The following is a 56065-nucleotide window of genomic DNA, read 5'->3' on the forward strand; positions in this document are numbered from 1 at the left end:
GAGCTGGGCCGCACGATGGTCCTCACCTTTGACGACGGGCCCCACCCGGACTACACCCCCGGCATCCTGCGCACACTGCGGGAATACGACGTTCGCGCGATGTTCTTCGTCTGCGGCGAGATGGCCGACGCCCATCGTGACCTGCTGCGGGAGGCCGACGACGACGGCCACATCATCTGCAACCACACCTGGTCCCATCCGCTGATGACCTCGCTCAGGCCGTCGCAGATCCGCGGCGAGATGGGACGCACGAGCGCGGTGGTGGAGGACATCCTCGGCGCCCCGCCCCTCTGGTACCGCGCGCCCTACGGCGCCTGGAACCGGTACGCCTTCGAGATCGGGTCCGAGATGGGCATGGAGCCGCTCGCCTGGACCGTCGACTCCCTCGACTGGGAGACCCCCGGCACCGACAGCATCGTCCGCAGAGTGCTGGGCGGAGCCGGGCCGGGGGCCATCGTCCTCAGCCATGACGCGGGCGGCGACCGCTCACAGAGCGTAGCGGCGCTGCGCCGCTATCTGCCCCGGCTGCTGGACGACGGGTACCGCATCGCCGTGCCCCACCGATGAGACCGGCCCCCGGCCGCCCCCGGCTGGTCAGTAAGTCCTGACCAGCCGGGCGAAGACGACGACATTGCCGTCGTATCCCCTCCTCTTCGAGTAACCGCCACCGCAGGTGATCACCCGCAGCTCGGCATGGCCGGAGTCGCCGTAGACCCGGGCCGCCGGGAACTCGTTCTTGGAGTAGACCTCCACCCCGTAGATCTCGAACACCGCCGTCCTGCCGTCGAAGCGCTCCACCTCGACATGCGCGCCCTTCTCCAGCGAGCCGAGACCGTAGAAGACGGCCGGTCCCGACCTGTTGTCGACATGGCCGACGACCACCGCGGTGCCCTGCTGGCCGGGCGCGACACCGTTCTGGTACCAGCCCGCCAGATTCGGGTCCCGGGGCGGCGGCGCGGCGATCCAGCCGTCCGGGTCGAGGCCCACATCCACGACCGGCGCGTCGACCCTGAGCGACGGGATCCGTACCCGCGACATCGGCGCGAACGGCAGCGGCTTCACGACCGGGGTGGAGGCGCTGATGGCGGCGGCAGACGCCGGATCCGCTACGCCGGCCGGCGCGGCGGCCGCCGCGGGCTGCGGCGGTCCCAGCGGTACGTCCACCCCGTTGCGCATCATCGCGATGCCGGTGAGCATGACGAGAGCCAGAACGCCCCAGGGCGAGCGCTTCCTCGACTCCGGGGCGTTGTGGTGCATGCCCATAGTTCTCCCTTCGTGGACGTCTGCAGGCACGGTAAGTGCGTCGCAACCCGGCGGCGATCACTGGAAGGCGAATGGGTGGCGGGCCCGGCGGGGCTGACCCATCTGAGTAACCGGCACATAAAAATCTCTGACGGTCTGTGACCTGCGGATCCGTCGGGCGGGCGTTCCCCTGACGGCGTGTCGGCTCACCGGGGTGGACCAGCGCCGAAATGCGGGCCTCGCGAAGCCCGGTGAGGGTTCGTCATGGAGGGCGTACTCGTCGAATTCTCCCGGAGCACCGCTTTGGGGCGCCTTCCGCTGGAGGTTCAACGATGCGTGCTTCACGCGCTCTGGCGGTGACCGCCACCGCCTGCGCGGCCGTGGCGCTCTCCGCCCCGCTGGCCGTCGCGACCAACGGTCCGACCAATGTCACCATCAATCCGTTCGAGGTCCACCAGGGCAGCACGATCGAGATCAGCGCCCGGGGCTGCGGCCACGGAGGCACCGTCACGTCGAACGCCTTCCGGCGGGTCGAGCTGTCCGTGAACGCTTCCGGGCACTCCACGGCCAGGGCCCGGATCCATGACGACGCCACGCCGGGCAACTACAACCTTGCCGTCAGGTGCAGTGACAACGACAGGGTCGCGACCCATCAGTTCCGGGTGCTGGAGGGGCGGGGCGCGCTGGGCGGGCTCGGCGGTTCCATCGGTCCCAGTTCCACGGAGATGGCGGTCGGCGGCGGGCTCGTCGCGACGGCGGCCGTCGGTGGTTCGCTGTTCCTCGCCCGCCGTCGCCGGCCGGCCGGTGTGGGGATCTGACCGGGTGCCCTTCTCCCGGCAGCCTCCACCGGGGGTCCACAGGGCCCCGAACGCCCGTCGCCCCGAGTCCGGACCGAGGACTCGGGGCGGGGGCCTTTTCGTGTGACTTTTTTTGGACGACCGGCCGTCGGTGATCAGTGCTGACGGTCCTCCGCGCGCCGGCGTACGACATAGATCGTGCCGGTGGCCGCGGCGACCACCAGCGCGGTACCGCCGACGAGTTCGGCGGTGCTCACCCCGTCCATGCTGCCGCCGAGACCTCCGCGCACCCCGCCCGGCACGACCGTCGCCGTCGTGCGGGTGACCGTGGCGGCCGGTGTCGGGTTCCGTGTGGCGCCCGCGATCCGGAGACTGGTCGTCCCCGACTGGCCGTTACAGGTGAAGGTCACCTGATACGTGGCGCCGGCCTTGGCGTCCCAGTCGACCGTGGCGGTGGCCGACCGGCCCGAGGGGATGTTGACCGTGTCGAAGACCCCGGAGGAGGCGGTGGCGGTCGTACCGCAGTTGGTGACGGAGAGGGTCACCCTGCCTCCCGCCGCGACCGTGGAGGGCGTGACCGTGAATCCGAACGGCGCGTTTCCGCCGCTGGGCGCGGCCGTCGCGGTGGGCGCGGTCAGTACGAGTGCGGACACTGCCATCAGAGCGGCGGACGCGGCATGTATCGCGCGCATGATGAATCCTCCGGGTCCCCGAGGAGCAGCTGCGGAACCGTTTTCCACATAAGGCAGGGAATGCACCTCGATGCCGGAAACGCTAGGAGCCCGTTATCACAGCCGCGATCGCTGACGGGCGAATGGGGCACGGGTGTCCCCCGGGCGGCGGACAGCCGTACCCCACTCGGTTCCGGTCGCTCAGGACCCGATCTGCGGAAACAGGTCGAGGAAGGGTGCCGCGGTCGCGCTGATCCCGCGGCCGTAGGGCGCGTCGAAGTCCCAGATGAGGAAGAGCAGGAACGAGATCAGCACACTGAACAGCCCCGCGAGCAGCAACTCCCGGAAGGTACGGCGGATCTGCAGGACGAAGATCAGCCCGACCGTGACCACGGCGCCGGTGATGAGGCCGAACCAGACGACCCCCGGCATGGTGGCGCCCGCGCTCTGCCCCCGTGCGCCCCGGGCGTCATCGGCGGCGGCCACCTCGTCGACCAGCGGCTGATAGGCCTGTCCCTCCAGATCGGTCCTGGGCGCGTACTGGCTGACATCCGTGCGGATCCGGTCGAAGAGCTCGGTGCCCTTCGCGCTCAGAGCCTCGTGCTCGGACATGTGCGGCCATTCGCTGCGGACGACATAGGTGACATAGGCGTCGACATCGGCGCGGATCCGGTGCCGTACCTCGGCGGGATAGACCTGGACCCGCTGCCGGATTTCGTGCAGGGCCTGGGCCTCCTGGCGTACGGTCTCCTGCGCCGCGCTGCGGCCCTCCCAGACGCCGGCGATCGCGAGACCCAGCACGATCGCGTAGATCACGCCGATCATCATCGTCATGTAGTCCATGACATCGGGGGTCTCGGAGGGGTCGTCGTCCTCGCGGACGCGGCGGTTGTTGATGACGACGATGGTCAGGACGACCGCGCAGGCGGCGGCCATCGCGATGCTCAGAACGAGCCATTCCGACATGAGATCTCCGTGGATCAGCGGTGGCGGGGACGCAGGACGGCTACGGCGAGGACGGCCGGGGCCGTGATGAGGAGCATCAGCAGAACGGGGGAGGGGCCGCTCCCGGGCTGATCACGGGTCGCCTTGCGATAGGCGGGCAGCGCCACCGAGGACGGCGTGGGAGCCGCCGACGGGGTGGGCGACGGCGAAGGGGCCGGCGGCTTCGGCGGCGGCTTCGGCACCGGCGCGGGGGGCGGCGGTGCGGGCCGGGGCTGCCGGAGGGGCGCTCGGGCGACCGGCGAGGGCGCCGGCGGTACGACGCTGGGGACCGGCGGAGGCGCGGGCGGCGACGGCCGCGGCGACGGCGAAGGAGGCGGCGGCGGTGCCGGGGGTGTGGGTTTCGGCGGCTTGGGCGGTTTCGATGGCCTGGGCGGCTTCGGCGGCTTCGGTGGCGGCTCGGACGGCGGGGGAGGCGTCGGAGTGGGAGTCGGCCGGCAGTCGCCGCTCCCGGCCACGGCGACCACCCCTCCCGGGCCGCCGGGACCACCCGGCCCGAGGGACGCGTAGGCACAGCTGCCGGCCACAGCGGGCAGCGGGACTGCCGACAGGGATATGAGTGCGGCGGCCGCGAGCAGCCGTCCGACGAGCGATCCATACACGGGCAGGAGTTTGTTCCCCATCCGGCCACGGCACGCGTGAAGTCGCTGGGATTCCCCCGAATTGGGGGATGTGACGGCCATGGACTTGCGCCGCGGAAGTTTTTTCCGCCCGCGTTGAACGCGAGGCCGTCACCGGTGCGTACTTAGGACCATGAGCGGCGCAACCAGGCGCCTCAACTGGCCTACAAATAGCGGGAGTTGACATGAAAACCTGGCGGAACGCCTCGCTCGCGGTGACCGCGGCGGCCGTACTGGCCCTGACGACGGCGTGCGGTCAGGACCAAGGGACGGACACCAACGGCCAGTCCGTCGGCGCCGCCAAGCCGGCCGACGCCGGATACGGCGCGGACAGCGGCTACGGATCCGATACGGGCGCGGCGGACGCGGCGGCGGCCAAGCCGGCCGGTCAACTCGCCGTGTGGGACAGCAAGAAGCTCGGCAAGGTACTCACCGACAGCGAGGGGTTCACGCTCTACCGCTTCGACAAGGACACGGCGAGCCCGCCCCGGTCGAACTGCGAGGGCGACTGCGTGAAGGCCTGGCCGGTGGTGGCCGCGGGTGACGCCAAGGCCGCGGCGGGCACCGACGCCACGCTGCTCGGCGAGATCACCCGCGCCGACGGCACCAGGCAGCTCACCGTCGACGGCTGGCCGATGTACCGGTACGCCAAGGACACCAGCCCCGGCGACGCGAACGGCCAGGGAGTGGGCGGTACCTGGTTCGCCTCGGCCCCCGACGGCAAGAAGGCGGCAGTGGCCGGCTCGGGCACCGGCGCGGAGGCCACCCCCGCTGATCTTCCCGGGCTTTCGGTCCGCAAGGACCCCAAACTCGGTGACATTGTGGTGGATTCGAAGGGAATGACGGTCTATCGGTTCACGAAGGACTCCGCCTGGCCGATGAAGTCGGCCTGCACCGGGGCCTGTCTGGAGAAGTGGCCGGTTGTCGCTCCCGTCGAGAAGAATGACACCGAGGGGATCATCAAGAAGGGCTTCGTGACCTTCGACCGGCCCGACGGAATCAAGCAGCAGAGCATCGACTGCTGGCCGATCTACACCTTCGCCGGCGACACAAAGCCGGGAGATACCAATGGTCAGGGCGTTGGCGGCACATGGTTCGCGGTTTCCCCGGATTCCAAGCTGGTCGGAGCGCCCAAGTAGTCCCCACGCCGCGTGTCTCCGGCCCATCGGTCCGCCGCCGCACCGCTCGGTGCGGCGGCGGACCGGTCGCACGTGCCAGCGGCGTGTGACCAAGAACGGATCGCTAATTTCCGTTTGGGCTCGCTCTCTTGGCGGGCGATCAGTAGCCTCGGCTCGAACAACCGGCCGTGTACCTTGGCCGCATCCCGTGGCGACTTGTTGGAGACATCGATGGAGCGTCCCGCCTGGGCCCCGCAGGGCATCGACATATCGATGCCTAGCGTTTCCCGCATTTACGACTACTATCTGGGCGGTTCGCACAATTTCGAGGTGGACAGGGAAGCGGCCCGCAAGGCAATGGGGTTCATGCCGGGGCTTCCCACGATCATGAAGACGAACCGCGCGTTCATGCGCCGCGCGGTGAAATTCGCGCTCGATGAGGGCATCACTCAGTTCCTCGACATCGGATCAGGCATTCCGACCTACGGAAATGTCCATGAGGTCGCCCAGGCCGGCGACCCCGAAGCCCGGGTGCTCTACGTCGATCACGACCCGGTCGCCGTCGCCCACAGCCAGGCGGTTCTCGACGGCAACGACAACGCTGCCATCGTGAGCGCCGATCTCCGCAAGCCCGGACAGATCCTCAGCAGCCCCGAGGCCCGGCAACTGCTCGACCTGGAGCGGCCCGTGGCGCTGCTGCTCGTCTTCGTCCTGCACTTTCTGGAGGACGAGGACGACCCGTACGGCGCGGTGGCCGAGCTGCGCGACGCGCTCGCGCCCGGCAGCCTGCTCGTCCTCACACACGCCTCGTACGACGGCGTGCCGCTCCCGCAGGAGCAGACCGGGGCCGCGGTCGCCGTCTACAAGGACATCCGCAACCCGCTGGTCATGCGTACCCGCGAGCAGACCGCCCGGTTCTTCGACGGCTTCGAGATGGTCGCGCCCGGTCTGGTCTCCATGCCGCACTGGCGGCCCGACAGCCCCGCCGACCAGGAGGACCCGTACGCCTTCTCCGGCTTCGGCGGAGTGGGACGCAAGGCGTGAAGGTGCCCTCGCAGCCGACAGCCGCCGAGAGCGAACCGGACGGGCTGGAAGACAGACTCAGGCGCTTCGCGACGATCTGGAGCCGGGCGATCTTCCCGGCGACGGCCACGTCTCTGACGCGCCCCGAATTCGAAACGCATCTGCTGCCGCTGGCCCGCGAGTTGCAGGAGGCGCTGCACGCGCACCCCTTCGACACCGCGCCCGCCACGCGCGTCGGCGCCGCCCTCGTGGCGGCGCACTGCACCGACCCCGAGGCACTCGGCCGTACGCTCGGTGTCGTCGACTCCTATCTGGTGCTGTACTGCGGTACGGAGGAGCTGGCCGCGGAGGACAACCGCGCCCGCTGCGCCCGTCTCCAGCACTCCCTCGCCGCCGGCTTCGCCCACGCGCTGCGCGAGCGCACGCTGAGCGAGCAGGAGGCCATCGCGCGCTCGGCGCTCGCCGCGCGCAATGACGCCGAGGACGCGCTGCACGCCACACAGGCCCGCTTCCACGCGGTGTTCGAGGGCGCGGCCATCGGCATCGGCATCGCCGATCTCGAAGGCAATGTGCTGGAGGTCAATGACACCCTGACTCAGATGTTCGGCGGACTCGAACACCATGTCCGCAGCCGCAATGTGAGCGAGTGGGTCCACCCCGAGGACGCGGCCCATGTCTGGCGCCTCTACGACGAGTTGGTGCGCGGCGAGCGCGAGCATTTCCGGGTCGAGAAGCCGTTCTACCGCAACGACGGCACGGTGCTCTGGACCAATCTGACCCTCTCGCTGCTGCGGGACGCCGAGGGCGCTCCCCAGTACCAGCTGGCGCTGATGGAGGACACCACCGAGCGGCGGCTGCTCAATCTGCGGCTGCGGTACGAGGCCACGCACGACGCGCTGACCGGACTGCCCAACCGGACGCTGTTCTTCGAGCGTCTGGAGAAGACGCTCTCCGCGGACGACGGCGCGCGCTTCGGCCTCTGCTATCTCGACCTCGACGGCTTCAAGGCGATCAATGACAGCCTCGGCCACTCGTCGGGCGACCGGCTGCTGGTCGAGGTCGCGGACCGGCTCCAGAGCTGCGCCACCGCGCCCGGCGAGATGGTGGCCAGACTGGGCGGCGACGAGTTCGTGGCGCTGACCACCGGGCCCGGCACCCAGCAGGGCGTGGCCGATCTCGCCTCCCGGATCCTCCACGTACTGGCCACCCCGATCCGGCTCGACGGACGGGAGTTCACGGTCCGGGGCAGCATCGGCATCGTGGAGGGGCCCTCGGCCGGCCGGAGCCCCGCGGAGGTGCTGCGCAGCGCGGACATCACCATGTACCGGGCCAAGGCCGCCGGCGGCAATCGCTACGAGGTGGCCGACCCGGAGGCGGACGCCCGCGCCATCACCCGGCACGGACTGACGACGGCGCTGCCCGCGGCCCTGGAGCGCGGTGAGTTCTTCATCGAGTACCAGCCGCTGGTGCACCTGGACGACGGCACGGTGCACGGCGCGGAGGCGCTGGTGCGCTGGTCCCATCCGCAGCACGGCGTACTGGGACCCGACCGGTTCATCCCGCTCGCCGAGCACACCGGACTGATCGTGCCGCTCGGCCGCTGGGTGCTGGAACAGTCCGTACGTCAGGCCATGTTCTGGCAGCGCCAGCTGCCCGAGGGCGCGCTCGGCGGACCGCTGCGGATCAATGTGAATCTCTCGCCGACGCAGCTGCACCACCCCGGACTCGTCGCCGACACCGTGGAGGTGCTTGAGCGGGTCGGTCTCCCGCCGGGCGCGCTGTGCCTGGAGGTCACCGAGTCCGCGCTGATCGGCGCGGACGACGATCTGCTCAAGCCGCTGCGCCAGCTCGCCGAGATGGGCGTGGACATCGCGCTCGACGACTTCGGCACCGGCTACTCGAACCTGGCGAATCTGCGCAGGCTGCCGGTGAGCGTCCTCAAACTGGACCGTTCCTTCACCCAGGGCATGCAGCAGCACCCCGCGGACCCGGTCGATCTGAAGATCGTCGAGGGGATCGTGGCGCTCGCGCACAGTCTGGAGCTGGCCGTGACGGTGGAGGGCGTGGAGACCGGAGCGCAGGCGGAGCACTTGCGGCGCCTGGGCTGCGACACCGCCCAGGGCTGGTACTACGCGAGACCGGGCCCGCCCGAGCAGCTGCACATGCTGTCGCTCGCGGACGCGGTCTAGTGCCCCTCCCGGCGATGTTCGCCCCGCCGGACAAGCCCTAGATTCCCGGTCCGGTCGCTCCGCCCGCGGCCCCGGCGGAGAACAGCACCCTCTGGAGTTCGCGGGCGGCGCGCGGCGGGGCGACATCGCTGCGGTGGGCGAGCGCGATCGTACGGCGCAGCCCCGGCCTGGCCAGGGCCGTGACCCTCAGATCGCGCGCCCTCGCCGCCACCATGCTCGGTACGACCGCCACGCCCAGACCGGCCCGTACGAAACCGAGGACGGCGTCCATCTCGCCGCCCTCCACGGTGAACGACGGCTCGAAACCCTCGGCCCGGCAGGCGGCAACCGTCAGCTCGCGCAGATCGTAGCCGTGCCGGAACATCACCAGCGGCTCGCCCTCCAGATCGGCGATCCTGACCGGCCGCCGCGGGGCAGGGGCGGCGGCCGATGAGACCACGACCAGATCCTCGTGCAGCAGCTCGACGGTGGTCAGCGCGGGCGACGCGGCCGGCAGGGGCATCACCACCAGGGCGAGGTCCAGCGCCCCGCGCGCCAGCTCCCGTACGAGATCGTGCGAGCCGCTCTCCTCGATCAGCAGCTCGATGCCGGGGTGCAGATCATGGAAGGCCCGCAGGACATCGGGGAGCAGTCCGGTGCACAGGCTCGGCGGCGCCCCCAGCCTGACCCGGCCGCGCCGTAGCTGGACCAGCTCCTGCACCTCGACGCGCGCGGTCTCGGTGTCGGCGAGGATGCGCCGGGCGAGCGGCAGGAGCGCCTCGCCCGCGTCGGTGAGGGCGACATTGCCGCGGGCGCGGCTGAAGAGCTCGGCCCCCAGCTCCCTCTCCAGCGCCCTGATCTGCTGGGAGAGGGACGGCTGCGAGACATGGACGCGTTCGGCGGCGCGGGTGAAGTGCCGGGTCTCGGCGACCGCCACGAAGTAGAGAAGCTGCTGGAACTGCACAAGAGCCAGGGTAGATCGCGCGATAGGCACAGGCTATGGAGATCAGCCGGACCATGTCTTGGACCTCTCGGCATCGCGCGGCCTAGCGTGCTGTCCATGGCGCTGGCAACGCGGGGGACGGACCAACGGCCGTCCATGACCCGCACCCTCTGGGGTTCGACGATCGGAAAAAAGACGGTCATGGCCGTGAGCGGCCTGATCATGCTCGGCTATCTGGTCGCGCACATGCTCGGCAATCTCAAGATCTTCTTCGGACCGCCGGAGTTCAACGGCTACGCGCACTGGCTGCGGACCATGGGCGAACCGATCCTGCACTACGAGTGGGCGCTCTGGATCGTCCGGGTGGTCCTCGTCGTGGCCGTCGTCCTGCACGCGGTCTGCGCCTACCAGCTCAGCCGTCGCGATCTCGCCGCCCGCCCGAGCAAGTACGTACACAAGCGGGCCCGCGCGAGCTACGCCACCCGCACCATGCGCTGGGGCGGGATCATCCTCGCGCTGTTCATCGTCTGGCACATCCTCGATCTGACGACCGGCACCGTGAACCCCGGCTTCCAGTCCGGCCGGCCGTACCAGAACGTCGTGGAGACCTTCTCGACCTGGTACGGGAACACCATCTACATCGTCGCGATGCTCGCCCTCGGACTCCATGTCCGGCACGGCTTCTGGAGCGCCGCGCAGACCCTCGGCGTGGGCAGCGCCACCCGCGAACGCGTCCTCAGGACCGCCGGCGACCTGCTGGCGCTGGTGCTCACCGCGGGCTTCATCGCCGTACCCGTTGCCGTCATGACCGGAGTGGTGAGCTGACATGAACGAACCCACCAACTACGCCGAATACACCGTCGGTGCGCCGATCGCCGACACCAAGGCGCCGGACGGGCCCGTCGCCGAGCGCTGGAACCGGCGCCGCTTCGAGGCCAAGCTGGTCAACCCCGCCAACCGCCGCAAGCACACCGTGATCGTCGTCGGTACGGGCCTCGCGGGCGGCGCGGCCGGTGCCACGCTCGCCGAACAGGGCTACCACGTCGTGCAGTTCTGCTACCAGGACTCGCCGCGCCGCGCCCACTCCATCGCCGCGCAGGGCGGCATCAACGCCGCCAAGAACTACCGCAACGACGGCGACTCCATCCAGCGGCTCTTCTACGACACCGTCAAGGGCGGCGACTTCCGGGCCCGCGAGTCCAATGTCCACCGGCTCGCCGAGGTCTCGGTCGAGATCATCGACCAGTGCGTCGCACAGGGCGTGCCCTTCGCCCGGGAGTACGGCGGGCTCCTCGACACCCGCTCCTTCGGCGGCGTCCAGGTCTCCCGTACGTTCTACGCCCGCGGCCAGACGGGCCAGCAACTGCTGCTCGGCGCCTACCAGGCGCTGTCCCGGCAGATCGCGGCGGGCGCCGTCGAGATGCACCCGCGCACCGAGATGCTCGATCTGCTCGTCGTCGACGGACGGGCCCGGGGCATCGTCGCCCGCGATCTGATCACCGGAGCCGTCAACACCTACTTCGCGGACGCGGTCGTCCTCGCCTCCGGTGGCTACGGCAATGTCTTCTATCTCTCCACCAACGCCAAGAACAGCAACGCCACCGCCATCTGGCGGGCGCACCGGCGCGGCGCCCACTTCGCCAACCCGTGCTTCACCCAGATCCACCCCACCTGCATCCCGCGCTCCGGCGACCACCAGTCCAAGCTGACACTGATGAGTGAGTCGCTGCGCAACGACGGCCGTATCTGGGTGCCGAAGGCGCGTGGCGACCAGCGTCCGGCGGCCGAGATCCCCGAGGACGAGCGCGACTACTACCTGGAGCGGATCTACCCGTCCTTCGGCAACCTCGTCCCGCGCGACATCGCCTCGCGGGCCGCGAAGAACGTCTGCGACCAGGGCCGCGGGGTCGGACCCGGCGGGCAGGGCGTCTATCTCGACTTCGCCGACGCCATCGCGCGGCTCGGCCGCAAGGCGGTCGAGGAGAAGTACGGCAACCTCTTCGAGATGTACGAGCGGATCACCGCCGAGAACCCGTACGAGGTGCCGATGCGGATCTATCCGGCGATCCACTACACGATGGGCGGGCTCTGGGTCGACTACGACCTCCAGACCACCGTGCCGGGGCTGTTCGCGATCGGCGAGGCCAACTTCTCCGACCACGGCGCCAACCGGCTCGGCGCGTCCGCGCTCATGCAGGGCCTGGCCGACGGCTACTTCGTCCTGCCGTCCACCATCAACGACTATCTCGCCCGCAATCCGCACCACGACGAGATCGACGGCTCCCACCCCGAGGTGGCCGAGGCGGTCGCCGACACCGAGGACCGGCTGCGGCTGCTGCTCGCCGTCGACGGCGACCGTACGCCCGACTCGTTCCACAAGGAGATCGGCGAACTCCTCTGGGAACACTGCGGTATGGCCCGCACCGACGAGGGACTGCGCAAGGTGCTCGACCGGATCCCGCAGATCCGTGAGGAGTTCTGGCGCCGGATCAAGGTGCCGGGCACCGGCGAGCAGCTCAACCAGTCGCTGGAGAAGGCCAATCGCATCGTCGACTATCTGGAACTGGCCGAGCTGATGTGCCTCGACGCCCTGCACCGCGCCGAGTCCTGCGGCGGCCACTTCCGGGAGGAGTCGCAGACCGAGGGCGGTGAGGCCGCCCGCCGCGACGAGGAGTTCTCGTACGTGGCGGCCTGGGAGTTCACCGGCACCGGCACCGCGCCCGTCCTGCACAAGGAAGACCTCGTCTTCGAGTACGTCCACCCCACCCAGCGGAGCTACGCATGAGGCTCACCCTGCGCGTCTGGCGACAGCCGGACGCCGACGCCCCCGGCGCCATGGTCACCTATGACATCGACGGCATCTCCGAGGACATGTCGTTCCTGGAGATGCTCGACACCCTCAACGAGGAGCTGATCCTCAAGGGCGACGAGCCGGTCGCCTTCGACCACGACTGCCGCGAGGGCATCTGCGGCGCGTGCGGGGTGGTCATCAACGGCGATGCCCACGGCCCCGAGCGCACCACCACCTGCCAGCTCCATATGCGGCACTTCGACGACGGCGACACCATCGATGTCGAGCCCTGGCGGGCCGGGGCCTTCCCCGTGGTCAAGGACCTGGTGGTGGACCGGTCCGCCTTCGACCGGATCATCGGGGCGGGCGGCTACATCACCGCCCCCACCGGCGCCGCGCCCGAGGCACACGCCACCCCGGTGCCCAAGCCCGACGCCGACTTCGCCTTCGAACACGCCGAGTGCATCGGCTGCGGCGCCTGTGTCGCGGCCTGCCCCAACGGCTCGGCGATGCTCTTCACCTCGGCCAAGATCAACCATCTCAATGTGCTGCCGCAGGGCGCCCCGGAGCGTGAGACCAGGGTCCTCGACATGGTCGCGACCATGGACGAGGAGGGCTTCGGCGGCTGCACCCTCGCCGGTGAGTGCGCCACCGCCTGCCCGAAGGGGATCCCGCTGCCGTCCATCGCGGCGATGAACAAGGAGTGGCTGCGGGCGACCCGCAAGGTCGCACGCTCCTGAGGTTCCGTTGTCCAGTGCCGCGACGGGACTTCGGACGTACTCGTCTAGGCTGACGGCCGTGACACGGACGACGGGGAACAGCAGGCCGCTGGCCATATTCGACCTGGACGGCACACTGGCCGAGACCGGCCACCGTCAGCATTTCCTGGAGCGGCGGCCCCGCGACTGGACCGGATTCTTCGGCGCGGCCGGGCAGGACACACCACTGGCCGACGGCCTGCGGCTGGTGGCGGAGTCCGCCGAGGAGTGCGAGGTCATGTACCTCACCGGCCGTCCGGAGCGCTGCCGCGCGGACACTCTGGCCTGGCTGCGCGAACACGGCCTGCCCGAGGGGCGGATCTGGATGCGCCGGAACGACGACCGGCGGCCCGCGCGTACGACCAAGCTGGAGATGCTGCGCAGGCTGGCCGGCGGCCGGGAGGTGCGGATGCTGGTCGACGATGACGAGCTGGTCTGCGACGCGGCCGAGCGAGCGGGCTTCAGGGTCGTACGGGCCCGCTGGGCGAGCACCTCACAGGCGCTGAAGGACGCGCAGGAGCGCGAGGGCCGCACCTGACGGCGGCGCGGCGCGAGGGCCGTACCTGACGGCGGCGCGCGGCGGTGTCAGGGACCTGCCGCGCGTGTGGCCGCTCAGCCGGCGTCGTCGAGGCGGAAGCCGACCTTCAGGCCGACCTGGTAGTGCTCGATGTCGCCGTCGACGATATGGCCCCGTACCTCCGTCATCTCGAACCAGTCCAGACCCCGCAGCGTCTGCGCGGCACGGGCGATGCCATTGCGGATGGCGTCGTCGATGCCCTCGTGCGAGCTGCCGACGATCTCGGTGACCCGGTAGGTGTGGTGGGACATGGCGTCGTCTCCTCTTCACGCGTCACGGGTGTCGCGGTGTCATTCCACCGTGCCCCACCCCACGGCGGTCCGCGAGACATCCGGCGCCGGATGGCCCTCCGCCGCACCTTCCGTCTGCTTTCCGTTCGCTTCCGGGACTTGACCGGCCGTTTGGTCCATACCAAAATCCCACACACCCGTGCGAACCCGGTTTCGCTCCCCCCACGTCGGGCCCTCTTCCTGCACCGTGCCCTCACGCCAGAAGGTTGACCTACGTGAAGAACCGCCCTCTCGTCTGTTCCGTGGCTCTCGTGTCCTCCGTCGCCCTCGGCGGCTGCGGAGTGCTGCCCGGTGGGGACGACTCCGTGACGGTCACCGTCTGGCTGATGAAGGACAGCGTCTCGGACGACTTCCTCAAGCGGTTCGTGAGCGACTACGAGAAGGAGCATCCCTCCGTCCGGCTCGACATCAAGATCCAGGAGTGGACCGGGATCGGCGAGAAGGTGCTCACCGCGCTGGACGGCGAGGACGCCCCGGATGTGATCGAGGTCGGCAACACCCAGGTCGCCCAGTACGCGGAGAGCGGCAATCTGCGCGATCTCACCCTGGAGTCGGTACGGGATCTGGGCAGCGAGGACTGGCTGCCCGGTCTCGCCCAGCCGGGCAGCATCAACGGCGCGCAGTACGGCATCCCCTGGTACGCGGCCAACCGCGTCGTGATCTACAACAAGGACCTCTTCGCGCTCGCCGGGATAGCGGAGCCGCCCAAGACCAGGGAGCAGTGGCTGGACGACACCGCCGAGCTGAACCGCGGCGGGAACCAGGGCATCTATCTCGCCGGACAGGACTGGTACACCCTGGCCGGGTTTATCTGGGACGAGGGCGGCGAACTGGCCGTCGAGTCCGGCGGCGAGTGGCAGGGGACGATCCATACGCCCGCCGCGCTCAGGGGCATGGACTTCTACAAGGAGCTCCAGTCGCTGGGCGACGGACCGAAGAACTCCGACGAGGCCAAGCCCCCGCAGGCGGAGGTCTTCGCCCGGGGCGATGTCGCACAGATCATCTCCACCCCCAGCTCGGCGCGGATCATCGAGGAGAAGAACCCCGAACTGAAGGGCAGGCTCGGCTTCTTCCCCATTCCGGGCAAGACCGCGACCAAGCCGGGCGCCGTCTTCACCGGCGGCTCCGATCTGATCGTGCCGAAGAACTCCAGTCATCACTCGGCCGCCGTCGAGGTGGTCAAGGCGCTGGCGGGCGAGACCTGGCAGACGGATCTCGCCCGGACGATGAGCTACGTACCGAACAAGACGACCCTCGCCGACGTCATCCGCGGCGACGCGAGCACGGCCGCGATGGCCGAGGGCGCCGCGCGCGGACGGGCCACCCCGAACTCTCCGCAGTGGGCGAGCGTCGAGGCCGACAACCCGATCAAGCCGTATATGACGGCAGTCCTGGAGGGCGAGGACCCGGAGGAGTCGGCGAAGTCGGCCTCCGAGCTGATCAGCGCGGCGCTGCTCGGCTGAGGTGGCGGGGTGAGGTGCCGGGGTGAGGTGGCGGCGTGAGCGGGGTGAGGTCTCGGGCCCGCAGGCGCCATGTGCGCCCTCCGCACTCCCGGCCATTCAACCGTCTCACATCCACTCTCCGCCGTGTGGTCATGTCAAATCCAGTCGGCCACGGAAGAAACAAGGTGCCGGGCCCGTCGCGCGAGCGGCGGCCCCGGCGGCCTGCCTTCCCTACCGGCACAGGAGTCCGCATGTCCGCCATCGCCCCCGCCCCCCTCGTTCCGGCCGGCCCCGCCGTCCCCGTTCCCGCCCCGGGGACCGGGACCGGCCCCGCCGAGCCGCGCTATGTCGTCTCGCTCGCCCGCGACCAGGACGACGTCCGGGCCGCACAGCGGCTGCGGCACCTGGTCTTCGCCGGCGAGATGGGTGCCCGGCTCGACGGCCCGGAACCGGGACTGGACATCGACGCCTTCGACGCCTACTGCGACCACCTGCTGGTACGCGAGGAGAGCACCGGCGAGGTCGTCGGTACGTACCGGCTGCTGCCGCCCGACCGGGCCAGGGCCGCCGGACGGATCTACTCCGAGAGCGAATTCGACCTCACCCGGCTCGCCCCGATCCGGCACGATCTGGTCGAGGTCGGCCGTTCGTGCGTCCACCCCCTGCACCGCACCGGCGGTGTCATCGCCCTGATCTGGGCCGGACTCGCCCGCTATATGAGCGACACCGGCTACAACTGGCTGGCGGGCTGCTGCTCGGTCCCGCTCGCGGACGGCGGCGCGCTCGCCGCCTCGACCTGGAACACCGTGAAGGAGAAGCACATGGCGCCGGAGGACTACTGGGTCACCCCGCACCGCCTCTGGACCCCGGACGCGTCCGCCGCCGCTGCCAAGCCCTCCGAACTGCCGCCGCTGCTCCGCGGCTATCTGCGGCTCGGGGCCTGGGTGTGCGGCGCGCCCGCGCACGACCCCGAGTTCGGCGTCGCCGACCTGTACGTACTGCTGTCGATGCGCCGCACCAACCCGCGCTATCTGCGGCACTTCCTCTCGCTCGCCCCCGCCGCATGAGCGCCTGGCTGCCCACCGCGCCCTGCACCCCGCGCGACTGCGCCACCCACCAGGGACCCTCGGCCGGGGCGCTGACCGGGGCCGTACGGCTGCTCGCGGGGGTCTCTCTCGTGCTGGCCGGTGCGCTGACAGCTCCCTTCCTCGCGTTTCTGGGAGGGGCGGTACGGGACCGGCTGACCCGGCGCTGGGCGCGTACCGTGCTGCGGCTCTTCGGCCTGCGGGTCCGCGTCGTGGGGGAGCCCGCGCCCCGGCGCGGCCCCGGGGTGCTGGTCGTCGCCAACCATGTCTCCTGGCTGGACATACCGCTCCTCGCCGCGGTCTTCCCGGGCCGGATGCTCGCCAAGAGCGAGATACGGCGCTGGCCGCTGCTGGGCGCGCTCGCCGCGCTGGGCGGCACCCTGTTCGTGGAGCGGGAGCGGCTGCGGGCGCTGCCCGGGACCGTACGGACCCTCTCCACCGCGCTCACCGCCGGCTCGCGAGTGATCGTCTTCCCCGAGGCCTGTACCTGGTGCGGGCGCGAGCTGGGCCGGTTCACCACCGCCGTCTTCCAGGCGGCGCTGGACGCGGACGCCGCTGTCCGTCCGGTACGCATCACCTACCGCGCGCCGGACGGAGCGCCGTCCGGCGCCCCGGCGTACGTCGGGGACGACACCATCACCGCCTCGCTGTGGCGTGTGGTGAAGGCCGGCGGGCTCACGGCGGAGATCACGGTCCTGCCGCTGATCCCCGCCGGGCGCCACACCGACCGCCGCGCACTGGCCCGGGACGCCCGGTCGGGCATCGCCCGCACGGACACCGACGGCGCCGCCCGGACCGGTGCCACGGACGGTGTTCCTCACACGGCGGTCGCCAGCGACAGCGCGAACCGGCCCTCCTCATCCGTCCACCAGTGCGTCAACTCCATTCCCGCCTCGGTCAGTTCGCCGCGTACCCGGTCCTGACGGAACTTCGCAGACACCTCCGTACGCACCTCCTCGCCGGCCGCGAAGTGCACCACCAGATCCAGCTCCGGGATCTTCGCCGTGAGGGCCCGGCGCGCTCGCAGCCGCATCTCGATCCACTCGTGCTCGGCGTCCCAGAGCGCCACATGATCGAAGTCACCCGGATCGAAGTCCGCGCCCAGCTCCCGGTCGATGACCAGGAGGACGTTCTTGTTGAAGGCGGCCGTCACCCCGGCCGCGTCGTCGTACGCCCTCACCAGTACGGACTCGTCCTTGACCAGGTCCGTACCGAGCAGCAGCGCGTCACCGGGCGCGAGCAGCGCCCGGACCGACGCCAGGAACGACGCGCGCTCCGCGGGCAGCAGATTGCCGATCGTGCCGCCGAGGAACGCGACCAGCCGGGGGCCCGGGGTGCCGGGCAGCGCCAGCCCCTGCGTGAAGTCGGCGATGAGCGCGTGCACATGGAGTCCGGGGTGCTCGGCGAGCAGGGACTCGGCTGCCCCGGTCAGCGCGCTCTCGCTGACATCCACCGGCACATAGCTGTGCAGACCGGTGAGCGCGTCCAGCAGATGACGGGTCTTCTCGGAGGACCCGGACCCCAGCTCGACGAGGGTCCGCGCGCCGGTCGCCGCCGCGATCTCCGGCGCCCGCGCGAGCAGGATCTCCCGCTCGGCGCGGGTCGGATAGTACTCGGGCAGTCTGGTGATCTCCTCGAACAGTGCGCTTCCCCGGGAGTCGTAGAACCATTTGGGAGGCAGCACTTTGGGCGTACGGGTCAGCCCCTGGAGCACATCGGCGCGCAGGGCGGCGTCCGTGGCGTCCTCGGGCAGGGTGCGGGTCAGCAGGAACGGGCTCACTCGGGTGGCTCCTTGAGAGGGGACAACACCACGTCGTCACGGGTCGCCACGACCAGGGTGCGGTCGGGGACCTCGCGCCAGCGCGCGTCGTCGTCGTACGGCTCGGAGGCCACCACGGTCCGGTGGCCCCCGGGATCGGTGAGATACCAGAGGGTGTCCCCCCACGCGGTCGCGGCGATCCGCTCGCCGTCGGTGAGCAGCAGATTGAGCCGGGAGGCCGGCGCGGCGGCGGCGATGTCGAGGACGGTGTCGCCCAGCGCCTGGCCCATCTCGTCCCCGGCCCGCAGCCGGTGCAGCAGCAGCGCCCACACCAGCGCGGAATCGTTGCGGGCCACCAGGGTGAGCAGCTCCTCGGCGGGGAGGGACGCGGCCAGGGCCGCGAGGCTGCCGGGCCAGCCGCCGACCGAGCCGTTGTGGCTGAACAGCCACGGCCCGTCGGCGAACGGCGCGGCGGCGGCCTCCCCGTCGGCGCCCGGCTCGGTCGCGTCACGCACCGCGGCGAGCAGGGCGCCGGTACGGACCACCCGCGCCAGATCGGTGAATCCGAGGTCCCCCCAGATGGGCCGCGCGCGGCGGTAGCGGGCGGGCAGCGGATCGCCGTCCGCGTACCAGCCCACCCCGAAACCATCGGCGTTGACCGTGCCGTTGCGCTGCCGGCGCGGCGCCCAGGACTGCCGGAACAGCGCGTGCGGCGGCGCGACCAGCACCTCACCGAGCGCCACCGGCAGCCCCAGCCGGGCGAGATGGCGGCACATCAGGCATCCCTGGCGGTACGGAAACCGGCGAAGATCTGGCGGCGGACCGGCAGATCCCAGTTGCGGAACGTGCCGCGGCAGGCCACCGCGTCCACCGCGAACGACCCGCCCCGCAGCACCTTGTGGGCACTGCCGAAGAACACCTCCGAATACTCGCGGTACGGGAACGCGGCGAACCCCGGATACGGCAGGAAGTCGCTCGACGTCCACTCCCAGACGTCCCCGATCAACTGCCGTACGCCGAGCGGGGAAGCGCCCCGCGGATAGCTGCCCGCCGGGGCCGGCCGCAGATGGCGCTGGCCGAGATTGGCCCGCTCCGGGGTGGCCTCCTCGTCACCCCAGGGATACCGCAGCGACCGGCCGGAGACGGGGTCGTGGCGGGCGGCCTTCTCCCACTCCTCCTCGCTCGGCAGCCGCCGCCCCGCCCAGCGGGCGTACGCGTCGGCCTCGTACCAGCTGACATGGAGCACCGGCTCGTCCGCCGGGACCGGCTCCACCACACCGAACGCGCGACGCAGCCACTGCCCGCCCTCGCGCCGCCAGAACAGCGGGGCCCCGATGCCGTGCGTACGGATCTGCTCCCAGCCGGCCGGCGCCCACCAGCGCTCCTCCGTATAGCCGCCGTCGTCGATGAAGTGCTGGTAGTCACCGTTGGTCACCGGCACCGTGTCGATGAGGAACGCCGGGACGAGCCGCTGATGGGCCGGGCGCTCATTGTCCAGCGCCCAGGGCTCGGTGGAGGTGCCCATCGTGAAGTGTCCTGCGGGAACGAGGACTTCGGCGGGCAGCCCGGTGGTGTCCCCGGCCGGCGGCGGGGGCGCGGTCAGCGCGGCGGGACCCCGTCGCAGCTGGTGGGTGATGAGCATCGTCTCGTCGTGCTGCTGCTCGTGCTGGGCGATCATCCCGAAGGCGAAACCCGCGTCCAGCAGCGGACCGCCGTGCAGCGGGGTGCGCTCGATGATGTCCAGCACCCTGCCGCGTACGTCGGAGGCGTAGGCACGCGCCTCGGCGGGCGGCAGCAGCGGCAGTGACGGCCGCGCGGACCGGGGATGCTCGAAGGCGTCATAGACGGAGTCGATCTCCGGGCGGATGGCGTCGCGTCCGGCGACCGTCCGCAGCAGCCACTGCTCCTCCTGATTGCCGATGTGCGCCAGGTCCCAGACCAGCGGGGACATCAGCGGCGAGTGCTGCGCCGTCAGCTCGTGGTCGTCGACGCAGGAGGTCAGCAGAGCGGTACGGTCCCTGGCGGCCGTCAGGGCCTCGACGGCGCGCAGCCGCAGCCGTTCGGCCGGTATCCCGGCGGCTTCCACGCCTGCCACGCCTGCCGCTCTTTCCCCGCCTTTCACGGTTTCCGCGGAGTCGGTCATGTCCTGGGGTCCTTCCCGTTCACAGAGGCGCGCAGATCATCGGCGGGACATCGGCCGGGCACGACATAGCGGTCGTTGAAGGCCGCGACCGCGTCCTGTACGGCCCGCGTGGCGCCGATGCGCGGGAGTGCTTCCTGGGCGACGGCGAAGCAGGCGATCGCCGCGGCGTGCAGCTCGGGGTCGGTCAGCGCGTGCCGCGCCGCGTTGGCCCAGAGGAGATTGCGGGGCGCGGGCAGCGAACCCGCCGTCTCCGCCAGCGGTTTGACGGTGCGGTAGACGGTCTCAGACGCCTCGGGATCGTCGAACAGCGCGGTGGTGACGGCGAGCGGCACCATCCAGCCGTCCTCGCCCGGCTGGGCGTCGATCATCCGCAACTCCAGATGACCGCGCGGCCGGACGGGCGGAAACAGCGTGGTGAGGTGGTAGTCGAGATCCGCGCGGACCGGCGGACGCGGCAGTCCGGACCGTATCCACTCCCGGAAGGTCAGCCCGTCGGGCACCGGCCAGGGCCCCTTCTCCGCCCGGATGCACATCACCGGCGTGTCCAGGGCGTGCGCGGCCCAGGCGGCTCGGGGCTCGTACCGCGCCGAGGGCGCGGCGGTACGGGCCGGGTCCAGCTGCGCCCACATCGCCTGCCGGGTGGAGCGCCAGCCGGTCGGTCTGCGTTCGCTCATGGGTGAGTTGGCGAAGGCGGCGACCAGCACCGCGCCCAGCAGATGGGCGAGTTGCCAGCGCCGGCCGTAACCGAGCGGCCCCGGTTCGTCGTGGCCCGCGTCCAGACACACCTGGATGGAGGCCGTGGTCCGCATCATGGCGCGCCCGGCCGGACCGATCCGGTCGAGGTAGGTCTCCATCGCGTCATAGCGCGGCTCCCGCAGCATGCGGTGCGGGGAGTGCCAGGGGTCCTGTCCGAGACCCGCGAGCGCGAGTCCCGCCGTACGCAGCGCCGGGCGTACGGTGTCCAGATCCGCGGTGGTGGTGGTGATGCACTCCATCAGCGACGCGGCGGGCGGGGAGCTGAGCTCCAGCTGGCCGCCGGGTTCGAAGGTGAGTGCCGAGGCGAGGCGCAGGGTCCTCAGCCCCTCGTACGCCTCTCTGAGGCGGCGGGCCGGGACCGCTCTTTCCGGGGAGTGCAGGTCGTGCACGAGCCATTCCAGTTCCACACCCACGGTGCGGGGCGGGCCCGTCTTGAAACAGATACCGCGTAGTAGATCCTCGGCGTCGTCCTCGCCGAGGGGTGTTCCCTCATCGGTGAAACCGTCGGATGGCATGGCCGGATCCTCCTGTCGAAGACCGTGACCGGACTCCGCTCCCGGGGTGGAGGCGGAGCGCTTCGTCCAACCTAAAGCCACTCTCGCCGCTTCGCACAAGAGTGCCCCTACGGTCATCTTTTCGTCAGAAATCCGAATGCCCCGAACGTGGTCGTCCACGCACGAATTCCGCATGAACGCACGGCCGCGGGGGGTCGCGAAAGAAACAGAGGGGATCGTCCGAACGGGGGCCGGGACCCGGATCGCGTGCCGGTGCGCCTCACCGCCAGCCGTACAGCTCCCTGAGCCGGTTGACGACCAGGTTGAACCGCCCGCGGTCCAGCGCGCAGGCCTCGCGCCGCATGCCCTTCTCGTGGACGCGCAGCACCCGGTCCACATTCACCCAGGACTCACGGCCCGCGCGGTCCCACGGCCCCGTTCCGATCGGCACCCACTCGCGGTCCCGGTTGTGCCGCTTGCTGGAGAGCTGTACGGCGAGCAGCGTGCCGGCCGCCTCACGGGCGACCACCAGCACCGGGCGGTCCTTGCCGCGCCCGTCGTTCTCCTCGAAGGGCACCCAGGTCCAGACGATCTCGCCGGGGTCGGGATCACCGTCGTGCTCCGGGGCGTACGAGGTACGCACCCGCCCCACGTCCCGGGGCTCGGCCTCGACCGTGGCGTCCGGGCCGCCACGGCCGGGGGTGTCGAAGCCGTCGCTGTCACTGGTGCGGTCGCCGCTGCCGGCGCCGGAGAAGGGCGTCATCCGGATGACGTTAGATCGTCCGTGGATCACTCCGCCGGGCGGGTCCCTTCCCCGGCCATGACGGGTCGCTGCCCGGGTCCCTGCCCAGGGTCCTTCCGGGGCCTCTTCCCGGGCCGGCAGGTCCGGGTCATATCCAGCCGTCCAGGGACGCCATGAACCCGTCGAAGTCATCACGGTGGATGGTGTGCCCGGCGCCCGCCACCGTACGGACCCGGAAGCCGCGCCGCTCCAACTCCGCCGCGTTCGCGGGCGAGATCATGGTGCTCGTCCCGGCGAGCTGCACGAGCGAGGGGACGACGGGCGCGGCCGGCAGCAGATCGGCGCCGAACGCCGGGGCGAGCCCGAACGCGGTGTTCTCGTCCCAGACCGCGAGGGTCTCCAGCTCCACGTCGATGTCCTCGCTCTCCCACCGGGGATTGAGCGCCGCGATGTCCTCACGTGACAGCTTCTTGGCGCGGGCGAGCGCCCGCGGACCGTCCAACTCCCCTTCGGTGCGCGGCAGACACCAGGCCGGGTCGGAGTAGACGGCGCGTCCCGGCGCCAGCCGCTCCACGGCGAGGGAGAGCGCGAGCCCGCCGAGGGAGTGGCCGATCGCCACCTCGGCGCCGGCCGGCAGCGTCTCCACGAGGTCGTCGGCGAAGAACTCCATGCTGTAGTCGCCCCGGGCGGTGGCGCCGTGGCCGCGCAGATCGACGGCGATCACACGCAGGCCGCGGGCCGCGAGGGCGGGACCGACGCGGCGCCAGGTGCGGTGGTCGGCCATGATGCCGTGGATGAGGAGCGCGACGCGGTCGCCCTCGCCCCAGGTACGGGTGTGGAGTCGCACAGTGCATGCCTTCCGGGATCTCGGTCGTGCTGTTCCGCTCTCGGGTGTATCGGTGTATCGGCGTACTCGCGTACCGGCGGGGCTGGTTCGGCCGTCCGCGGGACCTCGGCGGACCGCTCTGGAAAGATACCGGCCGCCATGCCCTGGTCAACCGGGCGGCCCGGCGGCCGATTCCCCCGCGACATGCGTCGCCGGGACGTCGTGGCTAGCGTCGGAGGTATGACTACGGTTCCGCCACGCTTCGAGATCCTGCTGGTCGCCGAGTTCACCGAGGGCGACGAGGGGCCGCCCACCGCGGCGAACGCCCTGCGCTCGGCGGTCGTCGAGGCGACGGGCGAAACGGGGGCCTCCGGTTATCCGCGCTACGCGGGCAGCGGCATGGAGGCCGATATCGACCCCGAGACCCGCACGGTGGAGGCCCTGCTGATCGACGGCTTCGAAGTGGACTACGGCCTGTCGGTCCGGGTGGTCGACGCTCCGGCCGTCTGAGTTCCCCGAGACCCACTGGACCGGACAGGACCTGGCGGTTGCCTGTCGGCGGAGACTCCGGCGGGGCTAAGGTGAACCACTGTTCACCAGGAACCGCACCCGCGCCGTCCCCCTGGCCCGCCGCGGGAGTGAAGTCGTGGGAGAGAAGCCGGAGATCCGATGACCATTCGCGACGTCTATGTCGTCGACGCCGTCCGCACCCCGATCGGCAGGTTCGGGGGTGCCCTCTCCTCCGTACGCCCCGACGATCTCGCCGCGCATGTGCTGAAAGCCCTGGTGGACCGCTCGCCGGAACTCGACCCGGCCCGGATCGACGACGTCGTGTTCGGGGACGCCAACGGCGCGGGCGAGGACAACCGCGATGTGGCGCGCATGGCCGTGCTGCTCGCCGGACTGCCGGTGTCCGTCCCGGGGGTGACCGTCAACCGGCTCTGCGGCTCCGGCCTCGAAGCGGTCATCCAGGCCGCCCGCGCGGTCGCGCTCGGTGACGCGTCCGTCGCCGTGGCGGGCGGGGTCGAGTCGATGTCCCGCGCCCCCTGGGTCCTCCAGAAGCCGGAGCGGGCTTTCCCCGCCGGCCATCAGCAGCTGTACTCGACCACCCTGGGCTGGCGCATGACCAACCCGGCGATGCCCACGGAGTGGACGGTTCCGCTGGGCGAGGGCGCCGAACTGATCGCGGACAAGCACACGATCACCCGGGAACAGCAGGACGCGTTCGCCCTCGCCAGCCACCGCAAGGCCGCCGGCGCCTGGGCCGCGGGCCTGTACGACGGCGAGGTCGTGCCGTACGACGGGGTGGACCTGGTCCGCGACGAATGCATCCGCGACAGCACCTCCATGGAGGCGCTCGCCAAGCTCAAGCCGTCCTTCCGTACGGACGGGACCGGGACCGTGACGGCCGGCAACGCCTCGCCCCTCAACGACGGCGCCGCCGCGCTGCTCCTCGTCGACGAGAGCGGGCTGCGCGAGACGGGCCGCGAACCGCTCGCCCGTATCCGGGCCTCCGCGGTCACCGGCGTCGAGCCGCAGCTGTTCGGCCTGGGCCCGGTCGAGGCGGTCCAGCGGGCCCTGGCCAAGGCCGGCCGTACGTTCGGCGATCTCACCACGTTCGAACTCAACGAGGCCTTCGCAGCCCAGTCGCTGGGCTGCCTCGCCGAATGGCCCGGACTCGATCCGGCCGTCGTCAACCCGCGCGGCGGCGCCATCGCGATCGGCCATCCGCTCGGCGCCTCCGGCGCCCGGCTGGCCGGATCCGTCGCCCACCAACTCGCCGCGGCGGGTTCGGGCACGGGCCTCGCCGCGCTCTGTATCGGTGTGGGCCAGGGCCTCGCGCTCGTGCTGGAACGCTGACAGGAGGCGGGGCCGCGTGCGTTGCGCCCCGCGTCCCGGCCCCGAGGGGGAAGCGTTCGACCGGCGCGTGCAGACCGTACGACTGTCCGTCCGTCCGACCAACCCACCGAGTGGAGCGCCTTCATGTCCTTACTCGACCCCAAGACATGGCAGCCCGTCGGGCTCTCGGGAGGTGACTCGGCCGTCGTCGAGCCCGCGACCGGCGACACCCTGGCCACGGTCGCACTCGCCTCGCCGGAGGATGTCACGGCCGCCTCGGAAGCGGCCGAGGCCGCGTGGAAGGCATGGTCGGACACGCCGTATCACGTCCGGGCCGGTGTGCTGCGCAGGGCCGGTGATCTGTTCACCGCGCACGCGGGCGAGCTGCGCGACTGGCTGATACGGGAGTCGGGATCCATCCCGGGCAAGGCGGACTTCGAACTGCATGTCGCCGCCCAGGAGTGCTACGAGGCGGCGGCCCTCGCCTCCCGGCCCACCGGGCAGGTGCTGCCCAGCGAGGAGCCGCGGCTCTCCTACACCCGGCGGGTCCCCGCGGGGGTGGTCGGGGTCATCGCACCGTTCAACGCCCCGGTGATCCTCTCCGTACGGTCCGTCGCACCGGCCCTGGCGCTCGGCAACGCGGTGCTGCTCAAGCCCGATCCGCGCACCGCGGTCTGCGGTGGTCTCGCGCTCGCCGCGGTCTTCGCCGAGGCGGGTCTGCCGGAGCGGCTGCTGCACATCCTGCCCGGAGGCGCGGAGACCGGACGGGCGCTGGTCACCGACGACCGGGTGCGGGTGATCTCCTTCACCGGTTCCACGGCCGCCGGGCGCGCGGTCGGGGAGGCCGCGGGCCGTCATCTCAAGCGAGCCCATCTGGAACTGGGCGGCAACTCCGCGCTCGTCGTGCTGGCCGACGCGGATGTCGGGGCCGCGGTGGAACAGGCCGTATGGGGATCGTTCTTCCACCAGGGCCAGATCTGTATGACCACCGGGCGGCATCTCGTCCATGCCTCGCTGTACGAGGAGTATGTCGAACGGCTCGCCGCCAAGGCCCAGTCGCTGACCGTCGGTGATCCGTACCGCGAGCGGGTCCAGCTCGGTCCGGTCATCGACGCGGGCCAACTGGCCAAGATCGACGCGCTGGTGGAGGCGAGCGCGGCGGCCGGCGCCAGGGTCGCCGCGGGCGGCACCCACCAGGGTCTCTTCTACCGTCCGACCGTGCTCGCGGGGGCCGGCGACCATACGCCCGCCTATACGGAGGAGGTTTTCGGGCCGGTGGCGCCCGTACGGTCCTTCGCGACCCTCGACGAGGCGGCGGCGCTCGCCTCCGCGGGCCCGTACGGACTCTCCCTGGGCATCGTCACCCGCGACACGGCCCTCGCTCTGGAGCTGGCGGACCGTATCCCCACCGGTATCGCCCATATCAACGACCAGACGGTCAATGACGAGGCGGTCGCCCCCTTCGGCGGCGTCGCCGCGTCGGGCACGGGCGCGCGGTTCGGCGGCGAGGCCGATCTGGAGGCCTTCACCGAGCTGCGCTGGACGACCGTACGGCGCGAACCGGCGAGGCACGCGTGGTAGCCGCACCTGTGGTGGCGGCACACGTGGTGGAGCCACGTGTGGTGGAGGCACGTGTGGTGGAGGCACGTGTCGCGAACGGCGGAGCGCCCCGGCGGGATACCGCCCCGGGGGCGCTCCTGGTCACTGTGCGCCGTCGGTCACCGGGCGGCTCCGGTCACTGCGCGGCTCCGCCGTTCTTGGCCTTCGCCTCGGCCTCGGCCACCGACTTGCGTACCTCGTCCATGTCCAGCGCGCGTGCCTGGCCGATCACATCCTCCAGGGCGGTCTCGGGCAGCGCGCCGGGCTGGGCGAACACCGCGACATTGTCCCGGACGATCATCAGCGTCGGAATCGAACGGATCTCGAAAGCGGCGGCCAGCTCCTGCTGAGCCTCCGTGTCGACCTTGGCGAAGACCAGGTCCTCGTGGCGCTCCGAGGCCTTCTCGTAGACCGGGGCGAACTGGCGGCACGGACCGCACCAGGAAGCCCAGAAGTCGATCAGGATGAAGTCGTTCTCCGACACCGTCCGGTCGAAGTTCTCCTTGGTGAGTTCCACAGTGGCCATTGCCTGATACCTCTTCCTGACTCTCCGGGTTGCGGCGCCTGCGACAACGGTGTGGGTCATCGCCGTATTCCTGGCCCCTGCCCGAAGATCGTGTGGCCATGCGACCGGCCGCACACCAGACTGGCCCCTATGACGCATGCCACGGAAACTTTGGAGTACGACGTTGTGGTGCTGGGAGCGGGGCCGGTCGGCGAGAATGTCGCCGACCGGGCCAGGGCGGCCGGGCTGAGCACGGCGGTCGTCGAGAGCGAGCTGGTCGGCGGCGAGTGCTCGTACTGGGCCTGTATGCCCAGCAAGGCCCTGCTCCGCCCGGCGATCACGCGCGCCGACGCCCGGCGCGTGCCGGGGGTGAGCCAGGCCGTGCGGGGACCGCTGGACACCGAGGCCGTGCTCGCCCACCGCGACGAGTTCACCGCGCACTGGAAGGACGACGGCCAGGTCGCGTGGCTCGTCGGGACCGGTGCCGATGTCTACCGTGGTCATGGCCGGCTGGACGGCGAGAAGAGGGTCGCCGTCACGGGCCCCGACGGCGACACCCGGGTACTGATCGCCCGCCACGCCGTGGCCGTGTGCACGGGCAGCCGGGCCGTACTGCCCGATCTCCCGGGCCTCGCCGGTGTCAAGCCCTGGACCAGCCGCGAGGCGACCAGCTCCGCGCGGGTCCCGGGACGGCTCGTGGTCGTCGGCGGGGGAGTGGTGGGCGTGGAGATGGCCACCGCCTGGCGGGCGCTCGGCTCCGACGTCACGCTGCTGGTCCGCGGTGACCGCCTGCTGCCGAGGCTGGAGTCCTTCGCCGGTGAACTGGTCGCCGAGTCACTGACGGAGGCGGGTGCCACGGTCCGTACGGGCGCCTCGGTCAGCGCGGTCGAGCGCGACGGCGCGACGGGACCCGTGACCGTGACGCTGGCGGGCGGCGAGCGCGTCGAGTGCGACGAGGTCCTCTTCGCCACCGGCCGCGCCCCGCGCACGGACGACGTCGGTCTCGCGTCCGTCGGTCTGGAACCGGGCTCCTGGCTGACCGTCGACGACAGCTGCCGGGTCGAGGGCAGCGACTGGCTCTACGGGGTCGGGGACGTCAACCACCGTGCCCTGCTCACTCATCAGGGCAAGTACCAGGCCCGGATCGCGGGAGCCGCCATCGTGGCGAGGGCCCAGGGCGTGCCGGCCCTGGACACCGGACCCTGGGGCATCCACGCCGCCACCGCCGACCATGCCGCCGTCCCCCAGGTCGTCTTCACCGAGCCGGAAGTCGGCGCCGTGGGCCTCACCCTCGCCGAGGCCGAAGGGGCGGGCCACCGCGTCCGCGCGGTCGACTACGACCTGGCCGGCGTCGCGGGCGCGTCCCTCTACGCCGACGGCTACCGCGGCCGGGCGCGCATGATCGTCGACCTGGACCGCGAGATCCTGCGGGGCGTCACCTTCACCGGCCCGGCCGTCGGCGAGCTGCTCCACTCCGCCACGATCGCGGTCGTCGGCGAGGTGCCGATCGACCGTCTGTGGCACGCCGTTCCGTCCTACCCGACGATCAGCGAGGTGTGGCTGCGACTGCTGGAGACGTACCGGGGATGATTCCCGCCCGGCCGGTTCGCCTCATCCGCGCCGCGGGGGCCCCGCCAGGGCCAGGGTGACCGCGAGGGATGCCGTCGCCGTCAGTGCCATCGCCGTCGCGGGCGAGGTGTGCTGGGCGACGGCTCCCGCGAGCGCCGCGCCCACGCCCTGCATGGTGAGCATGCCGGAGGTGTGCAACCCGAGGGCGTGGCCGCTCAGTTCCTCGGGTGTCAGGGCCATCAGCCGCTCCTGGAGCAGGAGATTCGACGCGTAACCGACCGAGGCGAGCACGACGGCGGCCACCGCGAGCGGCGGCGCCGGGTGCAGGGCGAAGAGCAGGTACGGGGCGGCGAGCAGCAGGCACAGGGGTGTGCCGAGCCGTCCGTGCCACCGCCGGGGGACGAACCGGCCGACGGCGATGTCCCCGGCCAGCATCCCGACCGCCGCGACGGCGAAGAGGAATCCCGCGTGGCGGGGCGCGTAGGGGATGAACAGCGATTCGCAGCCGACGATCAGCCCGTTCGGCACCCAGAGGGCGAGATACACCCGGCGCCGGGGCGCGAAGGACAGCAGCCGGACGTTGTTCCGCCAGGTCTCGCCCACCGAAGGACGCCCGGCGGCGCGCGCCGGGCGCCGGACCAGACCGTACCGGGCGACGGCGGCCGACACGAGATACAGGACGGCGCCGGCGAGCAGTGTGCCGCGCGGCGACAGCGCGGTCACCAGCACACCGCCGGCGGCGAACCCGCAGATCTGCGTGGCGCCGGCGGACAGATTGAGCAGGGAGCGGCCGAGCAGATAACCCTCCCTGGTGAGGATCTCGTTGAGCAGCCCGTAGCGCACCCCGCCGACCGGCGAGGCGATCGTCCCGAGCCCCAGAAGGACCGCGAAGGCGGTCCACACGGGCAGGCCAGGGACGGCCTGGAGGGCGGTGCCGAGGGCGAAGAGCAGCCCCGTGCCCGTCAGTGCCGCGCGCGGCGGCAGCCGGTCGGCCGCCGACAGCAGGGTGGTCGCGCCCGCCACGTGGGCAAAGGACGGGCCGAACATGGCGAGCCCCGAGAGCAACGGCGAGCCGGTCTCCGCGTAGATCAGTGTGCCCAGGGCCGGCCCGCTCACCGCCTGGGCCGCCGTCTGTCCGGCGGAGGCCAGAAAGAATGGGGTGAACTCCGGTGTCCGGAACAGATCGTGATAGGTGCGCATGGCCGGAGTCTCAGCGGCCCCCTCGTCGGAGCGTTACTGTTTCGCGGGGAGGCGAAACGATGGGGTGCTGGCTGGTCAGCGCGGATACGCTCGCGGCGAGCCGCTTCGTCGTATCCCCGCTCGCCGAGACCATCGCGAGCCTGAAGACCCTGGAGCGGGCCACCGCCTCGCACCCCGGCGAGCGTGCCTGGCTCGACGCGTATCTGCCCGCCTACCGGGAGCGGTTGGCCGACGACCCGGTCACCGCGCCGCTCGTACGGGCCGGGCTGGGGCGCGGCTGGAACGCGACCTTCCTCACCCCCACGCCGACGGGCGAGGGCGAGCAGACGTTCACCGACGAGCTGGCACGGATCCGGGAGACCCCCGCCGAGACGGCCCGCGCCGATCTGGCCGAAGCCCTGGCAGGACCGCTCCCCGCCCGGCTGCGCCGGTCCGATCTGCCGGCCCGCGCCGCCGATCTGCTGGGGTGGGTGTGGACGGAGACGGTTCTGCCCCACTGGTCCCGGCGCCGGGGCATCATCGAGGCCGATGTCATCGCGCGGACAGGGCAGTTGAGCCGGGGCGGCTGGACCGCCGCCCTGGACGGCCTGCGCCCGGGAATGCGCTGGCTGGGCGAGGGCCGGCTGCGGATCAACGCGTACGACTATCCCCAACTGGAGCTGTCCGGGGCGCGGTTGATGTTCGTCCCGGTCACCCCCGGCCGGGGCTGGGTCTCCTGGGACACGGCGCACCGGTACGCCGTGGTGTACCCGTGCTCGGGCGCGCTGGCCGAGCCGGACCGGGCGCCGGTGCCGGAGACCCTGGGCGCGTTGCTCGGTACGGCGCGGGCGGGCGTCCTCGTCCTCCTGGACACGCCGAAGAGCACCACGCAGCTGGTGGCGCTGACCGGGCAGGGGCTGGGCTCGGTGGGCCGCCATCTCAAGGTCCTGCTCGACGCGGGCCTGGTCAGGCGCCGGCGTACCGGGCGGTCCGTGCTCTATTACCGCACGGACGCCGGGCAGGTCCTGATGGATGCCCAACGGCACGAGTGAGGCCCCGCCCGACAGGGACGCCTTCCGGGGCGTGTCCCTCGCGCCTCCATCATGACCCCTGATTCATCCGATGGATACGGGTGGGACACGAGAATCTGGTCCTGAAAGGAGCATTGACAGGTTCTTGTCATGCTTCAATCATCGGATCTCATGACGGAATTTCCCAGACGCCATGTACTCGGAATGACGGCAGGAGCGGCCATCGGCGCCGCTCTGGTCCACCCGGCCACGGCCGACGCGAGTCCGCGCATCACGCTGCCGGGGACGGAAGCAGGGACGGGAACGGGGACCGAAACGGGGACGGATACGGAAGGGGGCGGCGGCGACTGGGGCACGGTCCCGGCCGCTCTCCCCGTCCCCCTGGAGCGGTGGTTCGACAACGACGGCATCGACACCGCGACCGCCCGCGGCGGGAACTTCGACGGCTCCGGCTACACCTTCCCCGGCGAGGAACTCCCCGCCGGGGAGGTGGAGATCGACGGACTGGCCTATCTCTTCCCGGCCGCCACGGCAGGAGCGAAGAACAACATCGTCGCTCTCGGGCAGCGCCTCGAACTGCCCCCGGGCCGCTACCTGTCGGGCCACCTCCTGGCCGTGAGCAGTTACGGCGAGACGTCCGGAGAGGCCACCGTCCACTACGCGGACGGCACCACCTCGACGGCCGCGCTCGGCGGCCCCGACTGGTACGGGGGCAAGGGCGCCCTCGTCGCCCCGTACCGCTACGGCCCCACCGGCGCCAAGGACCCGCACCAGGTCGTGATCGCCGCCTCCACGGTACCCATCGACCCGGGCAGGGAGGCGGTGGCCCTCACCCTGCCGGTCACCCGCCCCGCCGAGGCGAACTCCTCCTCGCTGCACATCTTCGCGCTCTCCCTCCAACCCGCCGTCGAGGGGCGGGCGGTGGCGCTCCGTGGCGCCCACTCGACGACCTCCTCGCTGGACCACGGCGCACAGAGCGTCGAGGCCACCGTCGTCAACGCGGGGACGGTGGGCATCCTCGCCGCCGACGGGCTCAGCCTCTCCGTGGACGTCCCCGGCGCCCGTACGGTCGCGCCGGCCCGCGTCCCCCGGCTCGCTCCCGGTGACGAGACCCGCGTACGTATCGGTATCCGCCCCGGCCCCGGCACCGCGCCGGGGACCAGCAGGGAGGGCAGGATCGTCGCCCACGGCCGGGGCCAACAGGCCGCCGAGGTACGGCGCCCGCTCACCCTCGGAGTGCCCGACTTCCTGCCCACCGACGACTCCCTGAACACCCATCAGGCGCCGTACTGGTTCCAGGACGCGAAGTTCGGCGTCTTCATCCACTGGGGGGTCTACTCCGTGCCCGCGTGGGCGCCGGTCGGGGTCCAGTACGCCGAGTGGTACTGGTCCCAGATGCAGGACCCCGGGAACCCGACGTACGCGTACCACCGCCGGACCTACGGCGAGTCGTTCGCCTACGACGACTTCATCCCGCTCTTCCGCGCCGAGCGGTTCGATCCGCGCTCCTGGGTCGAGTTGTTCCGCGACGCCGGCGCCCAGTACCACGTCCTGACCTCCAAGCACCATGAGGGATTCGCCCTCTGGGACACCAAGGTCTCCGACCGCAACTCCGTGAAGATGGGCCCGAAGCGCGATCTGATCAGGGAACTCTTCGACGCCTCCCGCCGCTACACACCGGAGCTGCACCGCGGTCTGTACTTCTCGATGCCGGAGTGGTTCAACCCCGACCACCCCTGGCAGGGCCACGCGCCGCGCAATCCGTACACCCTCGAACCCGTCCCGTACACCGGCCATTTCCCGGGACAGGACTACATCAAGGGCCTCCAGGCCCCGCAGATGCTGGAGCTGATCGAGGGGTACGACCCCGAGATCCTCTGGTGCGACATCGGCGGCGACAACGACAGCCATCGCGTCCTGGCGGAGTACTTCAACCACGCCAAGAACCGGGCACGCCCCATCGAGGTGACCGTCAACAACCGCTCGGGCATCGGTCCGCACGACTTCACCACGCCGGAGTACACCACGTACGACTCGGTCGTCACGGCGAAGTGGGAGGCCAGCCGGGGGCTCGACCCGCGCTCGTACGGCTACAACCAGGCCACTCCCGACGACAAGTACATGACCACCGAGGAGGTCATCCACTCCCTCGTCGACATCGTCTCCAAGAACGGGAACTTCCTGCTCGACATCGGCCCCCGGGCCGACGGCACGATCCCGGAGATCATGGAGCGCAGGCTCCGCGAGACCGGGGAGTGGCTGAAGGTCAACGGCGAGGCCATCTACGGCAGTACGTACTGGGCCAGGATGGCGCAGCTCGGCGAGGACCTGCGCTTCACGGTCCGGCCGGAGAAGGCGTTCTACATCCACTCGCTCACCCGGCCGGGCGGCACCCTCACGGTCGAGGCTCCGGTGCCCGTCAGGCCCGGGGACCGGGTGACCCTGCTCGGTCACGACCGGCCGCTGAGCTGGCGTACGACCGGCGGCAAGCTGGTCGTCGACGTACCGTCGGCGGCGCGCGCGTCCGGGCGTCATGTGTGGGTGTTCAAGGTCGACTGGCGGTCCTGAGACCGTGAGGGGGGCGGGAGCCGGCTCCCGCCCCCCTCCACCGGACAGGTGCTCAGCAGATACCGTCCCCCGGCTTGGGATTGCTCAGCGCGAACAGCGGACGCAGCCTCAGGCCTGCCCAGGTGCCGAGGATCGCGACGGCACCCCAGATCCAGCCGTGCAGACTGCCCGACGCGATGCCCGCCAGATAGGCACCGATATTGCAGCCGCCGGCCAGCCGGGCGCCGATACCCATCAGCACACCGCCCAGCACCGCGGCGACGGCGGTGCGCCACGGTACGCCGCGATGGAGCGTCCAGGTGCCGCCGAGCGCCGCCGCCACCGCCGCGCCGATCATGATGCCGAGGTCGGTCAGGCTGTTCTTGTCGGCGAGCACCGGACCCGCCAGCATCTCGGCGTTCCTGGGCTGCTGCCAGAACGTCCAGGTCTCCGGGTGCCCGCCGAGGGCGCGTACCAGCTCGGAACCCCAGAGGCTGAACGCGCTGGTGACGCCCCAGGCGCCGCCGGATACCAGCAGCACCCCGGCGCCCAGCACGGACAGCACCAGGGCGCCGGCGGCCAGCGGCCAGGAGCCGCGCAGCACCCGTGCGGCGGCGCCCCGCGCGGACGGTACGGGGCCGGTCGGCGGCGGGTTGCGGCGGGCCTGGACCCGTCGCGAGACGAGCACGATGAGCGCGAGCGCCAGCATGGTCACGGCCCAGGAGCCGAACCAGCCGATATGGTCGGCCATGACAACGGGCTCGAACGCGGGCAGGTCCTTCCAGAGGCCGAACTGCCAGGCGGCGAGGGTCGAACCGGCGATGAAGCCACCGAGGGTGAGCACGATCGACGACTGCCCGGAACCGACCGCGAACAGGGTGCCGGAGGCGCAGGCGCCGCCGAGCTGCATGCCCACGGCGAACAGGAACGAACCGGCCAGCAGCCCCACGCCCAGGGTCCCCGCCGACGGTGCGGGCACCGAACCGAAGAGACCGGTGCCGGTGCCGATCAGCAGCGCGAACAGGGTCGCCGTGGTCCCGAGCAGCAGGGTGTGGGCGCGCAGTCCGGTGCCGTTGCCGACGGCGACGAGCTGCCGCCAGGCGGAGGTGAAGCCGAAGCGCGAGTGGAAGAGGGCCACGCCGAGACCGAGGCCGAGCAGCAGGAGCACACCGGGCCGGGCCCCGTGGGCGGACCACACATAGCCGGTCAGTGCCACGGCGATCAGCGCGGACACGACGAGCGGCACCCGGCGCACGGGCGGCGCGGGCGGAGCCTCGGGACGGGGTACGGAGGTGGGGGAGGGGGCGAGCAGGGCGGCGGACTTCGTCGCCTCCACGGGCGGTGCGGTCATGACGGGGTCTCCGGGTCCGGGGTACGGGAGGGGCCAAGGTGCCGGGTGGGGCCGCCGACGGCCGGAGCGGCAGACGTCCGACGTCCGACGTCCGACGTGCTGCGAAGACGGGTGCTACGGCTACGGCTTCGGCGGCGACCGGTTCAGCGACGACAGGCTGTGCGGCGACAGAGGCCGTCGTCGACACACCACGCCGAGTTCGCGAAGAGCGCGAGACAGAGGAGGCGAGCGGGTGCGGACATGCGTACGAGCATAAGGGCCGGTTTCCGCCTTGTGGACCGGCGTCTCGCCATACGGTCGGGACGCATCCGGGCGGGACCCGCCGGAGTTGCCTCAGATCTCGGCGGAGGTCCGCGCCGCTGTGGGCCAGCGCGTGTGGAGGGTGTCGATTCGGTAGTCGTGGCCGTGCCACCACCCGGCGTGGGTGGCCACCGCGTCCCGTACATGCGGGTGCCCGGCGGGGAGTGCGCTGTGCACATGGCCGAGACGGTCGAGGTCCACGCGCGGCCAGAGGGCCACCGCGGCGACCGCGGCGGCCAGCGCGATCCCGGCCAGCGCTCCGGCCGCCAGGGGCAGGCCCGCCCACACGGCCAGCGATCCCGCCAGCGGATACGTGACCAGCCAGCAGCCGTGGGACAGCGAGAACCGCGCGGCGAACGCGGCCGGGAGATCGGCGGCCGTGGCGGAGCGCCGCAGCAGGCGTCCGCTCGGGGTGAGCACCACGGACGAGGCGGCGCCCAGCAGGGTCCATGCGGCGAGCAGAGCAGGCCATGCCCACCGGCCGGGCGCGACGGCCGTGCCCAGCGCGAGCGCGGCCAGCACGCCCGGCAGCACGAACGCCGCGGGCAGCATCACCGTACGGTCGCGGGCCCGGTCGAGCAGCCGGGGCAGCAGCAGGGCGGCGGCCATGGACCCGCCGCCGAAGGCGCCCAGCGCCAACGAGACGTCGCTGGCGCTCCGGTGGAGGCTGTCGCGCACCAGTACCACCGTATTGACGGTGACCATGGCGCCACCCGCGGCGACCGCGAGATCGAGGCACAGCAGCGCTCGCAGTCTGGGGGTGGCGAAGAACAGCCGGGCCCCGGAGAACACCTTCGCGCGGCCGCTCGCCGTGCGTTCCACCGGCGCGGGTCCCGGCAGCAGTACGGAGACCACCAGCGCGGCCGAGGCCAGGAAACCCAGCGCGGTGCCCGCGAACAGCCAGTTGTAGGAGATCACGGTCAGCAGCGCGGCGGCCAGCGCCGGACTGAACAGACTCTCCAGGTCGTACGCCAGCCGTGAGAGCGACAGAGCCCGTGTGTAGTCGCGCTCCTCGGGCAGCAGCCGGGGAATCGTCGCCTGGAACGCCGGTGTGAAGGCCGCCGAGGCGCACTGCAGCAGAAAGATCAGGACATAGACCTGCCACACCTGGGTGACGAAGGGCAGCGAGAACGCGACACCGGCGCGGATCAGATCCATCGACACCAGCAGCGCGCGGCGCGGAATCCGGTCGGTGAAGGCACCGATGACCGGCGCGATGCCCACGTACGCGACCATCTTGATGGCCAGGGCCGTCCCGAGGACGACGGACGCGTCCGCGCCCGCCAGATCGTAGGCCAGCAGGCTCAGCGCGACCGTCGCGAGCCCGGTTCCCACGAGCGCGACGACCTGGGCCGTGAACAGATGCCGATAGGTGCGGTCGCGCAGCACAGCGAGCATTCGACTGTCCTTGGCCGGGGTCGGGTGCGTCCTCCCAATCTAATGCACATGTGCGCATCCATGCACGCGTTGGGTTCGGTGAACCACCGGATGAACCACCGGGTGAACCACCGCCGGAGGACGCCGGGACAGCTCAGTCGTGCCAAGGTTCGCCGGTGACCTGGTGGTTGGCGTGGCTGATCGCCTCCACCACCAGCCGGCGCAGATGCCCGTCCGTGAGCGCGTAGACGACATGACGGCCGTCCTTGCGCGACCGCACCAGTTCCGCCAGCCGCAACTTGGCCAGATGCTGGCTCACCGCGGGCCGCGCCGCCCCGCACGAGGCCGCCAGCGCGGTCACATCGGACTCACCGCGGGTCAGCAGCCACACCAGATGCAGTCGGGTGGGGTCGGCGAGCAGTGCGAAGACCGACGCCGCCGCGGCCAGCTCGGAGGCGCCGGGCGTGTGTTGATGCGCATTGTTCGCTGTTGAGGATCCATGGCGTCCGGGCATGCGCTTATCGTAGGCGCGGCTCCCGGAACGCTTCCGGCCGCGGTCGCGGGATCCGCTGCCCACGGCGCCCACGGCGCCCGCCACTCCCTGACTGAGGAGGGCGGGGCCGCGGGCACGGTGTGTTAGGGCTTCGCCGGGACCGGGTCGGCAAGCGTGCCCCGGACCTCCCGGGCCGCCGCGACCAGGTTCTCCAGCGCGGCACCGACCTCCGGCCGGCCACGGGTCTTCAGCCCGCAGTCGGGGTTGACCCAGAGCCGTTCGGCCGGCACCGCCTCAAGCCCCTTGCGCAGCAGGCCCGCCACCTCCCCGGCGGAGGGGACCCGGGGCGAGTGGATGTCGTACACCCCCGGGCCGACCTCGCGCGGATAGCCCGCCGCGGCCAGCTCGTCGGCGACCCGCATATGGGAGCGCGCGGCCTCCAGACTGATCACATCCGCGTCCAGAGCCTCGATCGCCGGAAGGATGTCGCCGAACTCCGCGTAGCACATATGGGTATGGATCTGCGTGTCCGCGCGGACCCCGCTCGTGGTGATACGGAACGCCTCGGTCGCCCAGCCGAGATACGACTCGTGGTCGCGGGCGCGCAGGGGCAGCGTCTCGCGCAGCGCGGGCTCGTCCACCTGGATCACGGAAGTGCCCGCGCTCTCCAGGTCGCCGACCTCGTCGCGCAGCGCGAAAGCGACCTGTCGCGCCGTATCGGCGAGCGGCTGGTCGTCCCGTACGAACGACCACGCCAGCATGGTGACCGGGCCGGTCAGCATGCCCTTGACCGGCCGGCCGGTGAGGGACTGCGCGAATGTCGTCCAGCGCACCGTCATCGGGGCGGGGCGCGAGACGTCCCCGGCGAGGATCGGCGGCCGGACATAGCGGGTGCCGTACGACTGGACCCAGCCGTGCCGGGTGGTGAGATACCCCGTCAGCCGCTCGGCGAAGTACTGCACCATGTCGTTGCGTTCGGGCTCGCCGTGCACCAGGACATCGATGCCGGTCTCCTCCTGGAACGAGACGACCTCACGGATCTCGGCCTCGATGCGCTTGTCGTACTCCGCCACGTCGATACGTCCGGCCCGCAGATCGGCGCGGGCCGTACGCAACTCCGTGGTCTGCGGGAACGAGCCGATCGTCGTCGTCGGCAGCACCGGCAGCCCCAGGTGGGCGCGCTGGGCCACCGCCCGTTCCTCGTACGGCCGGGAACGGCGGGCGTCCGCGTCCGTGACGGCGGAGGCCCGCGCGCGTACGGCCGGATCGTGGGCGAGCGCGGATCCCGCCCTCGACGCCAGGCCGGCGCGATTCGCGGCGAGTTCGGCCCTGATGGCGCCGGTGCCCCGGGCGAGGCCGTGGGCCAGGACGACGATCTCCTCGGTCTTCTGCCGGGCGAAGGCGAGCCAGCGGGCGATCCCCGGATCGATGTCGCGCTCGGCCGTGACATCCAGTGGGACGTGCAGCAGGGAGCAGGAGGACGTCACATCGACCTGCCCGGCGAGGCCGAGGAGCGTACCGAGGACCTTCAGGGACTTCTCGAAGTCGTTGATCCAGACGTTGCGGCCGTTGACCACACCCGCGAGGAGCCGTTTGCCGGGCAGCCCGCCGACCGCCGCCAGCTCATCGAGATTCGCGGCGGCGGAGCCGGTGAAGTCCAGCCCGAGCCCCTCGACGGGGGACTTGGCCAGTACGGACAGAGCCGCGCCGAGCCGGTCGAAGTACGAGGCGACCAGCAGCTTCGGCCGGTCGGTGAGGGCACCCAGATCCCGGTAGGCGCGGCTCGCGGCGTTCAGCTCGGCCAGGGAGCGGTCCGCCACCAGCGCGGGCTCGTCCAGCTGGACCCACTCGGCGCCCGCCGCGCGCAGATCGGCGAGCACCTCCGCGTACACGGGCAGCAGCCGGTCCAGCAGTGTCAGCGGCTCGAAGCCGGGGGCGGCCCCCGGGGCCGGCTTCGCCAGCAGAAGATAGGTGACCGGGCCGACCAGCACCGGACGCGCGGTCAGACCGAGGGCGAGGGCCTCCCGGAACTCGGCGACCTGCTTGCCGGAATCGGCGCTGAAGACGGTGTCGGGCCCCAGCTCCGGCACCAGATAGTGGTAGTTGGTGTCGAACCACTTGGTCATCTCCAGCGGCGTCACCTCCCGCGTACCGCGAGCCATCGCGAAGTACCCGTCCAGGGCATCGGTTTCGACGGCGGCGCGGTGCCTGGCGGGGATCGCCCCGACCATGACGCTGGTGTCCAGGACATGGTCGTAGTACGAGAAGTCACCGGTCGGCACCTCGTGGACGCCGGCGTCGGCGAGCCGGCGCCAGGTGGCGCGGCGCAGATCGGCCGCGGTGTCCCGGAGGGCGTCGGCGCTGATCCGGCCCTTCCAGTAGCCCTCGACGGCCTTCTTCAGTTCCCTGTTCGGGCCCTGACGGGGGTAGCCGTACACGGTGGCCCGTGGTGCCGCGGCTGCGGACTTCGTGGTCAAGGGACTCTCCTTCGCGAGTGTGTCTCCCAAGATCCCGGCGACGGATCACGGGCGCGAAGAGGTGAACAGATCAGGCGGTCCACGGCGCTCCGCCACCGCGGGTGCCCGCCCGATATGTACGCCGACCCGCCCTCGAGGTCACCGAGATCTCCGCGCGCACCGGTGGCGCGCGGGCAGTGGCAGGTCTTCGGACTCGCGGGCGCGTCCCGTACCCGTACGCGCGCAGCACGCGCGTACCGACAGGGACCCCTACTGGCCGTCGCTTCCCGGGTCCGGCTCGGACCCAGTGCTGATGACGGCGGTCGTTCCCACTCACCGCTGCGGGGCAGTCCCGGATTTCCACCGGGTTCCCTCTTACGACGCGCCTGCCCGGCCGGCAGGGCGAACCAACTGCACGAGCCACCTTAGGCGCTGGAGCCGGTCACCGACAGCACGGTCCGCATTCCGGCCGGCCGATGCCCCTGACCCGTGGGCCCGCCATCAGGTCCGGCGGGCGCGCCGGCCCGCGCGGCGACGGCCGCGGTGGCGCTGCGCCCAGGGATGGGTGATCAGCAGGAAGGCCGTCGCGACCACGGCGATCGCCTCGGCGACGACGGTGAGCTTCTTGTCACCGAACCAGATGGGCTCGTACATGTTCGGGATCGGGCCCAGCTGACCGACGTCGACATAGCGGTAGATCAGCAGCAGCGCCAGACCGCCGGCCGCCACGCTCCACGCGAAGAGATCCCCGGGCAGCCGCTGCCAGACCAGCACGAGCAGCGCCGCGAGCGACGCCAGGCCGGCCTCGATACGGAACAGGTCGCCCTGGCTGATGCTCGCGGCGACCACGTCGTACTGGGGGGCCAGATGGGCGTGGAGATAGGCGTCCCAGGCGAGCCCCGCCGCGGCCAGCAGCCGGGCCGCTCCCCGCAGCAGACGGAGAGTCCGGCCGGAACCCGAGCGGACGCCGGAGGGCGCTGAGGACATCACTGCTCCCGGGGTTAGTAACCGCCGCCGGTGTTCTGCTGCGGAGTGGTGTTCTTCTTGCCTGAGGTGCCGAGGACGTACCAGGTGTTGTGGAACGAGACATCGCCCTGGCCGTTGGTGTCACCGGGCTTGTGGTCGCCCGTGAACCGGTACAGGGGGTGGCCGTTGTAGGTGGCCTGCTTCGCCCCGTTGTCGCGGGTGGTGGTGGAGAGCAGGTTCCCCTTCACCCCGCCGGTGCCCGCCTCGGGTTTTCCGGTGACGATCAGGGGCGGCCAGATCTTCACGCAGTCACCCGTACAGGTGGACTTGTTCCGCTTGTCCGCCTCGAAGAGATAGAGGGTCCGCGCTTCCCCGTCGACCAGGATCTTTCCGAGCGACGTGGACCTCGCGGACACCTTGCTGACAGCCGTGGCGGAAGGGGACGGACGCGCCGAGGCGGCGGCGGAGGCCGCCGCGAGATCCTCGGGCGCGCCGGACTTCTTCGCCGGCGCACCGCTCCCGCCCGAACATCCCGCGACCGCCGCCGTACACAGCAGGGCCACGGCCATCGCGGTGGCACGCCTGGTGTTGGTCCGCATCGGGGCTCCTCGGATCCGGCCGCTCCACGGGCGGCGAGCCGCCCGCCCGGTCACGGCGGTACCACCCACTACACGCCACGCCCGGGCACCGGGCCACCGGACAGAGCCGTCCGAAGGTACGCGGCGAGACGCGCGCCGACAGGAAGATGCCCCCGCACGGCCGTGCCCAGCGGGCCGGGTCCGCTGTTCACCACAGGGGAGTCCGACGGCGCACCGCTCCGATCCGGGCTCGGGGGCCGATCCCCATCCTCGTCCGAAAGGGGCCTGACGCCGTGAACGCAGCATCCATGAGCCCGAGGGGCCGTCCCGCGCCCTCACCGCGCGGCCGGCCGAGCCGGCGGGACCAGTACCGCCGGGCCGGCCGCTGGTTCGCGCTGACCACCGCCGCCCTGGTGCTGGGCACGGCCGCGGCGGGCGGCTGGTTCTACTCCGATCTGAGCGGAAACATTCATGGCGCCGGCGTGGACGACGCCCTCGGCGACAACCGGCCCGGAGCCGCCCAGGGCGGTGAGAACGTTCTGATCATCGGCTCCGACAGCCGCGAGGGGACGGACGGAGCCTTCGGCAGGAACCTGACCACCATGCAGTCGGACACTCTGATGCTGCTGCACATCAGCGGCAGCGGCGAGTGGGCCAGCGTGGTGTCGTTCCCCCGTGACTCCTGGGTACGGATCCCCGCGTGCCGCCAGGGCAACGGCGCCGTCTCCGCCCCCCATCATTTCAAGATCAACGAAGCGTTCGCGATCGGCGGTTCCACCGGCGACACCGCCAACGCCGCCGCCTGCGCCATCAAGACCGTCGAACAGAACACCCGTGTCCGGGTGGACCACTTCATGATCGTGGACTTCCGGGGGTTCACCGGCATGGTCAACGCCCTCGGCGGCGTCGAGGTCTGCCCCCCGCTGCCCATCCACGACAGGAAGGCCCACCTCGACCTCCCGGCGGGGTGCCAGACGGTGAAGGACGCCCAGGCCCTCGGTTACGTACGCGCCCGCTACAGCCTCGGCGACGGAACGGACATCGGCCGGATCGGCCGCCAGCAGGAGTTCATGCGCGCCCTCGCCGCCAAGGCCAGGGCGCAGCTGTACCAACCGCGGGCGCTGTACGGATTCCTCGACTCGGCCACCGAGTCACTGACCACCGACCCCGAACTCGCCGGCCTCAAACCCCTCTACGATCTGGCCTCCGGCATCAGACGCATGCCCGCCGAACGGATCACGTTCCTCACCGTCCCCCACTACCCCCGGGCCAGGGACGTCCCCGGCGACACGGCCAATGTCGTCTGGAACCCGCCCGCCGCCCAGCAGTTGTTCAACGCCCTCATCCATGACCGGGAGATGACCAGGGACCGACTGCTGAAGGCGGCGGAGCAGTTGCCTCCGGCGGCCGGCACCGTTCGGGTCACCGTTCTCAACGGCACCGATGTCCCCGGCAAGGCCCGCGAGACCGCCGAACGGCTGCGCGGACTCGGCTTCCGGATCACCGCGACCGGCAACGCCCCCGCCCCGGCCGGGCAGAGCACGCTCACCTACCCCGAGGGCTTCGCGGAACAGGCCCGGTCCCTGGCCGCGAGACTCCCCGGCCTCGACCCCGTGCCCGCCGAGCGGACCACGCCCGGCACGCTGACCCTCACCATCGGCCCCGATCTGCCCGATGTCACGGGGTGACCCGCGACTTCGCCGCCCCGACCCGGTGGAGAGGGAGATGCCGTGCGGCCGTGCGGGCCGGACGGCCCGTCAGACGGGCCGCGCCAGTGACAGCAGCGCGTCGTACGCGCTCTGGATGAATGTCTGGCCGGCCGTCGGGCTCGTATTCGTCAGCGCGACCAGGGCGGTGCGGTGGCGCGGACTGAAACCGGCGAAGGCGCTGAAACCACGGGTGCCGCCGGAGTGGTGGTAGACATCGCCGTCCGGCCGGAGACGGATATTCCAGATCAGCGCCAGCCGCTTGCCGCCGCCGCGCAGGGCGAGCCGGGGCCGGACCACATCCACCAGCGCCGTACGCAACGTGACGGGCAAAGGCACCGTCCCGGACACAGGCACCGGCACCGGCGCCGATGGACCGGACCCGGAGGGGACGTCCGGCGCGGTGTCCAGTACCGCGTCGAGGAGGCCCAGCAGATCGCGCGCGCTGGACCGGACCGCGCCGGCCCCCGCGAGCCCGGGGATCAGCCACGGCGGCCGGGCGCGGCCGTGCCAGTAGCCGGTGGCCTGCGGCAGGTCGGGCCCGCAGCTGGTACGGCTCAGCCCGAGCGGGCCGAGCACCCGGGCCGCGAGGAGGTCCCCGTACCCCAGCCGGCCGCCGGGCGCGGCGCGGGTGAGGAGATGACCGAGCAGCCCCACACCGAAGTTGGAGTACCGCACGCGCTCGCCGGGGCGGGCGTGCGGACGGGTCCCCGCCAGGGCCCGCAGCAGATCGGCGGTGGCGAAATGGGCGTACGGATTGGAGAACCAGTCGGCCGCCGCGTTGCCGAGAAGCCCCGGGGGCAGCCGGGGCAGCCCCGAGGTATGGGTGGCCAGATGGAGCGGGGTGATGGCACCGCCGCGCGGCCGGGGAAGGGCCTCCGGTGGCAGGAACCGGGCCAGGGGATCCCCGTACGCCAGCTCGCCCCGGGCCACCTGCTCGGCGAGCAGCAGCGCCGTGAAGCACTTCGTGAGTGAACCGATCTCGAACCGGGTGTCGGCCGTGACCGGGATCCCGCCGTGGTGCGAGGTGCTGCCGTACGTCACGATGGCCCGCCGGCCGCCCTGGCGGAGCGCGACCGCGACCGCGCCGGTACGTGGCGCCGCCGCCCTGATGGCGTCGGCGGGACGGCGTGCCCAGTCGGGCGGGCGCGGACCGCCGTCGGCGTCCGCCCTGTACAGCGCGGCCCCGCCCGCCCCGGTCGTCCCCGCGCTCGGCGTTCCCACGGCCTCTTCCGGCCGCGCCGTCCCGGTCGTCTCCTCCGCCCCCGCCGCGCCCAGCGTCACGAGCGAACGCCGAGGGCACGGGAGACGGCGAGGGTCCCGGCGACCGCCGCGACCACGGTGGTGTGGTGGTGCGCGGCGAAGCGTTCCGCGGGATCGTCGCCGACGGGGTGGCCGTCACGGGGCATCAGCCCGTCCTCGTGCTGGAGCGCGGCCAGCCGCTCCCACTCCGCCGGATCGCGGCGCGGCTCGGGGAGACAGTTGCTGACGATCAACAGCTCGGCCACCAGATCCCATTCGCCGATCTCGGCCCAGATGTCGATCCAGGCGGGCAGCCAGCGGGCGAGGTACTGGGCGACATCGCCCGGCAGCCCCGAGGGCAGCCGGCCCCAGTCGGTGAGATGGAAGACGGTGTGCGTCATGCAGTAGGCGGTCATCCAGTCGATGAGCCAGGGCTCCGGGCACGCGCCCAGCCAGGTGGCGCGGGAGAGCGCGGCCCAGTCGGTGGCCAGGCCGCCCTGGTCGAATCCGCTGATCCGGGCCGCGTTGGCGACGGCGAGGCGCCGGTTCTGCAGCATCTCCGCCGCCCGCGCCGAACGCAGCGAGGTGGTGTGTGCCAGCAGCCGGTCCAGTGCTTCATGGCGGTAGTCGCAGCGGGCGAAGTGGGCGTACGTCTCCAGAGGGTCGGTCATCATCGGATAGCGCAGCAGCCGCTCGTGGAGCATGGCGCCGCCCCCGAGCTGCTTCCAGCTGAAGTCCAGCAGCTCGCGGGCGAGCCGTAGTTCGGCGGAGCCGGCCACGCCCTCGCGCAGGACGAGCGAGGCGGCGAGCGCGGTCTCGCCCAGCGGTTTGTACACGGTGTCGGGCTCGGCGAGCTCGGCGGTGGTGTCGGGCGGCAGGGCGCCGTGCTCCCGCTGGGTATGGAGCCAGGTCAGCGCCTGGGAGGCGATTCGGTGAGCGGCTTCTGTGACGGGCATGGCCATCGGGTCTCGGTCCGATCGGGGTGCTAGTGCGGGATCCGGGTGGCTGGTACGGGCGATCAGCGGAGGGGCAGGGGAGGATTCGAAGGCCGGGGCCCCGGGTTCAAAGAGCGATCAGACGGCGGGAGATCGCCGTATCCAGCGCGAGCCGGTCCCCGCCGGCCAGCAGGCCGATGTGCTCCACCAGCGGTCCCGCGTCGAGCGGCAGTCTCACCCTCTCCGCACGCAGCCAGGCCAGCCAGCGTGCGATCCGCGCGGCGGTGGGGTAGTCCCGGCGCAGTACGGCACGGGTCGCCCCACGCGCCAGCGCCAGCGGTGATCTGCGGGCGGCGTCATGCACCGGACCGTCCAGACCCGGCAGCGCCAGCGTGGACAGCTGTCCCATCCTGACGGACCATTCGGCCCATCCCGCCGCGTCGTCGGCCGGCGCGGCGTCCGCCGGGAGCGTCGGCCGAGGCGCCGTCAGCCGCGCGCCGTCACGGCCCGTGAGCACGGTGAGCAGAGTGACGGTGCCCCAGTCGCGCCAGGCCATCAGCCATGGGCCCTCGGGTCCGGCGGGCGGCGGGGGCGGCACGTCCCGCGCGGGCGGCAGCGCCGAGAACGCCCGGGCGATGGCCGCCGCGTCCTCGGGGTGGAGCGGGGCACCCGCCAGCACGACGGGGGCGAAGGTATCGGCGCCGAGGATCCGGACGGCGGCCAGCGCGGCCCCGGGGTCCTGAGCGCTCTCGACATGGGCGGCGACCATGGCCGTGCCCTCGGTGCCCCGCAGGGCACCGAGGGCACGTCGTGCCAGGCCGGCCGCTGATTCCTGATAAGCCGTCCGCGACCGGTCCTGGTTCACAGGCCCTTCGGCTCCTTCGGCTCCTTCGGGGAGAGAAGCGCCAGCAGGAGCAGCACGCCGGCCGCTTCCGGCGCATAGACGGGAGCGTCGCTGAAGGGTGCCTCGGGTTCTGCCATCGCCATAGTCAACGTGTGGTGGTCCGGAGTGATTTCTCTCGGCCGGACGGTCTGAGAAAGCATCGATGGGCTCCTCATGTAGATGCCTCATGCCCTGTCTGGGCAATGCACCGCCCACGCTAAGTGACCTGGAACAAACCGGCCAATTGGGATGGTATGGGTCATTCCTGTACCTGGAAATGAGGTCGTCTAGACATGGAACGGAACGGTCGTCACCACGATCTTCGGGAGGGACCGGAGCGCCCGCCGCAGCCGTCCCGCCAGCGGGCTGTGGAGCGGCCGGTGCCACCAGTGCCGTTCGACGATCTCCGGCAGGATCACCGTGATGGTCAGATCGGGGCGCTGACGGTGCAGCGATTCGAGATAGCCGATGAGCGGTGCCACCGTAGCCCGATAGGGGGAGATGACGATCCGCAGCGGAAGATGGTCGCCCCACAGCAGCCAGGCCTCACGGAACCGCTCGGCGTCCTCGTCGCTGGGGCTGACATGCAGCACGAGCAGGGGTTGCTGGAGTGAGGCGGCGTACGCCAGCGTCCGCATGCTCGCCTGATGCAGCGCCTCGACCGGGACGACCGAGAGATGACGGATCTCCTCCGGTGTCTCCTCGGTCTCCTGGTACTCCGTCCCGGCCGACGGGGCCCCGGCGCCGGCCGGGGGCTCCGGGCACGGCAGTGGCGTGATCATACGGCCGGGGACCTCGACCGTCTGGGGGTGCAGCCGCAGCGCCTCCGCGACCTTCTCGTAATGACGCCGGATCCGCGTCGTCACCAGCAGGAACAGGGCGACGGTGAGAATCGCCAGCCATGCTCCCTCGGTGAATTTGGTGATTCCGGCGGTGATGAAGACCACCGCGGAGAGCAGCGCGCCGGTGGCGTTGAAACAGAGGCTCTTGCGCCAGTGCCGGTCGCGCTTGCGCCACCAGTGCATCACCATCCCGCTCTGCGAGAGGGTGAAGGCGAGGAACACCCCGACGGCGTACAGCGGAATCAGCAGGGCCGTCTTCCCGTCGAACGCGACGTAGACGCACACCGCCGCCACGGAGAGCGCGATGATCCCGTTGCTGAAGGCCAGCCGGTCGCCAAGTCGCAGAAAGATCCGTGGCGCGTGGTTGTCGCGGGCCAGCAGGAACAGCACCCGGGGGAAGTCGTTGTAGGCCGTGTTCGCCGCGAGCAGGAGCACCAGCGCGGTCGCCGCCTGCGTGAAGACGTACATGGGGCCCGAACCGAAGCTGCGGTGGGCCAGTTGGGACAGCACCGTCTCCTGCGACTGCGGAATCACACCCTCCAGATAGACCATCGCCATCGTGCCGGCGAACAGCGCGATGAGCAGCCCGATCATCCAGGACAGAGTCGTGCGCGCGTTGCGCCAGGAGACGGGTTTGAAGGCGGGCACCGCGTTCGAGATCGCCTCGATACCGGTCATCGCCGTCGATCCCGAGGCGAAGGAGCGCATCACCAGCAGCAGGCCGACACCCTCGACCGCGTGCAGCGGCGGGTTCGGAACGGGCTCGAAGTTCCGGCCGGCCGCGTCGTACACCCCGACGGCGACCAGCGCGGCGATGGCGATGATGAAGGCGTAGGTGGGCGCGGCGAACAGCGCTCCGGCCTGCCGTACCCCCCGCAGATTCCCCGCCAGCAGTACGGCGATGACCAGCACCCCGATCAGCACGGTGTCACCGGCCAGTTGGGGGATCGCGGAGGTGACCGCCGCGATCCCCGAGGAGACCGAGACGGCGACGGTCAGGACGTAGTCCGTCATCAGACCGGCCGCCGCCACCAGACCGGCCACCCGTCCCAGATTGTCCGTGGCGACGATGTACGAGCCGCCCCCCTGTGGATACGCCCGGATCGTCTGACGGTACGACAGCCCGACCGCCAGCATCAGAAAGACGATCGCGAGGGCCACCGGCACCGAGTACGCGAGCCCCGCCGTACCCGCGAGCACCAGAACCGCCAGCAGCGCCTCGGGGCCGTACGCCACCGACGACAGCGCGTCGGCGGAGAGCACGGGCAGCGCGATCAGTTTGCGCATCCGCTCCCGCGCGATGGCCGTGCTCCTCAGCGGCGCCCCCAGAGTCACACGCCGGACGAAAGCGCCGAATTTCCCGGCGGGCGTGGCGATCTCGCCGTCGACGGACTCGGGCTGCGGCGCGCTGGGCACGGGCACCTGCACGAAACGGCCGAAGCGGGCCGGGACGATCTGCGCCGGCTCCGGATAGCTGCCGGTATCGGGGTTCACGGGCAGCACACGACGCCATACGTCGGGTGTCGCGGACATCCGCCCCCACTCCCGCCCGACCAGTTGCAGCATCGTGGACTGTTGGGCGTCGAGCTTCGGCACGGAGAGAGGCGCGCGGGAGGCGTCGCCCTGGTCCTGGTCCTGACCGCCTCGGCCCTCGTCTCCCTGGGGTCCCTGGGTATCCGTCACATCCGCGAGTCTCTTCGGCGGACCGCGCCACCGGCCCCACCCGCGCCGCACGACACACGGCCGGGGACGGCGACAACCCGTTCGGAGGTACGGCCCGGCGCGGCCACACGGCGCGCACCGGGCCCCGCTCGCGGTGGGGGAGAGCCGGACCGGCCAAGAGCCGATCCGGCTACGGGACGGTCTTCGGCAGCCCCTCGGGGTTGAGTTCGGACGAGGGAACGGCCTCGTTCGCCAGTCCCCACCGCTCCAGGACCTTCCGGTACGTCCCGTTCTCGATGACGGTGTCGATCGCCTGCCGGAACGGCTCGATCAGACCGTTGCCCTTCTTGGTGGTGGCCGCGATCTTGCCCTGGACCTCGTCCCCCGCCCCCGAGAACGTTCCGATGATCTCGGTCTGGCCGGTGGAGGCGGAGTGGTACGCGGCGACCGGGTTCGGGCCGAGATACGCGTCGAGACGGCCGGAACCGAGCGCCAGATAGTAGTCGCTGGAGTTCTGGTAGATCTTGATCTCGGTGGGCTTCAGACCCTTCTTCACGTTCGCCTTGCTCCAGTCGACGAGCAGCTTCTCCTGGTTGGTGCCCGAGCCGACCCCGATCGTCCGGCCCGCCACGTCCGCCGGGCCCTTCACCCGCCAGCCGGTGCCCTTCCTGGCCTCGAACGCGATGTTGTCCAGCCGGTAGGTCGCGAAGTCGTATTTTTCCTTGCGCTCCTCGGTGACCGTGATGTTGCTGAGGCCGAGGTCGTACTTGCCGCTGTCGAGACCGACGAAGATGTTCGCCCAGTCGACGGTGTTGTAGTGCGGCTTCAGCCCGAGCACATCCGCGACCAGCGAGGCGAGATCCGGCTCCACCCCGATCACGGTCTTGTCGTCGGTGGCGTAGAAACCGAGCGGGGGCACGGAACCCGCCGCGTTGACGACCTCAAGGGTGCCCCGCTCACGGATCTCGGCCGGGACGAGCGCCGCGATGGAATCCACCTCGGGCGTGGTGATCCGCTTCTGGTCGGGGCCCAGATTGATCTGGAGCCCCTTCCGGCCGCCGTCCTGGGGCGCCACCTTGTCGGTGCTGCCGTCGGCGGAGTTGCCGCAGGCGGTGAGGGAGAACGCGGTGACGAGGCCGAGCAGGGCGGCGGTGATACGGAGGGGACGGCGACGCGGTGGCACGGAGAGCTCCTCGGCAGGTGTCGGAACACGGAAGGACGGACGGAAGGACAGACGGGAGGGACGGACGACTGAACGGAGAAGGGGCCGAACGTCACAGGACCTTGGACAGGAACGCCTGGGTACGCGCGTGCCGCGGGCGGTCGAGCACCTCCGCCGGAGGACCCTGCTCGACGATCACTCCGTCGTCCATGAAGACGACGGTGTCGGCGACCTCGCGGGCGAAGCCGATCTCATGGGTGACGACGATCATGGTGGTGCCGGTACGGGCCAGATCCTTGATGACATCGAGGACTTCACCCACCAGCTCGGGGTCGAGCGCGGAGGTCGGCTCGTCGAAGAGCAGCACCTTCGGTTCCAGCGCGAGGGCGCGCGCGATGGCCACGCGCTGCTGCTGGCCGCCGGAGAGCTGACGCGGATAGGCGTCGGCCCTGTCCGCGAGGCCCACCCGCTCCAGCAGCCGTCCGGCCTGCTCCACGGCGGCCTTGCGGGACCGGCGCAGCGCCGAGACCGGAGCCTCGATGATGTTCTCCACCACCGTGAGATGCGGGAACAGATTGAAGTTCTGGAAGACGAAACCGATGTGCCGACGCTGTTTCAGCACCTCCCGTTCCTTGAGCTCGTGCAGTGTGGAGCCGACGCGGCGATAGCCGATCAGCTCGCCGTCGATGCTGATATATCCACGGTTCAGCTTTTCGAGATGGTTGATGCCGCGCAGCAGCGTCGACTTCCCGGAGCCCGACGGGCCGAGGACGACGGTGACTTCGCCGGTGCGGACCTGGAGATCGACCCCGCGCAGTACTTCGAGCGCGCCGAAGTTCTTGTGGACACCGCGCACATCGACCATCAGGCCGCTGTCGGTGCTCATTTCTGGATACCTCCGGTGGCGGCAGCGGCCCGCATCCCGCGGGTGAAGGCCCGGACCCGCTGGAGCGGTGTGGGCGGGGGCGTACGATCGGCGCCCCGCGCGAAGTGCCGCTCCACGTAGTACTGGACGATGGTCAGCAGGGTGGTCAGCAGGATGTACCAGGCGGTCGCGACCATCAGCAGCGGTACGACCCGCCCGTTGCGGCCGTAGATCACCTGCACCTGGTAGAACAGCTCACCGATCGCCATCACCGAGACGATCGAGGTGCCCTTGAAGAGGGAGATGACCTCGTTGGCGGCGTTGGGCAGGATGCCGCGCATCGCCTGCGGCAGCAGGATGCGGCGCAGCTGCCGCAGCCGGGGGATGCCCAGGGCGGCCGCGGCCTCCAGCTGCCCGGCGTCGACCGAGATGATCCCGCCGCGCACGATCTCCGCGGCGTACGCGGCCTGATGCAGCGCGAGCCCGATGACAGCGGCCGACAGCGCGCTGACCAGGTTCATCGTGTCGAAGCTCCACAGGACAGGACCGAAGGGGATACCGATCCCCAACTCCTTGTAGAGATAGGCGAGATTGAACCAGAACAGCAGCTGCACGATGAGCGGGATCGAACGGAAGGCCCAGATATAGGTCCATGCCACCGTCTGGAGGATGACGCTCCTGCTCAGCCGCATGAAGGCGAGCACGACGCCGAGCGCGAAGCCGAGCACCGTGCCGTACGCGGTGAGCTGGAGCGTCACCCACACGGCCTTCAGCACGGTGTCGGCGGAGAGATAGCGGAAGAACGTGTCCCAGTCCCAGCCCGGATTGGTGACCAGACCGTGGCCGAACTGGGCGACCACGACGAGCGCGGCCACGCCCGCCACCCAGCGCCAGTAGTGACGCGCGGGGACGACCTTCAGCGTGGCGAGATCCTCCCGGTCCGGGACCGGCCTGTGCGGTGGTACGAGGCGGCCGGGCGGCGGCGTGGCTTTCGCGGCGCCGGTTGCGGTGTCCATAGTGGCTCCTGCCGGCTACTTCTTCTCGGGCGGACTGATCCGGGACTCCTCGGGAGTGCCGGAGAGGTACTTCTCGAAGGGGAGCGGACCGATGGTCTCCGGATCGGCCCCGGTATCGAACAGAGGGGTGTAACCGGCCGTCAGATACAGCCCCCTGGCCTCCGGCTGGCGCGGCCCGGTGGTGAGGTGGACGCGGCGGTAGCCCCGTACGGCGGCGATCCGCTCCAGCTCCGCGACGACCCGTATCGCCAGCCCGCGCCGCCGGTGCGCGGAGTGGGTCCAGATCCGCTTCAGCTCGGCCGTGGTGGCGTCGTACCGGCGGAACGCCCCGCCGGAGACCGGCACTCCGTGCTCCAGCAACAGCAGCAGGACCCCGTGCGGCGGGTCGAACTCCTCGGCGGGGTAGCGGGCCAGCTCGCCGTGCGCGTCCTTGCCGTAGCGGGTGGAGTACTCGTGCCCCAGCTCGCGCAGCATCGGCAGCACGAGTGGATCGGATACGGAGGTCGACAGCCAGGCCAGACCGCCGGGTTCGGCGACGGAGGTCATCGGCCGGCCTCGACCAGGGGCCGCGGAGCACGGGCCGCGCGCTCCGCGTCGCGCTTGGCGACCTCTTCGCGGACCAGCGGGATGACATGGCGGCCGAAGTCGATCGCGTCGCCGAGCAGGTCGTAGCCGCGGGCGGAGATGATGTCGACCCCGAGGTCGTAGTAGTCGAGCAGCGCCCGCGCGACCGTCTCCGGCGTACCCACCAGGGCGTTGGAGTTGCCCGCGCCTCCGGTGGCCGCGGCGGTCGGGGTCCACAGCGCCCGGTCGTAGCGTTCACCCGACCGCGCGATCGAGATCAGCCGCTGCGAGCCGGTGTTCTCCGGCTCGCCCCGCCGGTGCCGGCGCACCACGCCCGGCTCGCCGCTCTCCTTGCGGGCCTTGATCGCGTCGACGGTCCGGTGCGCCTTCTCCCAGGCCAGTTCCTCCGTAGGGGCGATGATCGGCCGGAAGGCCACCTGGATACGGGGCGGGGTCGTACGGCCCGCCGCACGCGCGGCGGCCTTCACCGCCTCGATCTGCTCGGCGGTCTTCTCCAGCGGCTCGCCCCAGAGCGCGTAGATGTCCGCCTCGGCGCCACCGGCCGCGTACGCGGCGGCGGAGGAACCGCCGAACGAGACACCGGGCCTGGGCCGCTGGACGGGGAAGACATCACTGACGAAGTCATGGAACCGGTAGTGCTCGCCCTCGTGGTCGAAGGGCTCGTGCGAGGTCCAGATCCGCTTGACGATCTCGATGTACTCACGGGTGCGCGAGTAGCGCTCGTCCTTGGTGAGTGTGTCGCCCTCGCGCCGCTGTTCGTGGTCGCTGCCGCCGGTGATGAAGTGCACCGTCAGCCGTCCGTCGCTGATCCGGTCGAGCGTGGCGAACGTCTTGGCGGCGAAGGTGGGATACGAGACATTCGGCCGGTGCGCGAGCAGGATCTGGAGCCTGTCCAGCCGGGAGGCGACGTACGCGGCGGCCGGAGCGGGGTCGGGCGAGCCGGAACCGTACGCGAACAGCACCCGGTCCCAGCCGTGGTCCTCATGGGCGCGGGCCAGCTTGAGTGTGTATTCCTTGTCAAACGCCGCGCCGGAGCGGGGACTTGTTTCCGACCCGTTGTGGGTGGCTGCTATGCCGAGGAACTCCACAGGCATGACGGACCTTTCGTACGGGGAGAGGGGTGTGCGTCGGCGTCAGGGCATGCCGAGGAAGACCTCGGGCGGCCCGTGGAACCCGCGGACACGGGGGACCGCCGGCGGTACGGGGCAGCCGGGCGGGAGGGGGTAGGCGTGATGACGAGAGTGGCGCCTCAAGAGTGGCGCCTCAGGGAGAAAGCGGCAGCGAACGCCCGGTGAAACAAAGGAACTCGGCCCGCGACGGGGTCACCGAAAGGACGGGGTCACCGAGGGAGGGACGGGCCGGTCAGGCGGCCCGCTGCCGGGTCAGGCGCGACAAGAGGCGGACCACACCCGACCGAAGTCTATGTGGCCGCGGATGACCAACGGCAGCTGCTTCTGCATGAAGCCAATTGAGCACGGGACGTCGAGTGAAGTCAACAGGCTCTCGCTCTGTGAGCGGCGAGCGCGCTCCGGCGGCCTTGACAGTCCGGCGCCACTGCGCCCGGGGGAGGACGGCGAGTGTGAAGGAGTGCCCGGCCGGATCCGAGTAGACGCTGGGAGCTCTCGGGCCGCGGCCGGCTCGCGGCTGACCGGTTATGTGGGTGCGTCCACCCGCTCTCCCCGGCGGCACGCGGCCCGTCGGCGGCACGCGGCGCGTGCCGGAGGGCGCGTCCTGTTGACCGCTTCCGCTCGCACACTCCGGGTGCCGGGGGGAGTCTGGAGATGGATCGGTTCGGAGCGGCGACGGAGAGAGGAAGGATCCACGTGAAAGGTGCGGACCAGCCCGCGGCGGACGTCGTAGTGGCTCTCACTGGCGACGAGAAGGAAGACGCGCGCGTGGTGTTCGGCGCGCTCCGTACGGCCTTCGCCTGCGACCGCGCGGCGGACGATGTTCCGAAGGTGGTGGTCGAGGGCCGTCCGACCGTGTGGATCGCCACGTTCAACGTGTCCGAGGTACGCGCGGAGCCCCGCCCCGCCCGGCTGCGGGCGCCCGTGGCGGCCACCCTCCAGGGCGGCTACACCGCGGTGGACAGCCTCCGTAAGAGCCTCGCCTCCGCGTTCACCGTCCGTATGGTCGGTACGGCCTCCGGCGACCAGGAGGAGGAAGTCCAGCTGCGCCTGGAGAACCGCGAGAACCGGTAGGTCTCACTCCCACTCGTCCGGCTCGGCGACAAGATGCACCGCGGCCTCCTCCGCCGAAGCCGCCGCGCCGTCGACGCCGACATCGCGGGCGATCATGTCCTTCTCGGCGTCCTCGTGAGCGCCCTCGTCGGGAGCCACCAGCCGGCCCGAGCGGCCGTTGCCGACCTCGTCGTCCAGCCGCTCGCCCTCGCCGTACGGCAGGTCCCCGATGCCGTCGCCGTCGAAGACGCCCTGGTCGGGGATCTCCTCCGCGAGCCGCTGGTCGAGTGTTTCCCCCGCCCGCTGCTCGGCCGCCGTCGTACCGACATGTTCGACACCGAGCGGACGCTCGGGAGGCGACCAGCCCTCGTCGAACGGGTCCGAGCCGCGGTCGATGAGGGTGTCCTCGGGATCGAGGATGCCCTCGTCCTCGCCGATCTCGGAGCCGTCGGGCTGATAGACCTCGTCGCCCATCGACTCACCGTTGTCGCCGCTCACGTCCCTCACCTCGCCTCCGTGCGCCCGGCCGGCGGCCGTCCTCAGGCCGCCGGGTGGAGGAGGACCTTGGTCCAGCCGTCGTCGCGGGCGTCGAAGTGCCGGTACCCGGAAGGGGCCTCGGCAAGCGGGAGTTCATGCGAGACGATCCAGGACGGACGCGCCCTGCCCTGCTCGATGAGCCCGCACAACTGCCGGTTGTACGCCTTGACATTGCACTGCCCCGTGCCCATGGTCTGGCCCTTGAACCAGTGCAGGCCGTAGTCGAACGCGACCTCGCCGTCCTGGTAGAGGCTGTCGGGACTGTTCGGGTCCTGCGGGACGAACACACCGACCACACCGATGCCGCCGGTGAACCTGACGGAGTGCACCAGGTTGTTGAGTGTGGTGTTGGGGTGTTCCACCCCCTCGGTGTCATGGGCCTGATAGCCCACGCACTCACAGCCGCGGTCCGCGCCCGCGCCGTTGGTCAGGTCATTGACCCGGTCGACCGCCGAGCCCCTGGAGTCGTCGATGGGGATGGCGCCGATCTGTTCCGCCAGCGCCAGCCGGTCCGGATGGCGGTCGACGACCATGACCTTCCCCGCGCCCTTCAGATTCGCCGACAGCGCGGCCATCAGACCCACCGGTCCCGCCCCGTAGATCACGATCGATTCGCCCGGCCGCAGACCGGCGAGTTCGGTGGCGTGCCAGCCGGTGGGGAAGACATCGGAGAGCATGACGTAGTCGCTCTGCTTCTCCCGGGCCTCTTCCGGCAGGACCAGACAGTTGTGGTCGCCGTACGGCACCCGCAGCAGTTCGGCCTGGCCGCCGTTGTGCGGACCCATGCCGGCGAAGCCGTAGGCGGCCCCGGCCATCCGCGGGTCCGGGTTGGTGCTCAGACAGTACGCCGTCTTCCCCGCCTCGCAGTTGCGGCAGAATCCGCAGGAGATGTTGAACGGGAGACAGACCAGGTCGCCGACACGCACCCGGTCGATACCCTCCCCGACGGCGATCACCTCACCCATGTTCTCGTGACCCAGGACGCGGCCGGTCTCCATGTCGGTGCGGCCCTCGTACATATGGAGGTCCGAGCCACAGATATTGGCGGTCGTGACCCTTACGAGGACATCGGTGGGACGCTCGATACGGGCGTCCGGCACATTCTTGACCTTGACGTCCCGCGTGCCGTCGTACACGAGAGCTTTCATGGCGCATTCCCTTGCCTTCCGGCGTGCTCTGGCCGCCTTCCGGCACCGGCCCCGGCCTCGGCCGTCACAGCCGGTGAGACCGTCGGGAGCACGCGAGTGGTCGGGGCAGTTCCGTCTCGGCGTCCTGCCCGGGATCGGCTCATCCGCTCCGTCCACCTTCCCACCAATCACCGACGTGTCAAACGGCAGGTGAGCCCCCCTGCGACAGGGTGCGGGGACCGCCTTCGGGCGATCCCCCGTGTTTGTCACCGCTGTCGTCGGGCAC

Annotated in this window: 51 protein-coding genes and 1 riboswitch (1 of these 52 running past the window's edge); of the genes, 21 read left to right on the plus strand and 30 right to left on the minus strand. The window is 71.1% G+C overall.

Annotation, left to right across the window (positions count from 1 at the left end; translation table 11 throughout):
- Positions 1 to 567 carry the 3' portion of a polysaccharide deacetylase family protein gene (locus tag ACFRKB_RS05135; RefSeq protein WP_383103414.1) on the plus strand. 279 nt of this gene lie to the left of the window's left edge, so 567 of the gene's 846 nt are visible here — the last part of the coding sequence; its start codon lies beyond the left edge, outside the window; its stop codon occupies positions 565 to 567.
- Positions 568 to 594: 27 nt separating this feature from the next.
- On the opposite strand, the gene ACFRKB_RS05140 is transcribed toward ACFRKB_RS05135, so the two are convergent.
- Positions 595 to 1263, minus strand: coding sequence for a class F sortase (locus ACFRKB_RS05140; protein WP_383103416.1), 669 nt, complete (start codon positions 1261 to 1263; stop codon positions 595 to 597).
- Between the two features lie 311 nt (positions 1264 to 1574).
- Here ACFRKB_RS05140 and ACFRKB_RS05145 point away from each other — a divergent pair, with 311 nt between their 5' ends.
- A complete protein-coding gene (locus ACFRKB_RS05145) occupies positions 1575 to 2060 on the plus strand; it encodes a hypothetical protein (protein ID WP_383103418.1) in 486 nt (161 codons plus the stop codon).
- A gap of 134 nt (positions 2061 to 2194) precedes the next feature.
- On the opposite strand, the gene ACFRKB_RS05150 is transcribed toward ACFRKB_RS05145, so the two are convergent.
- A complete protein-coding gene (locus ACFRKB_RS05150; protein WP_383103419.1) occupies positions 2195 to 2731 on the minus strand; it encodes a hypothetical protein in 537 nt (178 codons plus the stop codon).
- A gap of 180 nt (positions 2732 to 2911) precedes the next feature.
- A complete protein-coding gene (locus ACFRKB_RS05155) occupies positions 2912 to 3676 on the minus strand; it encodes a bestrophin-like domain (protein ID WP_383103421.1) in 765 nt (254 codons plus the stop codon).
- Positions 3677 to 3832: 156 nt separating this feature from the next.
- Between ACFRKB_RS05155 and ACFRKB_RS05160 the strand changes: the two genes are divergently transcribed.
- The 4 genes from ACFRKB_RS05160 to ACFRKB_RS05175 all read left to right on the plus strand — a co-directional run bounded on the left by ACFRKB_RS05160 (position 3833) and on the right by ACFRKB_RS05175 (position 8662).
- Positions 3833 to 4222, plus strand: a complete 390-nt coding sequence (locus ACFRKB_RS05160) for a hypothetical protein (protein ID WP_383103423.1) — start codon at positions 3833 to 3835, stop codon at positions 4220 to 4222.
- 295 nt (positions 4223 to 4517) lie between these two features.
- Positions 4518 to 5471, plus strand: a complete 954-nt coding sequence (locus ACFRKB_RS05165) for an SCO0930 family lipoprotein (protein ID WP_383103425.1) — start codon at positions 4518 to 4520, stop codon at positions 5469 to 5471.
- Positions 5472 to 5681: 210 nt separating this feature from the next.
- A complete protein-coding gene (locus ACFRKB_RS05170; RefSeq protein WP_365971709.1) occupies positions 5682 to 6494 on the plus strand; it encodes an SAM-dependent methyltransferase in 813 nt (270 codons plus the stop codon).
- Complete coding sequence (locus ACFRKB_RS05175) at positions 6491 to 8662, plus strand: putative bifunctional diguanylate cyclase/phosphodiesterase (protein WP_383103426.1); 2172 nt, start codon at positions 6491 to 6493, stop codon at positions 8660 to 8662. The genes ACFRKB_RS05170 and ACFRKB_RS05175 overlap by 4 nt, the downstream gene beginning before the upstream one ends.
- A gap of 37 nt (positions 8663 to 8699) precedes the next feature.
- Here ACFRKB_RS05175 and ACFRKB_RS05180 read toward each other — a convergent pair whose 3' ends face one another.
- Positions 8700 to 9605: a LysR family transcriptional regulator gene (locus ACFRKB_RS05180; RefSeq protein ID WP_383103427.1), complete on the minus strand. Its 906-nt coding sequence runs from the start codon at positions 9603 to 9605 to the stop codon at positions 8700 to 8702.
- Between the two features lie 96 nt (positions 9606 to 9701).
- Between ACFRKB_RS05180 and ACFRKB_RS05185 the strand changes: the two genes are divergently transcribed.
- From ACFRKB_RS05185 to ACFRKB_RS05200, 4 genes are read left to right on the plus strand one after another with little or no spacing between them, the layout of a single operon-like run.
- Positions 9702 to 10409 carry a succinate dehydrogenase gene (locus tag ACFRKB_RS05185; protein ID WP_383103429.1) on the plus strand — a complete coding sequence of 236 codons (708 nt, stop codon included), beginning with the start codon at positions 9702 to 9704 and terminating at the stop codon, positions 10407 to 10409.
- A 1-nt stretch (position 10410) separates the two neighbouring features.
- Complete coding sequence (locus ACFRKB_RS05190; RefSeq protein ID WP_383103430.1) at positions 10411 to 12369, plus strand: fumarate reductase/succinate dehydrogenase flavoprotein subunit; 1959 nt, start codon at positions 10411 to 10413, stop codon at positions 12367 to 12369.
- The gene (locus ACFRKB_RS05195) at positions 12366 to 13115 is read left to right on the plus strand and encodes a succinate dehydrogenase/fumarate reductase iron-sulfur subunit (RefSeq protein ID WP_383103431.1); all 750 of its coding nucleotides are present in this window, start codon (positions 12366 to 12368) and stop codon (positions 13113 to 13115) included. Before ACFRKB_RS05190 ends, ACFRKB_RS05195 begins: the two co-directional genes overlap by 4 nt.
- Before the next feature lie 58 nt (positions 13116 to 13173).
- Positions 13174 to 13671: a phosphatase domain-containing protein gene (locus ACFRKB_RS05200; protein WP_383103432.1), complete on the plus strand. Its 498-nt coding sequence runs from the start codon at positions 13174 to 13176 to the stop codon at positions 13669 to 13671.
- Positions 13672 to 13745: 74 nt separating this feature from the next.
- On the opposite strand, the gene ACFRKB_RS05205 is transcribed toward ACFRKB_RS05200, so the two are convergent.
- Entirely contained in the window at positions 13746 to 13961 is a 216-nt protein-coding gene (locus ACFRKB_RS05205; RefSeq protein ID WP_365971812.1) for a dodecin, read from the minus strand.
- A 254-nt stretch (positions 13962 to 14215) separates the two neighbouring features.
- Here ACFRKB_RS05205 and ACFRKB_RS05210 point away from each other — a divergent pair, with 254 nt between their 5' ends.
- The 3 genes from ACFRKB_RS05210 (at position 14216) to ACFRKB_RS05220 (ending at position 17450) form a co-directional block, all read left to right on the plus strand.
- The gene (locus ACFRKB_RS05210; protein ID WP_383103434.1) at positions 14216 to 15463 is read left to right on the plus strand and encodes an extracellular solute-binding protein; all 1248 of its coding nucleotides are present in this window, start codon (positions 14216 to 14218) and stop codon (positions 15461 to 15463) included.
- Positions 15464 to 15693: 230 nt separating this feature from the next.
- A complete protein-coding gene (locus ACFRKB_RS05215; protein ID WP_383103436.1) occupies positions 15694 to 16509 on the plus strand; it encodes a GNAT family N-acetyltransferase in 816 nt (271 codons plus the stop codon).
- The gene (locus ACFRKB_RS05220) at positions 16506 to 17450 is read left to right on the plus strand and encodes a lysophospholipid acyltransferase family protein (RefSeq protein WP_383103437.1); all 945 of its coding nucleotides are present in this window, start codon (positions 16506 to 16508) and stop codon (positions 17448 to 17450) included. The genes ACFRKB_RS05215 and ACFRKB_RS05220 overlap by 4 nt, the downstream gene beginning before the upstream one ends.
- On the opposite strand, the gene egtD is transcribed toward ACFRKB_RS05220, so the two are convergent.
- The 6 genes from egtD to ACFRKB_RS05250 form a co-directional block, all read right to left on the minus strand.
- Positions 17345 to 18307, minus strand: coding sequence for an L-histidine N(alpha)-methyltransferase (gene egtD, locus ACFRKB_RS05225; RefSeq protein WP_383103438.1), 963 nt, complete (start codon positions 18305 to 18307; stop codon positions 17345 to 17347). The two genes, ACFRKB_RS05220 and egtD, sit on opposite strands and share 106 nt — an antisense overlap.
- Complete coding sequence (gene egtC, locus ACFRKB_RS05230) at positions 18304 to 19062, minus strand: ergothioneine biosynthesis protein EgtC (RefSeq protein WP_383103440.1); 759 nt, start codon at positions 19060 to 19062, stop codon at positions 18304 to 18306. The genes egtD and egtC overlap by 4 nt, the downstream gene beginning before the upstream one ends.
- Positions 19062 to 20429, minus strand: coding sequence for an ergothioneine biosynthesis protein EgtB (egtB, locus tag ACFRKB_RS05235; RefSeq protein ID WP_383103442.1), 1368 nt, complete (start codon positions 20427 to 20429; stop codon positions 19062 to 19064). The genes egtC and egtB overlap by 1 nt, the downstream gene beginning before the upstream one ends.
- Complete coding sequence (gene egtA, locus ACFRKB_RS05240; RefSeq protein ID WP_383103444.1) at positions 20426 to 21700, minus strand: ergothioneine biosynthesis glutamate--cysteine ligase EgtA; 1275 nt, start codon at positions 21698 to 21700, stop codon at positions 20426 to 20428. The genes egtB and egtA overlap by 4 nt, the downstream gene beginning before the upstream one ends.
- 259 nt (positions 21701 to 21959) lie before the next feature.
- A complete protein-coding gene (locus ACFRKB_RS05245; RefSeq protein ID WP_383103446.1) occupies positions 21960 to 22442 on the minus strand; it encodes a type II toxin-antitoxin system PemK/MazF family toxin in 483 nt (160 codons plus the stop codon).
- 127 nt (positions 22443 to 22569) lie between these two features.
- Positions 22570 to 23268, minus strand: coding sequence for an alpha/beta fold hydrolase (locus ACFRKB_RS05250; protein WP_383103448.1), 699 nt, complete (start codon positions 23266 to 23268; stop codon positions 22570 to 22572).
- Positions 23269 to 23487: 219 nt separating this feature from the next.
- Here ACFRKB_RS05250 and ACFRKB_RS05255 point away from each other — a divergent pair, with 219 nt between their 5' ends.
- The 3 genes from ACFRKB_RS05255 (at position 23488) to ACFRKB_RS05265 (ending at position 26667) form a co-directional block, all read left to right on the plus strand.
- Positions 23488 to 23757 (plus strand): hypothetical protein, encoded by a 270-nt coding sequence (locus ACFRKB_RS05255; protein ID WP_365971696.1) that lies wholly within the window; start codon positions 23488 to 23490, stop codon positions 23755 to 23757.
- Positions 23758 to 23916: 159 nt separating this feature from the next.
- Positions 23917 to 25107 (plus strand): thiolase family protein, encoded by a 1191-nt coding sequence (locus tag ACFRKB_RS05260; RefSeq protein ID WP_383103450.1) that lies wholly within the window; start codon positions 23917 to 23919, stop codon positions 25105 to 25107.
- 123 nt (positions 25108 to 25230) lie between these two features.
- Positions 25231 to 26667, plus strand: coding sequence for an aldehyde dehydrogenase family protein (locus ACFRKB_RS05265; RefSeq protein WP_383103452.1), 1437 nt, complete (start codon positions 25231 to 25233; stop codon positions 26665 to 26667).
- A gap of 154 nt (positions 26668 to 26821) precedes the next feature.
- Here ACFRKB_RS05265 and trxA read toward each other — a convergent pair whose 3' ends face one another.
- Entirely contained in the window at positions 26822 to 27211 is a 390-nt protein-coding gene (trxA, locus tag ACFRKB_RS05270) for a thioredoxin (protein WP_383103453.1), read from the minus strand.
- Between the two features lie 129 nt (positions 27212 to 27340).
- On the opposite strand from trxA, the gene ACFRKB_RS05275 reads away from it, so the two are divergent.
- Complete coding sequence (locus ACFRKB_RS05275; RefSeq protein WP_383103455.1) at positions 27341 to 28780, plus strand: dihydrolipoyl dehydrogenase family protein; 1440 nt, start codon at positions 27341 to 27343, stop codon at positions 28778 to 28780.
- Positions 28781 to 28801: 21 nt separating this feature from the next.
- Here the strand turns inward: ACFRKB_RS05275 and ACFRKB_RS05280 are convergent, their stop codons facing one another.
- The gene (locus ACFRKB_RS05280; RefSeq protein ID WP_383103456.1) at positions 28802 to 29959 is read right to left on the minus strand and encodes an MFS transporter; all 1158 of its coding nucleotides are present in this window, start codon (positions 29957 to 29959) and stop codon (positions 28802 to 28804) included.
- 59 nt (positions 29960 to 30018) lie between these two features.
- On the opposite strand from ACFRKB_RS05280, the gene ACFRKB_RS05285 reads away from it, so the two are divergent.
- Positions 30019 to 30990: an ArsR/SmtB family transcription factor gene (locus ACFRKB_RS05285; protein WP_383103457.1), complete on the plus strand. Its 972-nt coding sequence runs from the start codon at positions 30019 to 30021 to the stop codon at positions 30988 to 30990.
- A gap of 150 nt (positions 30991 to 31140) precedes the next feature.
- Entirely contained in the window at positions 31141 to 33537 is a 2397-nt protein-coding gene (locus ACFRKB_RS05290; protein WP_383103459.1) for an alpha-L-fucosidase, read from the plus strand.
- 52 nt (positions 33538 to 33589) lie between these two features.
- On the opposite strand, the gene ACFRKB_RS05295 is transcribed toward ACFRKB_RS05290, so the two are convergent.
- The 6 genes from ACFRKB_RS05295 to ACFRKB_RS05320 form a co-directional block, all read right to left on the minus strand.
- On the minus strand, positions 33590 to 34867 hold the full coding sequence (locus ACFRKB_RS05295) for a YeeE/YedE family protein (protein WP_383103461.1): 1278 nt from the start codon (positions 34865 to 34867) through the stop codon (positions 33590 to 33592).
- A gap of 333 nt (positions 34868 to 35200) precedes the next feature.
- Complete coding sequence (locus ACFRKB_RS05300) at positions 35201 to 36565, minus strand: MFS transporter (protein WP_383103463.1); 1365 nt, start codon at positions 36563 to 36565, stop codon at positions 35201 to 35203.
- A gap of 133 nt (positions 36566 to 36698) precedes the next feature.
- Complete coding sequence (locus ACFRKB_RS05305) at positions 36699 to 37058, minus strand: ArsR/SmtB family transcription factor (protein WP_383103465.1); 360 nt, start codon at positions 37056 to 37058, stop codon at positions 36699 to 36701.
- Between the two features lie 122 nt (positions 37059 to 37180).
- Positions 37181 to 39514, minus strand: coding sequence for a 5-methyltetrahydropteroyltriglutamate--homocysteine S-methyltransferase (gene metE, locus ACFRKB_RS05310; RefSeq protein ID WP_383103467.1), 2334 nt, complete (start codon positions 39512 to 39514; stop codon positions 37181 to 37183).
- Between the two features lie 161 nt (positions 39515 to 39675).
- Positions 39676 to 39921, minus strand: a riboswitch (cobalamin riboswitch).
- A gap of 73 nt (positions 39922 to 39994) precedes the next feature.
- The gene (locus tag ACFRKB_RS05315; protein ID WP_383103469.1) at positions 39995 to 40480 is read right to left on the minus strand and encodes a hypothetical protein; all 486 of its coding nucleotides are present in this window, start codon (positions 40478 to 40480) and stop codon (positions 39995 to 39997) included.
- Between the two features lie 14 nt (positions 40481 to 40494).
- Positions 40495 to 41058 (minus strand): COG4315 family predicted lipoprotein, encoded by a 564-nt coding sequence (locus ACFRKB_RS05320; protein WP_383103471.1) that lies wholly within the window; start codon positions 41056 to 41058, stop codon positions 40495 to 40497.
- A 272-nt stretch (positions 41059 to 41330) separates the two neighbouring features.
- Here ACFRKB_RS05320 and ACFRKB_RS05325 point away from each other — a divergent pair, with 272 nt between their 5' ends.
- Entirely contained in the window at positions 41331 to 42725 is a 1395-nt protein-coding gene (locus ACFRKB_RS05325; protein WP_383103473.1) for an LCP family protein, read from the plus strand.
- 69 nt (positions 42726 to 42794) lie between these two features.
- Here the strand turns inward: ACFRKB_RS05325 and ACFRKB_RS05330 are convergent, their stop codons facing one another.
- The 9 genes from ACFRKB_RS05330 to ACFRKB_RS05370 form a co-directional block, all read right to left on the minus strand.
- Positions 42795 to 44027 carry a serine hydrolase domain-containing protein gene (locus ACFRKB_RS05330; RefSeq protein WP_383103475.1) on the minus strand — a complete coding sequence of 411 codons (1233 nt, stop codon included), beginning with the start codon at positions 44025 to 44027 and terminating at the stop codon, positions 42795 to 42797.
- Positions 44024 to 44947 (minus strand): DUF6895 family protein, encoded by a 924-nt coding sequence (locus ACFRKB_RS05335; RefSeq protein ID WP_383103476.1) that lies wholly within the window; start codon positions 44945 to 44947, stop codon positions 44024 to 44026. The genes ACFRKB_RS05330 and ACFRKB_RS05335 overlap by 4 nt, the downstream gene beginning before the upstream one ends.
- Before the next feature lie 100 nt (positions 44948 to 45047).
- On the minus strand, positions 45048 to 45785 hold the full coding sequence (locus tag ACFRKB_RS05340) for a hypothetical protein (protein ID WP_383103478.1): 738 nt from the start codon (positions 45783 to 45785) through the stop codon (positions 45048 to 45050).
- A 305-nt stretch (positions 45786 to 46090) separates the two neighbouring features.
- On the minus strand, positions 46091 to 47932 hold the full coding sequence (locus ACFRKB_RS05345; RefSeq protein WP_383103886.1) for an APC family permease: 1842 nt from the start codon (positions 47930 to 47932) through the stop codon (positions 46091 to 46093).
- A 565-nt stretch (positions 47933 to 48497) separates the two neighbouring features.
- Positions 48498 to 49490 carry an ABC transporter substrate-binding protein gene (locus ACFRKB_RS05350; protein ID WP_383103480.1) on the minus strand — a complete coding sequence of 331 codons (993 nt, stop codon included), beginning with the start codon at positions 49488 to 49490 and terminating at the stop codon, positions 48498 to 48500.
- 91 nt (positions 49491 to 49581) lie between these two features.
- Positions 49582 to 50355 (minus strand): amino acid ABC transporter ATP-binding protein, encoded by a 774-nt coding sequence (locus ACFRKB_RS05355; RefSeq protein WP_383103482.1) that lies wholly within the window; start codon positions 50353 to 50355, stop codon positions 49582 to 49584.
- The gene (locus ACFRKB_RS05360; protein WP_383103484.1) at positions 50352 to 51350 is read right to left on the minus strand and encodes an amino acid ABC transporter permease; all 999 of its coding nucleotides are present in this window, start codon (positions 51348 to 51350) and stop codon (positions 50352 to 50354) included. The genes ACFRKB_RS05355 and ACFRKB_RS05360 overlap by 4 nt, the downstream gene beginning before the upstream one ends.
- A 15-nt stretch (positions 51351 to 51365) precedes the next feature.
- A complete protein-coding gene (locus ACFRKB_RS05365) occupies positions 51366 to 51896 on the minus strand; it encodes a GNAT family N-acetyltransferase (RefSeq protein WP_383103485.1) in 531 nt (176 codons plus the stop codon).
- Entirely contained in the window at positions 51893 to 53029 is a 1137-nt protein-coding gene (locus ACFRKB_RS05370; RefSeq protein WP_383103487.1) for an LLM class flavin-dependent oxidoreductase, read from the minus strand. The genes ACFRKB_RS05365 and ACFRKB_RS05370 overlap by 4 nt, the downstream gene beginning before the upstream one ends.
- Before the next feature lie 729 nt (positions 53030 to 53758).
- On the opposite strand from ACFRKB_RS05370, the gene ACFRKB_RS05375 reads away from it, so the two are divergent.
- Positions 53759 to 54136: a hypothetical protein gene (locus ACFRKB_RS05375; protein ID WP_383103489.1), complete on the plus strand. Its 378-nt coding sequence runs from the start codon at positions 53759 to 53761 to the stop codon at positions 54134 to 54136.
- Positions 54137 to 54139: 3 nt separating this feature from the next.
- On the opposite strand, the gene ACFRKB_RS05380 is transcribed toward ACFRKB_RS05375, so the two are convergent.
- Together ACFRKB_RS05380 and ACFRKB_RS05385 are read right to left on the minus strand one after the other, a co-directional pair.
- Positions 54140 to 54589: a DUF5709 domain-containing protein gene (locus ACFRKB_RS05380; RefSeq protein WP_383103888.1), complete on the minus strand. Its 450-nt coding sequence runs from the start codon at positions 54587 to 54589 to the stop codon at positions 54140 to 54142.
- A 65-nt stretch (positions 54590 to 54654) separates the two neighbouring features.
- Entirely contained in the window at positions 54655 to 55800 is a 1146-nt protein-coding gene (locus tag ACFRKB_RS05385) for a glutathione-independent formaldehyde dehydrogenase (protein WP_383103491.1), read from the minus strand.
- Between the last annotated feature and the right edge of the window lie 265 nt (positions 55801 to 56065).

Source organism: Streptomyces scopuliridis, from assembly GCF_042790125.1.
GTDB lineage: Bacteria > Actinomycetota > Actinomycetes > Streptomycetales > Streptomycetaceae > Streptomyces > Streptomyces scopuliridis_A.

Coding starts and splice junctions, on each gene's coding strand:
- ACFRKB_RS05140 (WP_383103416.1), bottom strand. CDS start 1,263: ATGGGCATGCACCACAACGCCCCGGAGTCGAGGAAGCGCTCGCCCTGG.
- ACFRKB_RS05145 (WP_383103418.1), top strand. CDS start 1,575: ATGCGTGCTTCACGCGCTCTGGCGGTGACCGCCACCGCCTGCGCGGCC.
- ACFRKB_RS05150 (WP_383103419.1), bottom strand. CDS start 2,731: ATGCGCGCGATACATGCCGCGTCCGCCGCTCTGATGGCAGTGTCCGCA.
- ACFRKB_RS05155 (WP_383103421.1), bottom strand. CDS start 3,676: ATGTCGGAATGGCTCGTTCTGAGCATCGCGATGGCCGCCGCCTGCGCG.
- ACFRKB_RS05165 (WP_383103425.1), top strand. CDS start 4,518: ATGAAAACCTGGCGGAACGCCTCGCTCGCGGTGACCGCGGCGGCCGTA.
- ACFRKB_RS05170 (WP_365971709.1), top strand. CDS start 5,682: ATGGAGCGTCCCGCCTGGGCCCCGCAGGGCATCGACATATCGATGCCT.
- ACFRKB_RS05185 (WP_383103429.1), top strand. CDS start 9,702: ATGGCGCTGGCAACGCGGGGGACGGACCAACGGCCGTCCATGACCCGC.
- ACFRKB_RS05190 (WP_383103430.1), top strand. CDS start 10,411: ATGAACGAACCCACCAACTACGCCGAATACACCGTCGGTGCGCCGATC.
- ACFRKB_RS05195 (WP_383103431.1), top strand. CDS start 12,366: ATGAGGCTCACCCTGCGCGTCTGGCGACAGCCGGACGCCGACGCCCCC.
- ACFRKB_RS05205 (WP_365971812.1), bottom strand. CDS start 13,961: ATGTCCCACCACACCTACCGGGTCACCGAGATCGTCGGCAGCTCGCAC.
- ACFRKB_RS05215 (WP_383103436.1), top strand. CDS start 15,694: ATGTCCGCCATCGCCCCCGCCCCCCTCGTTCCGGCCGGCCCCGCCGTC.
- ACFRKB_RS05220 (WP_383103437.1), top strand. CDS start 16,506: ATGAGCGCCTGGCTGCCCACCGCGCCCTGCACCCCGCGCGACTGCGCC.
- egtC (WP_383103440.1), bottom strand. CDS start 19,062: ATGTGCCGCCATCTCGCCCGGCTGGGGCTGCCGGTGGCGCTCGGTGAG.
- egtB (WP_383103442.1), bottom strand. CDS start 20,429: ATGACCGACTCCGCGGAAACCGTGAAAGGCGGGGAAAGAGCGGCAGGC.
- egtA (WP_383103444.1), bottom strand. CDS start 21,700: ATGCCATCCGACGGTTTCACCGATGAGGGAACACCCCTCGGCGAGGAC.
- ACFRKB_RS05245 (WP_383103446.1), bottom strand. CDS start 22,442: ATGACGCCCTTCTCCGGCGCCGGCAGCGGCGACCGCACCAGTGACAGC.
- ACFRKB_RS05255 (WP_365971696.1), top strand. CDS start 23,488: ATGACTACGGTTCCGCCACGCTTCGAGATCCTGCTGGTCGCCGAGTTC.
- ACFRKB_RS05260 (WP_383103450.1), top strand. CDS start 23,917: ATGACCATTCGCGACGTCTATGTCGTCGACGCCGTCCGCACCCCGATC.
- ACFRKB_RS05265 (WP_383103452.1), top strand. CDS start 25,231: ATGTCCTTACTCGACCCCAAGACATGGCAGCCCGTCGGGCTCTCGGGA.
- trxA (WP_383103453.1), bottom strand. CDS start 27,211: ATGGCCACTGTGGAACTCACCAAGGAGAACTTCGACCGGACGGTGTCG.
- ACFRKB_RS05275 (WP_383103455.1), top strand. CDS start 27,341: ATGACGCATGCCACGGAAACTTTGGAGTACGACGTTGTGGTGCTGGGA.
- ACFRKB_RS05280 (WP_383103456.1), bottom strand. CDS start 29,959: ATGCGCACCTATCACGATCTGTTCCGGACACCGGAGTTCACCCCATTC.
- ACFRKB_RS05285 (WP_383103457.1), top strand. CDS start 30,019: ATGGGGTGCTGGCTGGTCAGCGCGGATACGCTCGCGGCGAGCCGCTTC.
- ACFRKB_RS05290 (WP_383103459.1), top strand. CDS start 31,141: ATGACGGAATTTCCCAGACGCCATGTACTCGGAATGACGGCAGGAGCG.
- ACFRKB_RS05295 (WP_383103461.1), bottom strand. CDS start 34,867: ATGACCGCACCGCCCGTGGAGGCGACGAAGTCCGCCGCCCTGCTCGCC.
- ACFRKB_RS05300 (WP_383103463.1), bottom strand. CDS start 36,565: ATGCTCGCTGTGCTGCGCGACCGCACCTATCGGCATCTGTTCACGGCC.
- ACFRKB_RS05305 (WP_383103465.1), bottom strand. CDS start 37,058: ATGCCCGGACGCCATGGATCCTCAACAGCGAACAATGCGCATCAACAC.
- ACFRKB_RS05315 (WP_383103469.1), bottom strand. CDS start 40,480: ATGTCCTCAGCGCCCTCCGGCGTCCGCTCGGGTTCCGGCCGGACTCTC.
- ACFRKB_RS05320 (WP_383103471.1), bottom strand. CDS start 41,058: ATGCGGACCAACACCAGGCGTGCCACCGCGATGGCCGTGGCCCTGCTG.
- ACFRKB_RS05335 (WP_383103476.1), bottom strand. CDS start 44,947: ATGGCCATGCCCGTCACAGAAGCCGCTCACCGAATCGCCTCCCAGGCG.
- ACFRKB_RS05345 (WP_383103886.1), bottom strand. CDS start 47,932: ATGCGCAAACTGATCGCGCTGCCCGTGCTCTCCGCCGACGCGCTGTCG.
- ACFRKB_RS05355 (WP_383103482.1), bottom strand. CDS start 50,355: ATGAGCACCGACAGCGGCCTGATGGTCGATGTGCGCGGTGTCCACAAG.
- ACFRKB_RS05360 (WP_383103484.1), bottom strand. CDS start 51,350: ATGGACACCGCAACCGGCGCCGCGAAAGCCACGCCGCCGCCCGGCCGC.
- ACFRKB_RS05365 (WP_383103485.1), bottom strand. CDS start 51,896: ATGACCTCCGTCGCCGAACCCGGCGGTCTGGCCTGGCTGTCGACCTCC.
- ACFRKB_RS05370 (WP_383103487.1), bottom strand. CDS start 53,029: ATGCCTGTGGAGTTCCTCGGCATAGCAGCCACCCACAACGGGTCGGAA.
- ACFRKB_RS05380 (WP_383103888.1), bottom strand. CDS start 54,589: ATGGGCGACGAGGTCTATCAGCCCGACGGCTCCGAGATCGGCGAGGAC.
- ACFRKB_RS05385 (WP_383103491.1), bottom strand. CDS start 55,800: ATGAAAGCTCTCGTGTACGACGGCACGCGGGACGTCAAGGTCAAGAAT.